Origin of the sequence: Acinetobacter sp., assembly GCF_045628685.1 — a bacterium.
GTDB lineage: Bacteria > Pseudomonadota > Gammaproteobacteria > Pseudomonadales > Moraxellaceae > Acinetobacter.
This window is the reverse complement of the sequence record NZ_JAZQPV010000019.1, coordinates 1-52517: the sequence shown is the minus strand read 5'-3', so window position 1 is coordinate 52517 and position 52517 is coordinate 1. Positions and strand designations below refer to the sequence as shown.

Annotated in this window: 43 protein-coding genes and 2 pseudogenes; 27 read left to right on the top strand and 18 right to left on the bottom strand. The window is 41.7% G+C overall.

Annotated features, from left to right (window positions below):
- Positions 1-812 precede the first annotated feature (812 nt).
- The 4 genes and pseudogenes from ACKI4H_RS03170 to ACKI4H_RS03155 all read left to right on the top strand — a co-directional run.
- Positions 813-1693: pseudogene (locus ACKI4H_RS03170) on the top strand (IS3 family transposase); the annotation flags it as partial.
- A 59-nt stretch (positions 1694-1752) separates the two neighbouring features.
- On the top strand, positions 1753-2004 hold the full coding sequence (locus tag ACKI4H_RS03165) for a transposase (RefSeq protein WP_407303859.1): 252 nt from the start codon (positions 1753-1755) through the stop codon (positions 2002-2004).
- 88 nt (positions 2005-2092) lie between these two features.
- On the top strand, positions 2093-2263 hold the full coding sequence (locus tag ACKI4H_RS03160; protein ID WP_407303858.1) for an IS3 family transposase: 171 nt from the start codon (positions 2093-2095) through the stop codon (positions 2261-2263).
- A gap of 400 nt (positions 2264-2663) precedes the next feature.
- A complete protein-coding gene (locus tag ACKI4H_RS03155; protein WP_407303856.1) occupies positions 2664-4172 on the top strand; it encodes a carboxylesterase/lipase family protein in 1509 nt (502 codons plus the stop codon).
- Positions 4173-4489: 317 nt separating this feature from the next.
- Here the strand turns inward: ACKI4H_RS03155 and ACKI4H_RS03150 are convergent, their stop codons facing one another.
- The 3 genes from ACKI4H_RS03150 to ACKI4H_RS03140 all read right to left on the bottom strand — a co-directional run bounded on the left by ACKI4H_RS03150 (position 4490) and on the right by ACKI4H_RS03140 (position 8430).
- A complete protein-coding gene (locus ACKI4H_RS03150) occupies positions 4490-6700 on the bottom strand; it encodes a hypothetical protein (protein ID WP_407303855.1) in 2211 nt (736 codons plus the stop codon).
- Positions 6693-7217, bottom strand: a complete 525-nt coding sequence (locus ACKI4H_RS03145) for a hypothetical protein (RefSeq protein WP_407303854.1) — start codon at positions 7215-7217, stop codon at positions 6693-6695. Before ACKI4H_RS03145 ends, ACKI4H_RS03150 begins: the two co-directional genes overlap by 8 nt.
- A gap of 328 nt (positions 7218-7545) precedes the next feature.
- Positions 7546-8430: a LysR family transcriptional regulator gene (locus ACKI4H_RS03140; RefSeq protein ID WP_407303853.1), complete on the bottom strand. Its 885-nt coding sequence runs from the start codon at positions 8428-8430 to the stop codon at positions 7546-7548.
- A gap of 178 nt (positions 8431-8608) precedes the next feature.
- Here ACKI4H_RS03140 and ACKI4H_RS03135 point away from each other — a divergent pair, with 178 nt between their 5' ends.
- The 9 genes from ACKI4H_RS03135 to ACKI4H_RS03095 all read left to right on the top strand — a co-directional run bounded on the left by ACKI4H_RS03135 (position 8609) and on the right by ACKI4H_RS03095 (position 20824).
- Positions 8609-10138 (top strand): CoA-acylating methylmalonate-semialdehyde dehydrogenase, encoded by a 1530-nt coding sequence (locus ACKI4H_RS03135; protein ID WP_407303851.1) that lies wholly within the window; start codon positions 8609-8611, stop codon positions 10136-10138.
- Between the two features lie 11 nt (positions 10139-10149).
- Positions 10150-11040 carry a 3-hydroxyisobutyrate dehydrogenase gene (gene mmsB, locus ACKI4H_RS03130; protein WP_407303849.1) on the top strand — a complete coding sequence of 297 codons (891 nt, stop codon included), beginning with the start codon at positions 10150-10152 and terminating at the stop codon, positions 11038-11040.
- Between the two features lie 88 nt (positions 11041-11128).
- Positions 11129-12778, top strand: coding sequence for an AMP-binding protein (locus tag ACKI4H_RS03125; protein ID WP_407303847.1), 1650 nt, complete (start codon positions 11129-11131; stop codon positions 12776-12778).
- Between the two features lie 60 nt (positions 12779-12838).
- Entirely contained in the window at positions 12839-13966 is a 1128-nt protein-coding gene (locus tag ACKI4H_RS03120; RefSeq protein ID WP_407303846.1) for an acyl-CoA dehydrogenase family protein, read from the top strand.
- 23 nt (positions 13967-13989) lie between these two features.
- A complete protein-coding gene (locus ACKI4H_RS03115) occupies positions 13990-14763 on the top strand; it encodes an enoyl-CoA hydratase (protein WP_407303844.1) in 774 nt (257 codons plus the stop codon).
- A gap of 25 nt (positions 14764-14788) precedes the next feature.
- On the top strand, positions 14789-15850 hold the full coding sequence (locus tag ACKI4H_RS03110; protein WP_407303843.1) for an enoyl-CoA hydratase/isomerase family protein: 1062 nt from the start codon (positions 14789-14791) through the stop codon (positions 15848-15850).
- A 547-nt stretch (positions 15851-16397) separates the two neighbouring features.
- On the top strand, positions 16398-16898 hold the full coding sequence (locus ACKI4H_RS03105) for a Dps family protein (RefSeq protein ID WP_407303842.1): 501 nt from the start codon (positions 16398-16400) through the stop codon (positions 16896-16898).
- Between the two features lie 331 nt (positions 16899-17229).
- Positions 17230-18930, top strand: coding sequence for an NAD-dependent malic enzyme (locus tag ACKI4H_RS03100; protein ID WP_407303841.1), 1701 nt, complete (start codon positions 17230-17232; stop codon positions 18928-18930).
- Positions 18931-19258: 328 nt separating this feature from the next.
- Positions 19259-20824 carry a diguanylate cyclase gene (locus ACKI4H_RS03095; RefSeq protein ID WP_407303840.1) on the top strand — a complete coding sequence of 522 codons (1566 nt, stop codon included), beginning with the start codon at positions 19259-19261 and terminating at the stop codon, positions 20822-20824.
- A gap of 28 nt (positions 20825-20852) precedes the next feature.
- On the opposite strand, the gene ACKI4H_RS03090 is transcribed toward ACKI4H_RS03095, so the two are convergent.
- Positions 20853-23414, bottom strand: coding sequence for an EAL domain-containing protein (locus ACKI4H_RS03090; protein WP_407303839.1), 2562 nt, complete (start codon positions 23412-23414; stop codon positions 20853-20855).
- Between the two features lie 1618 nt (positions 23415-25032).
- Here ACKI4H_RS03090 and ACKI4H_RS03085 point away from each other — a divergent pair.
- The 8 genes from ACKI4H_RS03085 to ACKI4H_RS03050 all read left to right on the top strand — a co-directional run bounded on the left by ACKI4H_RS03085 (position 25033) and on the right by ACKI4H_RS03050 (position 33207).
- The gene (locus ACKI4H_RS03085) at positions 25033-25590 is read left to right on the top strand and encodes a lipocalin family protein (RefSeq protein ID WP_407303838.1); all 558 of its coding nucleotides are present in this window, start codon (positions 25033-25035) and stop codon (positions 25588-25590) included.
- Between the two features lie 128 nt (positions 25591-25718).
- Positions 25719-26702 carry an acyl-CoA desaturase gene (locus ACKI4H_RS03080; protein WP_407303837.1) on the top strand — a complete coding sequence of 328 codons (984 nt, stop codon included), beginning with the start codon at positions 25719-25721 and terminating at the stop codon, positions 26700-26702.
- Positions 26699-27967, top strand: coding sequence for an NAD(P)/FAD-dependent oxidoreductase (locus tag ACKI4H_RS03075; protein ID WP_407303836.1), 1269 nt, complete (start codon positions 26699-26701; stop codon positions 27965-27967). The genes ACKI4H_RS03080 and ACKI4H_RS03075 overlap by 4 nt, the downstream gene beginning before the upstream one ends.
- Positions 27968-27986: 19 nt before the next feature.
- A complete protein-coding gene (locus tag ACKI4H_RS03070; protein ID WP_407303835.1) occupies positions 27987-28772 on the top strand; it encodes a DUF1365 domain-containing protein in 786 nt (261 codons plus the stop codon).
- 3 nt (positions 28773-28775) lie between these two features.
- On the top strand, positions 28776-29975 hold the full coding sequence (locus tag ACKI4H_RS03065; RefSeq protein WP_407303833.1) for a class I SAM-dependent methyltransferase: 1200 nt from the start codon (positions 28776-28778) through the stop codon (positions 29973-29975).
- A 35-nt stretch (positions 29976-30010) separates the two neighbouring features.
- Entirely contained in the window at positions 30011-30790 is a 780-nt protein-coding gene (locus ACKI4H_RS03060) for a DUF1295 domain-containing protein (protein WP_407303832.1), read from the top strand.
- A gap of 8 nt (positions 30791-30798) precedes the next feature.
- On the top strand, positions 30799-31848 hold the full coding sequence (locus tag ACKI4H_RS03055; RefSeq protein WP_407303831.1) for an SAM-dependent methyltransferase: 1050 nt from the start codon (positions 30799-30801) through the stop codon (positions 31846-31848).
- A 30-nt stretch (positions 31849-31878) separates the two neighbouring features.
- Entirely contained in the window at positions 31879-33207 is a 1329-nt protein-coding gene (locus tag ACKI4H_RS03050) for a sensor histidine kinase (protein WP_407303830.1), read from the top strand.
- A 14-nt stretch (positions 33208-33221) separates the two neighbouring features.
- Here ACKI4H_RS03050 and ACKI4H_RS03045 read toward each other — a convergent pair whose 3' ends face one another.
- The 4 genes and pseudogenes from ACKI4H_RS03045 to tnpA form a co-directional block, all read right to left on the bottom strand.
- Positions 33222-33908 carry a response regulator transcription factor gene (locus ACKI4H_RS03045; protein WP_407303829.1) on the bottom strand — a complete coding sequence of 229 codons (687 nt, stop codon included), beginning with the start codon at positions 33906-33908 and terminating at the stop codon, positions 33222-33224.
- Between the two features lie 18 nt (positions 33909-33926).
- Positions 33927-34427: a chalcone isomerase family protein gene (locus ACKI4H_RS03040; RefSeq protein ID WP_407303828.1), complete on the bottom strand. Its 501-nt coding sequence runs from the start codon at positions 34425-34427 to the stop codon at positions 33927-33929.
- A complete protein-coding gene (locus tag ACKI4H_RS03035) occupies positions 34397-34969 on the bottom strand; it encodes a nuclear transport factor 2 family protein (protein WP_407303827.1) in 573 nt (190 codons plus the stop codon). Before ACKI4H_RS03035 ends, ACKI4H_RS03040 begins: the two co-directional genes overlap by 31 nt.
- 496 nt (positions 34970-35465) lie before the next feature.
- Positions 35466-35920, bottom strand: a pseudogene (gene tnpA, locus ACKI4H_RS03030) (IS200/IS605 family transposase).
- Here tnpA and ACKI4H_RS03025 point away from each other — a divergent pair.
- Positions 35898-36956 (top strand): RNA-guided endonuclease InsQ/TnpB family protein, encoded by a 1059-nt coding sequence (locus ACKI4H_RS03025; RefSeq protein WP_407303825.1) that lies wholly within the window; start codon positions 35898-35900, stop codon positions 36954-36956. The pseudogene tnpA and the gene ACKI4H_RS03025 overlap by 23 nt on opposite strands.
- A gap of 39 nt (positions 36957-36995) precedes the next feature.
- On the opposite strand, the gene ACKI4H_RS03020 is transcribed toward ACKI4H_RS03025, so the two are convergent.
- From ACKI4H_RS03020 to ACKI4H_RS02995, 6 genes are all read right to left on the bottom strand, one after another.
- Positions 36996-37232 carry a VF530 family DNA-binding protein gene (locus ACKI4H_RS03020; RefSeq protein ID WP_166139337.1) on the bottom strand — a complete coding sequence of 79 codons (237 nt, stop codon included), beginning with the start codon at positions 37230-37232 and terminating at the stop codon, positions 36996-36998.
- 262 nt (positions 37233-37494) lie between these two features.
- Complete coding sequence (locus ACKI4H_RS03015) at positions 37495-37827, bottom strand: hypothetical protein (RefSeq protein ID WP_407303822.1); 333 nt, start codon at positions 37825-37827, stop codon at positions 37495-37497.
- Positions 37828-38263: 436 nt separating this feature from the next.
- Entirely contained in the window at positions 38264-38503 is a 240-nt protein-coding gene (locus ACKI4H_RS03010) for a DUF2171 domain-containing protein (RefSeq protein WP_407303820.1), read from the bottom strand.
- 1017 nt (positions 38504-39520) lie between these two features.
- Positions 39521-39778, bottom strand: a complete 258-nt coding sequence (locus ACKI4H_RS03005; protein ID WP_407303818.1) for a hypothetical protein — start codon at positions 39776-39778, stop codon at positions 39521-39523.
- A gap of 402 nt (positions 39779-40180) precedes the next feature.
- Positions 40181-40879: a DUF1826 domain-containing protein gene (locus ACKI4H_RS03000; protein ID WP_407303861.1), complete on the bottom strand. Its 699-nt coding sequence runs from the start codon at positions 40877-40879 to the stop codon at positions 40181-40183.
- Positions 40880-41182: 303 nt separating this feature from the next.
- Positions 41183-42517, bottom strand: coding sequence for an MFS transporter (locus tag ACKI4H_RS02995; protein WP_407303860.1), 1335 nt, complete (start codon positions 42515-42517; stop codon positions 41183-41185).
- Positions 42518-42822: 305 nt separating this feature from the next.
- Between ACKI4H_RS02995 and ACKI4H_RS02990 the strand changes: the two genes are divergently transcribed.
- The 4 genes from ACKI4H_RS02990 to ACKI4H_RS02975 all read left to right on the top strand — a co-directional run bounded on the left by ACKI4H_RS02990 (position 42823) and on the right by ACKI4H_RS02975 (position 46759).
- The gene (locus tag ACKI4H_RS02990) at positions 42823-44073 is read left to right on the top strand and encodes a dienelactone hydrolase family protein (RefSeq protein ID WP_407303817.1); all 1251 of its coding nucleotides are present in this window, start codon (positions 42823-42825) and stop codon (positions 44071-44073) included.
- Positions 44074-44154: 81 nt separating this feature from the next.
- On the top strand, positions 44155-44685 hold the full coding sequence (locus tag ACKI4H_RS02985; RefSeq protein WP_407303815.1) for a flavin reductase family protein: 531 nt from the start codon (positions 44155-44157) through the stop codon (positions 44683-44685).
- A 74-nt stretch (positions 44686-44759) separates the two neighbouring features.
- Positions 44760-45845: an LLM class flavin-dependent oxidoreductase gene (locus ACKI4H_RS02980; protein ID WP_407303813.1), complete on the top strand. Its 1086-nt coding sequence runs from the start codon at positions 44760-44762 to the stop codon at positions 45843-45845.
- Positions 45846-45907: 62 nt separating this feature from the next.
- Positions 45908-46759 carry a hypothetical protein gene (locus ACKI4H_RS02975; protein WP_407303810.1) on the top strand — a complete coding sequence of 284 codons (852 nt, stop codon included), beginning with the start codon at positions 45908-45910 and terminating at the stop codon, positions 46757-46759.
- 70 nt (positions 46760-46829) lie between these two features.
- Here the strand turns inward: ACKI4H_RS02975 and ACKI4H_RS02970 are convergent, their stop codons facing one another.
- The 4 genes from ACKI4H_RS02970 to antA form a co-directional block, all read right to left on the bottom strand.
- Positions 46830-47846 (bottom strand): AraC family transcriptional regulator, encoded by a 1017-nt coding sequence (locus ACKI4H_RS02970; protein ID WP_407303808.1) that lies wholly within the window; start codon positions 47844-47846, stop codon positions 46830-46832.
- A gap of 171 nt (positions 47847-48017) precedes the next feature.
- On the bottom strand, positions 48018-49037 hold the full coding sequence (gene antC / locus ACKI4H_RS02965) for an anthranilate 1,2-dioxygenase electron transfer component AntC (protein WP_407303806.1): 1020 nt from the start codon (positions 49035-49037) through the stop codon (positions 48018-48020).
- Between the two features lie 10 nt (positions 49038-49047).
- Entirely contained in the window at positions 49048-49542 is a 495-nt protein-coding gene (gene antB / locus ACKI4H_RS02960; protein WP_407303805.1) for an anthranilate 1,2-dioxygenase small subunit, read from the bottom strand.
- A gap of 3 nt (positions 49543-49545) precedes the next feature.
- Entirely contained in the window at positions 49546-50988 is a 1443-nt protein-coding gene (gene antA, locus ACKI4H_RS02955; protein WP_407303802.1) for an anthranilate 1,2-dioxygenase large subunit, read from the bottom strand.
- Positions 50989-51269: 281 nt separating this feature from the next.
- Here antA and ACKI4H_RS02950 point away from each other — a divergent pair, with 281 nt between their 5' ends.
- Positions 51270-52187, top strand: a complete 918-nt coding sequence (locus ACKI4H_RS02950) for an aldo/keto reductase (RefSeq protein ID WP_407303801.1) — start codon at positions 51270-51272, stop codon at positions 52185-52187.
- Positions 52188-52517: the final 330 nt, after the last annotated feature.

The following is a 52517-nucleotide window of genomic DNA, read 5'->3' as shown; positions in this document are numbered from 1 at the left end:
AGGTGTTCCTGCTTCAGCTTGTTTCAAAATACTCATAATTAAGCTGTCTGAATATTTAGATATTTTCATAGAAAATCTCCTTGGATAAAGATTATTCGATTTTCTACTTTTAAACTCAATTATTTGCAGGGAGCATTACCTTTGCATTTTGAAACACTGTTCCTACACTTGAAAAAATAAGTACAAAAGGAAAGGTTCTATCTATATAAGGGTCTTTCCCGTACATAATATAATATAAGAAAGCTAATATAAAAATAAAATTCAAGCGATATTTTTAATAGAAAACCAATAATTCCACCCAGTATTACTAAAGATAATAGAAACCACATATATATTATGTTTGCTTTATCTTCTTTTGCTCCATATACAAGGTTGGTAAAAAGAACTGTGGTAAAACCGAAAATTAAACCAATTACACCAAAAAAATAATAACATATTCCACTATTTATAATTTAAATTAAAAGAAAAACACCGTTATCATGAAAACTTATCTCTAAATTTAAGTTTTTTTTATTAATTATCTGCATAAGAATTCCATCTGTAGAATTTTATTCTACCTTAATCTTTCTCACTCCCTATTTGTTCATGTATAAAGAAGGTAACTGCTTGTACAGTAATGCTATTAACTCTTTTCTCGTCATTAAACTCATCGCAGCACTTATATTAACCAGAGCCTTATCTTTCTTTCACATGCTGCAAATCTATGGTCTTGTGATCCTAGCCAAAATAATGGACAGCACTTCCCTCTAAAGATAGCGTAATGTTAACTTTGGAGTGAAGTAGGTGGCTATCTTGCGCAGCAGTGCTACTCAAGTCCTGAATTTAAACAACAAAATTGATTATGCACTTTCAAACTCACACGAGTCTGTAGCTACAATCGCCCAAAAACTAGGTGTGGGTTATTCAACCTTAGATAAATGGATTCGTGAAGCCAATCCAGTGGGTTCAAGCAAACGTCAAATTTCACCAGAACAACAGCGGATATTGGAATTAGAGAAAGAAGTCAAACAGCTTAGGGAATCTAATGACATCTTAAAAAAGCGCATGTGTACTTTCTGACAGATCATGCCAAGAAAAGTACACGGTAATTCAAGATTTGGATGTGAGTGAAATCACTGTATCTTCTGCCTGTAAATGCCTGGGTGTCAGTACTTCGGGTTATTATGCCTGGCGAAAACGCCAGACTAATACAATGCAGAAATATAATGACTTAAAAGCTGTATATTGGCAGCATCATGCACGATTGGGTGCACTTTCATTGGTACATGACATGCATGATTTAGGTTGCAGCATGAGCGAACGAACCGTTAGAAGAATGCTTAAAAAGCTTGGTTTACGTAGCAAAATTGCACGTAAATACAAGCATACGACTGATTCAAACCATCGTTTGCCTCCAGCACCCAATGTGTTGGATCGCCAATTTACAGTCACTCAGCCGAACAAGGTTTGGACAACGGATATGAGAAGCATTGCTTCGCAAGATATCCGTACCAAGCAAGGTTGGTTGTATTTATGTGTGATGCTGGATCTATTTAGTCGTCGTATTGTGGGTTGGCAAACCAGTCATCGAATAGACCGTCAATTGGTGTGTGAAGCATTTAATTATGCAATGGCTCGTCAGGGTTATCCAACGGGTATCATGGTGCATTCCCTTGAGAAGCTCAGTTTCGTGGACACCGAGGTTAGGTGTTTGGACTGTCACCACTCTCCTAGACAAATTTAGTCTATTCTTTTTGCATAGGAGAGAACCTTATGAGTGGACAACGATACACCCCGGAATTTAAAGATGAAGCTGTTAAATTGATTACCGAACGTGGCTATTCTGTCACTGATGTCGCAGAATGCTTAGGCGTATCACAACACAGCATTTATAAATGGCTAAAGGCAGTACAGCCTTTACATAACAACTCTGATGAACATGAACTGCTCGAGGCAAAAAAAGAAATCCTACGCCTTAAAAGTCAGCTCAAACAAACTGAAGAGGAACGGGACATCTTAAAGTGAAAGCACTGCTTTTACGCCGCTTTGCCAGCCTGCCCGAGTAAAGTATCAGTTTATCCTGGAATACAGCCATCAATTTAAGATTAAAACGATGTGTCGGGTTCTTAAGATTGCTCGTGCTGGCTACTATGCCTGGTTGCATGAACCCGAATCAGGCAGGACTATTGAAGATAAGCGGTTATTACAGCTCATCCGTTCTTCTTATGATGCCAGTTATGGTATCTACGGTTATCGCCGCATCACGCTGGATCTAAAAGAATGAGGTGAAAGCTGGGGACCTAATCGTGTGCTGAAGAACAATAGCATTGCCATTATTCGAGAATATAAAAATCATAAAAGTTATGGCTGTGGTCGTTCTCAGATTGTGCCACCAAATTACTTAAATCGAGACTTTTTATTATTTTTATGACCTGTTTCTATGCTAGAGCTGAAATAACCTCATGCCGCGGATGATCAAAAACTCGGAAATAAAGGGATGGGTTTTTGTTGAAAATATTGTCTTTTTAAAGATAAAAAAGAATCATTTTAAATTGTTAGTGTTAGCTAATTTCTTGAAGGCTCATTATTTTTAACAAAAAAAATCTCTTTAGTTTTTAGCCTTATTGTATTTCAGTAGCATACTGAACCTAAATTATGCAGGGCAGACTCCAGGAGGAATACGAATGGAATTTTTACTGTGCAGTGCACCGGCTCCCGTTGTCGACACCGAGGCGGGTAAGGTACAGGGTTACCCCACCAATGAGGGCATCAGCGTTTATAAAGGAATCCCCTATGCGGCGAACCCCTTTACCCCTGAACGACGGTTTCAGACCCCCCAGCCCATGCAGCCCTGGCAAGAGACAAAAGCGACCGTGTCCGACTGGCCTGTGCCACAGCCGGGATGGAGTCCTGCGCAACGGCCGGGCAGTAGCGCTGCGCAACGGCTAGTTGATCACGCTGGCGACTTAACCCTCAATATATGGCGGCCTGGCAATGGTGAAGAAAAATTGCCCGTCATGGTCTGGATCCCCGGAGGGGCCTGGATCAGGGAAGATGCCACGGAGTCCTTTTATGACGGAAGCGTGTTTGCTAAAAAAGGGGTCATGGTCGTCACGGTAAACTACAGGGTGGGCGTGGATGGGTTTATGCATTTTGCTGAACGTCCTGACAACCGTGGTATCGCGGACCAGATCGCAGCACTTAGATGGATTCAGCGTAATATCGCAAACTTCGGAGGCAATCCCGACAGAGTGACGCTCTTTGGGCAATCCGCAGGTGCAGGCAGTGTTGCCATCATTTTAGGCAATCCAGAGACCAAAGGGCTTTACCAGCAGGTGATTCTTCAGAGCCCTTCGATGAAGTGGCTTAGCCCGGCCGATGCAACCCGAATAACTCGGCAATTTACTGACAATCTGGGGATTCCTGCCGATCCCGAAGCCGTGGCTAAAGTACCTTTTGATGAATTGGATCAGAATGTCCTGAAAGTTGGGGAGCAGATCAAAGATGCTGCCCAATGGGGAAGGATTTCTCTTGGAGGCACGGCATTTTTGCCAGTTGCGGACGCTAAAATCATCGACAGAAGCCCAATGGAAGATCTGGCGAAGAATGACGGCAACCGTGTCCCTGTTATTGTGGGCAGCACCGACAGTGAGTACAGGTTATTTTTGATGCCCGGTGGCAGATTACAAAAAATCACGGATAAGGATGTGAACACGGTTATTAATGTCCTGGGACTCCCTGCAGATGCACTTCAGGCCTATACAAAAAACAGTATCAGCGCGGAGAACCCGGGTGACATTTACGCCCAGATCATGTCGGACTACACGTTCAGGATGCCTGCACTGAATATAGCCCGAATGATGAGCCGCAATCAAAATACGTGGTTTTATAACTTTTCCTGGCGGTCGCTGGCCTACAATGGTCGTCTGGGCGCCGCTCATTTTGTAGACGTACCGTTTACGTTCGGAACGATTCACACAAAAGAAGCGGAGACTTTTATCGGTACTAATCCACCGCAGTCCTTGTCTGACCGTATGAATAATGCCTGGGTCGCATTTGCTAAATATGGCAACCCGGGGTGGCCCCAATATTCAGACAAAGATAAAAAGACCATGATTTTTGACACCAAAAGCCGCGTGGAAACCCGCGCTGATCAACAAATCACGGCGCTGTGGGGAAATTTCCGGTACTGATGATCGCTCGCCGATACATAACGCTTAAGGTACCCTCACAGAGTACCTTAACGGAGGATGACATTCTTGCTTGGCAGTGCCACCGGTATTTGGTCTGGGGCGAACAAAAAACGAAATCATGATTGCATCAAAAGACTTTTCTTAAGTACATAGAAAATATTTTCATAGTGGGAAAAGGACGAACATTGTTGTACAAAGGAAACCCCGACTGATTTAATTAAAAATTTTGAAATCGGCTCAAAATTTCTAATTTTTGATGAGTTGTAACTCATATAGATTGGATTTGACTCGTTCTGTACTATGGCGATTTGGTGAACCTAGAAATCTTTGCTTTCACCACCCATCCCGTCAATCTGAAAGAAATCTTTCATCTCCTCCAAGGTATTCGCCAAGGTACGGTAGGTGTTTAAAGCCAGGCTTGAGTAAGCATTACCCATTTCCTGCTGATTCTTTTCATGGCCAAACAGCGCAAGAATTAAAGGTTCTTCAGCCTTGCCGGTGAGAAAGGCACGGGTGGTGTGCCTGAGCCAGTTGGCCTGTTCAAGCTGCATAGCTTCGGTAAATTCAGCGACAATCGCGGGGCTGAGAGATTGCCACTGATGATCTACATACACCGCAAGCAAAGGTTTTGTGCTATCCAGGATCTCATTGATGTGCCGGATAGCGTTTCCGACTAGTGCTTCCAGACTGCTGGCATTTCTCTGTAGATAGGCCAGATAACATTTCAGTTCATTGCGTAGAAAACTGCATAAGGGCAGAATGCGCCCATCCTCGTTTCGACCGTGAATTTCCTTGTCGGATACCCAGAACCAGCCCTGATCCAGATTGAAGTCTTTCAGGAAACCTGGAAAATCTTTCACCGGCCGTGCCCCGGTGAACAGTAGCAGGATATGCCAGAGCCAGATGTTGTAATGGTTATAGGCTGCAATAACATCAAACTCATGCATCGCCTTGATGCATTGGGCATAGAGATAGGCAAAGATACTGGTGACGGTTATAGCGGTTGGGGCTTTGAGGCTGCCAAAATTCTGCGAGTCTTCCCTGATCTGGAACAGCCGGGCCAGATCAGCAGACAATTGTCTCACCGTTTCCAGATACTGCGTCTGCAAGCGATAGACCGGATAAGAACAGTAGGAGATGGAGCAGGAGCGGTTGGCATCAATCCCCGTCAGGATATCGGCCAGCTGGGCATTGCCTGTCATCTGGTAAATGCAGGCATGCAGCAAGGTGCTTAACTTCTTGCTGGTGAGTGAGGGAATATACAGAGATTCCCGGCATTGCTGCAAAGCCTGTCTGATATGAGACTGTTCGAGCAGAGGCCGTGCTCTGAGTCCAAGGGGGAGTTCATCCGGTAAAGGCAGATCAAAGTAAGTGATCTGATTCTGTAAGGCTTCCTTATGCTGGAAGTGCATGGGGTCAAACAGGGTGAATCTGGAGCGCAGTACATAACCACTATCACTGCTCATCAAACGCTGCCGCTGATTCAGGCGTGAGGTGGTGGATTTCTGTAGCTTGAGCCATTCCTCGGTGGAATTACCGCTAAGTAGGCTGAGCAGGATAATCAGATAGGCTTTGTTTTTGTATTGCGCTGTACTGTATTGATTCCAGCAATGGGCAATCAGCAGCTGGATCGACTCAAGGTCAGGATAGTGATTGCTGCTACTAAAACGGTGTTGTAGCCGGACAATATGCTGCTGCATCAACCGGACTGATTGTTGCTGGACCGGTCTGGAGTTTTTGCACAGCGGCGAAACCTCAGCAGTATCGATCTGATAGGTTTGTACCTGCTGATGATCGGTTAACTGTTCATACTGCAGGGAGCGGATTTGTTCCGAGGTAGGCAATTCCTGAATCACCAGCAGGCTGTCTGATTCATCCAGGGCATATTGTTCAAGGCGTCGCTGGTTTGAATGGTGATGTCCTGATTTTTTCGGGGCCAGATTGAGGACATAGCTATAGGCCCGTCTGATCTCCTGAATGAGATTAAACTGGAATGTATCCAGGGCACTGGACTGTTCCAGTTCACAAAGCTGCTGAACAAAAGCCTCAAGTGAGGTGGGTATTTGCGGAAGTTGCTCCCATAACCATAAATAGAGTTTGTCATATTTAAACAGTTTTCCGTTTTGCTCTGCCTTATGCAGTGCCTGAGAGGCCAGACGGAAGCGGTTGACTAATGTGGTGATGGTGGCTTGATGTTCAGTGGCGGCAGAAGGATTGATGCTGATTAAAATGCAGCATGCAACCAGCGTATTTATGCCCCATTGGTAGGCTTGAGTTTCCGGACTGAACTGTTTTAGGTAGTACAGATAGCTGCTGATCGGTTGTCTGGTCAAATGCGGCTTTTGATCAGGGAAATGAATCTCTGCATTCTCTAAGGCGAAAGGAGCATTTGTGTCAGGCAATAAGGACTGCAGCCCCTCAAGAGACGGTATCTGACCCAACATATGACAACCAAAATCATGAAAAACCTGTGGGGCATCTTCGAGTGCTAACAGTCTGGTTAGGATAGTTTGAACAGACTCAGGCATACTCTGTCCTCCAGAACATCGAAGGATCAATCTGCGGATGTTTTAGCGCTTCACATTTGGCTTTAAGTCTAGAAAGCTTAAGTCGATACTCACTATCGATTTGCTGTTGACGATAGTTGAGTTGATTGCGTGTACACCCCAGAATCTTTGCCAGCAGCTCCATTGACAGAGTGGTACGAGGTTTGTGGTAGATATCACAGTTCAGATCATAAATAAGGGTTCTGCTGAGATGCCGGTTTAACAACCTCAGCAACCGGTTAGGGAAGATCTGATCGATATTAATTTTGGACTGAGTCAATGTCGCAATGAATACCTGGGAGAGCTGAAAATGGATCTCCTCACCATCCAGTTTTTCAGCCTGAGCCAGCAGTTTTTTTCGGGCAACTGTAAATGACCGGCTAGCTTGCTGAGTTGACAATAAAGAAGGCATTGCCTGGGTCACTTCACTCATACAAAGATTGAGGCCTTGCACTAATTTCATCAAGTGATCTTCTTTCTCTGACGTTTTTGTTTTCATAGAGGTGTCTTATTATTTTTATGCCTGTCTCTATGATAAAAGTTATTTATATCTTCTGACTGTTTGATCAAAAACTTGGGAATAAAGGGGCAGGTTTTTGTTGAAAAAATGGTGATTTTTATAAAATTATGTATGTGTCAATTTATAAAAATGAATTCATAAAATGAAAAATATGATTTTTTAATTGATTAAATCTGATCGGTTCTAAGTCGTATTGTATTATCTCTACAATGATCAACACGATTATTGAGAAGGTGATTTTACTCAATGTGATGACGAACTTTAGACAATCAACAGCAATGAAAATAGCCTAAGAAATAAGCATATTTTATTTTCCCATTAACAAATTTTGCTGAACATCAGCCTGTTTACGCAGGAAATCCCAGACCAGTTTAATTTTCGGTTCGTGTTGCAGATCGACCAGCGTCAGCATCCAGAAAGTGTGGGTAAAACTGACCTGATCGCCCAGAACCTCTTCCAGTTCGCTTTTATCATGAACCAGAAATTTCGGTAAAATCGCTAGTCCGGCACCCGCACTGACGGCAATTTGCTGGGCCAGAATACTGTTACTGCGAAAACATGCAGTCAATTGCAGCGGCAAGCGTTCTAATGAATATAGTGCGGAGCTATAGACCAGATCATCAATATAATCGACAAAACGGTGCTGCTTGAGGTCTTCCAGTTTTTTAATTTTCGGATTTTTCTGTAAATAATGCTGGCTGCCATACAGCTTTAGACAGTAATTGGAGAGCCGGGTAATGATATAGGGACCAGATTTGGGCCGGTCAATCGCGATGACAATATCAGCTTCACGATGTGAAAGTTTGATCGCTTTCGGCACCGGAATCAGGTCAATGGTCAGCAAAGGGTAGTGCTGTGAAAACTCGGCCAGTAACCGCGCTAAAAATACCGTACCGAAACCTTCTGGCGCCCCAATACGCACTCGGCCTTGCAATGGATCGTGGCGCTTGTCAATCTGGATAAAGGACTGCTCCATCTGTTCCACACGCGGCACCAGTGCCAGACCTTCTGAGGTCAGTTCATAGCCGGTGGCCTCACGCTTAAATAGTTGAATACCCAAGGTATTTTCTAGAGCCTGAATACGCCGTGCCACGGTACTGTGTTCAACCCCAATCAAGCGTGCTGCATTGGTGAGCGTTTTAGCACGTGCCAAAACCAAAAAAAAGCGTAAATGATCCCAATCTACTTTCATTTTTTTATTTAACATCCTGTTAAATTGCTGTGCATATTTGCACATCCATCGTGCATCAATTTCTATTGGTGGTCAAAGTGTTCTTTGTTAGTCTGCTTAAACAGCGTAAAAAATAATACGTTTAAAACAGCCAGTAAAGGCAGATACAACGACAATAACAAACTAGCACGGAGCGACCATGAACGCTATTCATCATCCACTGCAAAGTACCGGATTTACCACCGCCAAACTCCTTATTAATGGTGAATTTGTCGAATCAAAAACCAGCCATTGGCAAGATATTGTGAATCCTGCAACTCAGGAAGTGTTGGGTCAGGTACCTTTTGCTACCGCAGAAGAAGTCAATGCCGCCATTGCTGCCGCACAGAATGCCTTTGCCAGCTGGCGCCATACCCCGATTCAGGCACGTATGCGGATCATGCTGAAACTGCAGGATCTGATTCGTACTAACTTAAAAGGTATTGCGCAAGTATTAACGGCGGAACAGGGTAAAACACTGGCAGATGCCGAAGGTGATATCCAGCGTGGTCTAGAAGTGGTGGAGCATGCCTGTTCTATCGGTTCACTACAAATGGGTGAATATATTGAAGGGGTGGCACGCGGTGTTGATACCTATACCTTGCAGCAACCCCTAGGTGTCTGTGCAGGGATTACACCGTTTAACTTCCCGGCGATGATTCCACTGTGGATGTTCCCGATGGCGATTGCCTGCGGCAATACATTTGTCTTAAAACCCTCAGAACAAGATCCGCTATCGACCATGATGCTGGTCGAACTGGCGATTCAGGCAGGCGTACCTGCTGGTGTGCTAAATGTAGTGCATGGCGGTAAAGAAGTGGTTGATCTGCTGTGTACCCATCGCGATATCAAAGCCATTTCCTTTGTCGGTTCGACCGCTGTGGGTACGCATGTGTATAACCTGGCGGGACAACACGGTAAACGTGTACAGTCGATGATGGGAGCCAAAAACCACGTTGTAGTCATGCCGGATGCCAATAAAGAACAGACTTTAAATGCTTTGGTCGGTGCAGCCTTTGGTGCAGCCGGTCAGCGTTGTATGGCACTTTCAGTGACTGTAATGGTCGGTGAAACCAAGCATTGGGTCGATGAACTGGTTAATAAAACCAAAACCTTAAAGGTGAATGCCGGGCATGAGCCGAATACCGATGTTGGACCAGTGATTTCAACCCGTGCCAAAGCCCGTGTCATAGATTTAATTAACAGTGGCGTTGAACAAGGCGCTGAACTGCTACTGGATGGCCGTGATGTACAGGTTCCAGGCTATGAGCAGGGTAATTTTGTCGGACCCACGATTTTTAATCAGGTCACGACCGATATGCGAATCTATAAAGAAGAAGTGTTTGGTCCTGTACTGGCGATCATGCATGTCGACACTTTAGAGCAAGCAATTGAGTTGATTAATGCCAATCCATTTGGTAATGGCGTTGGGCTCTTTACTCAAAATGGCAATACTGCACGTACATTCCAGAATCAGATTGATATTGGTCAGGTCGGCATCAACATTCCAATTCCTGTCCCTGTACCTTTTTTCAGCTTTACCGGTTCGCGTGGTTCAAAACTTGGTGATTTAGGTCCTTATGGCAAGCAGGCAGTGCAGTTTTATACCCAGACCAAAACCATTACCAGCCGCTGGTTTGAAGATGATCAGGAAACCACAGGTGTCAATACCACGATCAGTCTGCGTTAAGGAGCATGAGCATGAAGATTGCATTTATTGGTTTAGGCAACATGGGCGGCTCCATGGCACAGAACCTGCTCAAGGCAGGCCATCAGGTATTTGGTTATGACTTGAGTGAAGTGGCTTTACAGCATTTTGCACAAGCGGGCGGTGTGGTCTGCGACAGTCCACAAGCAGCCGCGAAGCAGGCAGATATCGTGGTCAGCATGTTGCCTGCAGCCAAGCATGTACGTGAGGTTTATCTCGGTGAACACGGTATTCTGAACGTACTTCAAGCGGGCAGTTTGTGTATTGATAGCAGTACCATTGACCCGCAAACCATTCAGGAGATTGCCGCAGCAGGTCAGGCCAGACAGATTCGCATCTGTGATGCACCTGTATCCGGGGGGACTTTGGGCGCCAAAGATGGCACCTTAACCTTTATGGTTGGTGCAGACGATGCCACTTTTGAAGCCGTTAAACCGGTTCTCAGCTGTATGGGAAAAAATCTGGTGCATTGTGGCGCTGTTGGAACAGGACAGGTGGCAAAAATCTGTAATAACCTAATTCTGGGTATTTCCATGACTGCCGTTGCAGAAGGGATGGCACTTGGAGCCAAACTGGGAATTGATCCTCAGGCTCTGGCTGGCGTAATTAATAGTTCAACCGGGCGTTGCTGGAGTTCTGAAATTTATAATCCCTGGCCGGATATCTGTGCCAATGCGCCGTCATCACGAGGTTATACAGACGGTTTTGCAGCACAGCTGATGCTTAAAGATTTGGGTCTGGCCGTCGATGCAGCAAAACAGGTTGACCAGCCGATTGTACTTGGCAGCATGGTACAAAAACTCTATCAGCAACTGTGTCAGGAAGGCGATGCCCATCTGGATTTTTCCAGTATCATACATCAATACACCACGCCACCTGCTTAAAACTTGAAATATCCAGATGAAGCAAGGATTCGCTTCATTAACAATACTCTGTCACTAATAACGATAAATTCAGGCTGAGGTTTGTAAAATGTTAGATTATCAAAAAACGGTTCAAAATTTTGATTTAAATACGGTTACAAAGCAGTATCTGTCCGGTTCAATGCAGGCGTTAAATGCCTGTTATGAATGTTGCGATCGTCATGCCGACTCCGATGCAGTTGCCTTGTACTGGTACGGCAAAGATGGCCGCAAAGAACAATATAGCTTTCGCGAACTGAAGAAATATTCCAGTCAGTTTGCCAATTTCCTTAAGTCTCAAGGTATTGGCAAAGGTGACCGCGTTTCCGGTTTATTGCCACGTACCCCAGAGCTGATCATTACCATTTTAGCGACCTGGCGCATGGGTGCAGTGTATCAACCTTTATTTACCGCCTTTGGTCCTAAAGCCATTGAGCATCGCATTCAGCTGGCGCAAAGCAAGCTGGTGGTGACCGATCTGGCGAATCGGGAGAAATTAACCGAGATTAGCAACTGCCCTCCGATTGTGACGGTACATGCCGAAACGCAGGCCGAAGCCTATCCGCAAGATATGAGTTTCTGGACGGTGTTGAACCGGCAAGCTGAAAACTGTGAACTGGAAATGCTCAGTATCGATGAGCCATTTTTATTGATGTTTACCTCTGGAACCACCGGACCGGCAAAGCCCTTAAAAGTTCCACTTAAAGCGCTGATTGCTTTTGCCGGCTACATGCACAATGCCATCGGTCTAACTGAGGATGATGCTTTCTGGAATATTGCCGATCCGGGCTGGGCTTATGGCTTGTACTACGCTATTACTGGACCGTTATTGCTCGGCCATTCTACCTTTTTTTATGAAGGCGGTTTTAATGCAGAAAGTGTCTGCGAAATTGTCAAGGAATATGGTATTACCAATCTGGCCGGTGCGCCAACAGCTTACCGCATGATGATGGCGGCTGATCCTGCACAGATGGCACAGTTGCGCGGCAAATTACGCGTCGTCAGCAGTGCAGGCGAACCCTTGAATCCGGAAGTGATCCGTTGGTTTAAGGAGTTGCTGGATGTACCGATTTATGACCATTATGGCCAGACTGAAGTTGGGATGGTGGTGTGCAATCATCATGCTCTGGAACATCCGGTCCGTTCAGGTTCGGCAGGTTTTGCCAGTCCCGGTTATCGAATTGCGGTCGTAGATGAACAGGGTTATGAATTAACGGCTGATCAACCGGGCGTCCTCGCAGTGGATATCAGTCAATCTCCAATGATGTGGTTCTCGGGTTATGAAGAAAGCTGTAAATCGCCATTTATTGGACACTACTATTTAACAGGGGATACCGCAGAAATTCATGCCGATGGCAGTATGAGCTTTGTCGGGCGTAGTGATGATGTCATTACAACCTCAGGCTATCGCGTGGGGCCATTTGATGTAGAAAGTGCCTTACTGGAGCATGATGCGGTAATCGAAGCCGCCGTCATTGGCGTACCTGATCCTGAACGTACCGAAGTCATCAAAGCCTTTGTGATTCTGGCAAATAATTTTGCAGCTTCGCCCCATCTGGAAGAAGAACTGGGCCAGTTTGTGAAAAAGCGTTTGTCTGCACATGCCTATCCACGCCTGATTGAATTTGTCACTGAATTGCCAAAAACCCCGAGCGGTAAGATTCAGCGCTTTTTACTGCGCAATCAGGAAATCAACAAGCAGCAGGTGAAGACCGCATAAATCAACCAAAGCAAGCAAATTGAATAAAAGATCGAATTAAAGAGATTGAAGGAAGAATCAATGCAATTTACGGAAGAGCAACAACTGATTCAGGATATGGCCAAAAGCTTCGCCCAGGAACAGATTAAACCCTTTGCCGGCGAGTGGGACCAAAAAGACATATTCCCTAAACAGACCTTGTCTCAAATGGGCGAATTAGGTTTTTTGGGCATGCTGATTCCAGAAGAATGGGGCGGTTCGGGTACAGGCACGCTGGCTTATGTACTGGCCCTTGAAGAAGTGGCAGCCGCAGATGGGGCAACTTCAGCCATCATGAGCGTACACAACTCGGTGGGTTGTGTGCCGATTCTCAAGTTTGGAACTGAACAGCAAAAGCAGCAGTTTTTAAAACCTTTGGCCCAAGGGGAAATGATTGGTGCCTTTGCCTTGACCGAACCGCATGCCGGTTCGGATGCCGCCGCAATTAAAACCCGGGCAGTCAAAGATGGTGATCACTACATTATCAATGGTGCCAAACAGTTTATTACCTCTGGACATAATGCCGGGATGATTATTGTCTTTGCCGTGACAGATCCAGGTGCAGGTAAAAAGGGCATGAGTGCCTTTTTAGTCCCGCGCGATACGCCAGGTTATGAAGTGATCCGGGTGGAAGAAAAACTGGGCCTGCATGCTTCGGATACCTGCCAGATTGCCTTAACCGATGTCCGCATTCATGAAAGTTTAAGACTTGGTGCAGAAGGCGAAGGCCTGAAAATTGCCCTAGCCAATCTGGAAGGCGGGCGGATCGGTATTGCTGCACAAGCAGTGGGGCTGGCACGGGCTGCTTTAGAAGAAGCCACCAAATATGCGCATGATCGTGTGGCTTTTGGCAAACCGATTTTTGAGCAGCAGGCGATTTCTTTCCGGTTGGCCAGCATGGCCACCGAAATTGAAGCTGCACGTCAACTGGTACATTTTGCCGCAGGTAAAAAGGAAGCCGGTGAAAGCTGTTTAACAGAAGCATCCATGGCCAAGTTATTTGCTTCGGAAATGGCAGAACGTGTCTGCTCCAAAGCTTTACAGATTTTTGGCGGTTACGGTTATCTGAAAGATTTCCCGATTGAACGTATTTATCGAGATGCACGTATTTGTCAGATTTATGAAGGCACTAGCGATATTCAACGTCTGGTAATTGCACGCAGTTTATAACTCATTTTAAAGGGATTTTTATCATGCAATTGCAAACTATTTTACTTGAACAGCGTAACGGTGTCGGGCTGATTACTTTAAACCGTCCGCAAGCGTTAAATGCCTTGAATAACCAGCTGATTGTCGAGGTCAATCAGGCACTGGATCAGCTGGAAAAAGACCCGCAGATTGGCTGCATTGTGATTGCCGGTTCGGAAAAAGCCTTTGCCGCCGGTGCCGATATCAAAGAAATGGCAGATCTGAATTTTCCGCAAATTTATCTGGATGATTTTTTCAGTCTGGCAGATCGAATTGCCCAGCGCCGTAAACCTTTAATTGCTGCGGTGAGTGGCTATGCCTTGGGCGGTGGTTGTGAATTGGCCTTAATGTGCGACTTTATTTACTGCGCCGATAATGCAAAGTTTGGTTTACCTGAAGTCACCTTAGGCGTATTGCCGGGCATTGGTGGAACCCAGCGTTTAACTCTGGCAATCGGTAAAGCTAAAGCCATGGAAATGTGCCTGACTGCACGACAAATGGGAGCGCAAGAAGCGGAGCAAAGTGGTCTGGTCGCACGTGTCTTTGCCAAAGAAGAATTACTGGAACAGACACTGCAAGCCGCGGAAAAGATTGCCGAAAAATCCTTACCTGCAGTGATGATGATTAAAGAGTCGATTAATCGGGCCTTTGAATTGAGCCTGGCCGAAGGCTTGCGCTTTGAACGACGGGTATTCCATTCAATTTTTGCCGGTTCTGACCAAAAAGAAGGCATGCAGGCTTTTGTGGAAAAACGTCCAGCCCGATTTACCCATCAATAGGAAATTCATAATAGGAACAAAAATAATGAGTGATGAAAATAATTTAGTGATTCGGGTAGCAGGGGGGCTGGGCATCATCAGCCTGGACCGAACCAGCCATTTAAATGCTTTAACCCTGCCGATGATTCAAGGTATTCAGTCGCAATTAGATCAGTGGCGCCATGCTCCAGAGGTGCAAGCCATCCTGATCAATTCTAATAGTCAAAAAGCATTCTGTGCTGGAGGTGATATCCGTTATTTGTATGACAGTTATCAGGCTGGAAATACCCAGTATCAGGATTTTTTTGCCACTGAATATAGCATGCTAAGCACGCTGCGCAATTTTCCAAAGGCCGTCATCGTGATGATGGATGGCTATGTTCTGGGTGGTGGCTTTGGTCTGGCTCAGGCATGTCATATCAAGGTGAGCAGTGAAAAATCACGCTTTGCCATGCCAGAAACGGCTATTGGATTTTTCCCGGATGTTGGTGCAACCCACTTTTTATCCCGACTGGATGATGTAGGCGTTTATATGGCATTGACAGGTGAGCAGATCAGCAGCAGTGATGCACTATATCTGGATCTGGTCGACTATCATGTGCCGAGTGAACATTTTGCTGAACTGGAAGCGGCATTGATTGCTGCGCCTGTATTAAATCAGATTGAAATCCAAAAAATCATCAGTGCGTATATTACCCATCCGGTAGAAAGCGAGTTGCAAAAACGTGCAAATCTGATTAGCCAGCATTTTGGTCATTCAAACCTCGATGAGATTGAGCAGAGCCTGACGTATGCAAGTAGTGCAACCGATCAGGACTGGGCAGATAAAATGCTGGCTATCTTGCAGCAGCGTCCGGTCATGGCCAAGCAAACCAGCTTGAAGTTACAGCAAGCCGGACAGGATTTGTCGCTGGAAAAATGTATGCAGCTTGAGCGGGACTTACAAGACATCTGGTTAGAGCAGGGCGACTTTATTGAAGGTGTGCGTGCACTGATTATTGATAAGGATAAAAATCCACAATGGCAAACTGATAATTCAAAATTTGAAAAAGTTTTGGAAAAGTTAGGGCTGGCGTGGAATAAGCAGCCTATAGAAAATATCTATTAATATTGATACGTAGATCTCCTTCATAAATTTGATTAATGAAAGGCTTAAGTTTGATCTCTTCCCCTCATTCACATACTTTGAGTGAGGGGCTCTCCTTTGAGACACTGGATGCCCCAGCGCAAGAATGACTTTAAAATTGTTAAGTTCCTGTGATTGATGCGACCGCAGTACCAAGCCACTCTGTTATTCCAAAATTTAAAAAGTACTGCTGATTTATACTGGAGCACTGTTTTAATTCCGTATTTCACTATGTAGTTTATATCCGTTATTTGGGGGGAGGATAACTGCCTAATAGGTCTCAAAAAATTATTTTTCTGAGAAGATAAGACTTAACAGCGGATGTGTGGATAAACGAGTTATATTTGAGAGGCGAGGACTCCTTCTATAGGCATATCAGGTAACCGTGCGGCATGATTAATATTTCATCCTTAGCCGACACCCATTGTTTATCTTTACATAGCATTACTAGAATTGAAAAAAGAAACAGAAAAACTAAATTTTAAGGAGTACGATATTTTCTATAAAAATTGATAAGGAGTTCTAAAAAATGGGAAAAACCAAGCAACCCGTAAATCTAATTGATATAGATATTGGGATTTCGAAGGAAGATCGTGCCAGCATTGTTCAGGATCTGTCTCGTTTACTCGCAGATAGTTTTACCCTGTATCTCATGACGCATAACTTTCATTGGAATGTAACTGGTCCTCAGTTTAACAGTCTACATACCATGTTCATGACTCAATATACCGAACAATGGAATGCACTTGACGTGATTGCGGAGCGAATTCGTGCCTTAGGATTTCCTGCACCGGGTACGTATAAGCAATTTTCATCTTTAACAGCCATTAACGAAGTTGAAGGTGTCCCTAAAACCCAAGACATGATCAAGCTTTTAGTCAATGCGCATGAAACTGTGGCACGCACTGCCAGAGGGATTTTTTCAATTGTAGAAAAAGCCAATGATCAACCGACTGCTGATATGTTAACACAGCGACTTGATGTGCATGAAAAGACGGCTTGGATGTTAAGAAGTCTTTTAGAAGAGTAATCAGCCAGCGTCTGTCTCGCCATTTTTTATATAAATCGCGAGACAGATTCGGGATTCTGGGTTGAAGAAAAATATTTAGTTCCGTTGTTGAGCTCTCATTGCTGAAACCGATATTAATCGTTCAACTGAGTTAAAAGCATCGTAAAAGTGAGTTTGGCTTGACGATAACGTTTTACAGGTTCGCTTTTTTATTCACAGATAAAATCAGTTGTGAATTGAGATCAAGTTTATAAATATCAAATTGTCATCAAATAGGGCTAAGCTAGATTTTGGTTAGATGGGATGGGTTTTTTCTGAATCCCATCGACAATACGTCAAAATGAGATTGGAAATGACAACGAAAAATTTGGATCAAAAGAGAGCTTTATATATTCCTTATGCCGGTAATGCCCTGTTAGAACTACCCTTGTTAAACAAGGGATCTGCATTTACTGAACAAGAACGTCGTTATTTCAATTTGCAAGGCCTTATTCCTCATGTGATTGAAAGCATTGAGGAGCAGAGCCAGCGTTCCTATCAACAATATTGTGCTTTTAATGATGCCATCAACAAGCATATTTACCTGCGTAATATTCAAGATACCAATGAAACTTTGTTCTATCATTTAATTGAGCAGCATTTAAGTGAAATGATGCCGATCATTTATACTCCCACCGTGGGTGAGGCCTGTCAGCATTTTTCCGATATTTATCGCCGCCATCGTGGGATTTTTATCTCTTACCCAAATCGGGAAGATATTGATGACATTTTACAAAATGTGAATAAAAAAAATGTCAAAGTCATTGTACTTACCGATGGTGAACGTATTTTAGGTTTGGGTGACCAAGGGATTGGCGGGATGGGCATTCCGATTGGAAAACTGTCTTTATACACTGCCTGTGGCGGTATAAGTCCCGCTTATACCTTACCGATTACCTTAGATGTCGGGACCAATAATCAGCAGTTGCTCAATGATCCTATTTATATGGGCTGGAATCAGCCACGGATCAGTGGAGATGAATATTATGAATTTATTGACCAGGTGATTGAAGCGATTCAGCGCCGCTGGCCAAAAGCGCTGATTCAGTTTGAAGATTTTGCGCAAAAAAATGCTATGCCCTTGTTGAGTAAATATCGTGATCAAATTTGCTGTTTTAATGATGATATTCAAGGCACAGCTGCCGTCTCAGTCGGCAGTTTAATTGCTGCTTCGCATGCAGCAGGCAAACAACTGAAAGATCAGACGGTAACTTTTTTGGGTGCAGGTTCAGCGGGTTGTGGGATCGCAGAACAAATCGTGGCACAAATGGTGACAGAAGGTTTAACCGATGCACAGGCACGTGCGCGTGTTTATATGGTCGATCGCTTTGGCTTGATCACTGAAAACCAGCCGAATTTGCTTGATTTCCAACGCAGGCTTGCGCAAAAATCTGAAAACATCGGGCCTTGGGGCAATGCGGATCAAATAATTTCTTTACTGGATGTGGTACGAAACGCCAAACCTACGGTGTTGATCGGTGTATCGGGTCAATCCGGTTTATTCACTGAGGAGATCATTAAGACGTTGGCAGCCAATTGTGAGCGTCCCATTGTTTTGCCGTTATCGAATCCGACCTCACAAGTGGAAGCGGTGCCAGCAGATATTCTGCGATGGACCGAAGGTAGGGCCCTCATTGCGACCGGCAGCCCATTTGCACCTGTGAATTATCATGGCAAGATTTATAACATTTCGCAGTGTAATAACTCTTATATTTTTCCGGGTATTGGTTTGGGAGTGATTGCCTCGGGTGCAACTCGGGTAACCGATAGTATGCTGATCGCATCGAGCAATACCCTAGCAGCATGCTCACCCATGTTACGAGACCCGGAAGCAGATTTATTGCCGGATTTGAATGAAATTCAGCAGGTCTCTAAAACGATTGCCTTTAAAGTGGCCAAAGCAGCAATGGAAGCCGGTGTTGCACCCCTCATTTCTGATGAGCTGTTAACGCAAGCCATTGAGGAAAATTTCTGGCAGCCGGGCTACCGTGATTATAAGCGTAGCACTTTCTAATTTTCATCAACATGATTTTGCGCTGAGCGAAGACCAGCGTGTTAACCGAGTTATGGAAATAGCTCGGTTTTTTAAATTAACAGTATTATGGTTTGACTGCTGATTAAACTGGAAATGGAAGGATTTTCGAGATGGCACGATATATAAATTGGAGGGCAGAAGTTTAAAGCAGATCAACCATGCTACCTTTAATTATTTTAATAAAGACTTTGATATTCTGGTGACTAAAACTATAAATCATCAAGTTGATTACAAATCAATTTGTTAAGTTATTTGGCATATATGTTATAAAGTGTAAATCTAGTCGCAATATTTTTGGATCAGGTTTTTGAAACAGATTCTTTTGGCACTTAAGTTAAATCTTCGGAAATTGATTCTGATTTCGATCATTATCAGTGTTTCGTGCTTATTTATTGTTTCTATATTTATTCTCAATTATGTAATTAAAGAGCAACTGATTCAGAACTCGCTTTCAGTCAATGCCAAATATGCTGCCAAGGTTGCCACCAGTGTAAACCAGCATTTTGAAGATATGCTCAAAGAATTAAAGTATAGTGCTGATCTGTTAGGACAGGATTTTTCTAATCGTCAATTAACCGAAGAAGAAGCCAAGCGTCTTAAAAATCAATCCAACAAATTTAATAGTTTATTAATTGTAGATAAGCAAAAAAGAATTGTCTCTTTTGCACCAAAAAGCTTGAATCTGAATACTCGGATTTTATATAAAACAGTAGGGATTTCTGAGTCATTAAAGCATAAAACCACTTATATTTCTTCGCCTTATTGGTCAGTTAAACATAATCTAGTGGTACTCTTGTCTCAACCTATTTATGACCAGAATAAAAATTATCACGGCATGATTGGCGGCACGATTTATTTACAAAAGAATAATCTGATTCAGAAAATGCTCTCTACCGATTATGATTTTAAAAAAAGTTATATGTATGTGATTGATCCCCATAATCGTATTATTTTTCATCCAGATCCGAGCAGAATTGGAGAAGAAATTCTCAATAATAATGGTTTGGACCATATGGTGCGTACTCATAGAGGGAGTGTCCGCTTAATCAATAGTCGGGGGGTGGAAAATCTGGCAGGTTTTGCTTATATTCCCAGCTTAAACTGGGTTGTAGTTTCTCAGCAACCGACAGAAGAGTTATTAAAGCAGGCCAATATAATTCTTTTAAAAGTTTCAGTGGGAATTTTAATTTTTTATTTGTTTATCTTTTTTATTGTCTGGAAAATGTCGCGTTTTATTTCATCCCCTTTAAATAGCTTGGCAAAAATGGCCAGTATGCTTAATCAGCCAGACATTCAAGATAAAATTAAACAAGTTGATCCCTGGTATTTTGAAGTATTAAAATTTAGAACTTCATTGTTGCTTAGTTCCCAGACGTTTAGTGAAAAGATTACTGAATTGCGTCAACATGTGAATACCGATCCACTCACAGGTTTATATAATCGTCGTGGTATGAATATTTTCTTAAAAGAGTTAGTCAGTGTAAAAAGAGATTTTGCTGTGCTTGCGATTGATATCGATTTTTTTAAAAACGTCAATGATAGCTATGGTCATGATCAGGGCGATGAGATCTTAAAGACCTTGGCAAGTTTTATGAAAAGTAATTTCAGGGACGAAGACGTGTGTTGTCGTTATGGTGGAGAAGAGTTCATTGTATTAATGACGACTGCCGATCCTAAGGTGGCCTACAATGCAGCTGAGCGTTTAAGAAAGACTATGGAATCCAGCAATATCAATTCTATTGGACCCATTACCCTCTCTGTGGGAATTGCATTCTGGCCTCAAAATTCAGATGATGTGAGGGAAGTGTTTAAAATGGCCGATAACAAGCTTTATGAAGCTAAAAATAGAGGACGTAACTGTGTTCGTCATTAGAAAATTGATGCTGTATTGATTTTTATCCTCATTCTACCTCTCCATAATTTAATTTCAGCTCTGCCAGGGAAGCAGGTTGGGCAAAATAGTAGCCTTGGAAATAATCACATTGATATTTCCTGAGGAACTGAGCTTGAGCTTGCGTTTCTATGCCTTCAGCCACCACATCTAAGCCCAGTTTATGGGCCATGACAATAATTGCCGCAACAATAGCGCCATCTTTTTCATTTTTAGGTAAATTTTCAATAAAACTGCGATCAAGCTTCATCTCATCAATCGGTAAAGTACGTAGATAACTCAGGCTGGAGTATCCTGTTCCAAAGTCATCGACCGAGACTTTTACGCCTAAATCACGTACAGCTTTTAAAATTTCTAAAGAGCGGTCAGAACCGGCAATTAACATGGTTTCAGTGACTTCAACTTTTAATAATTCTGGCGCTAGCTGGGTGTCTGCCAGCGTTTGTTGTAGTTCCTGCAGAAAGCCCGTGCGTCTAAATTGCAAGGGAGAAAGATTGACTGCAACACTGAGGCTCGCATCATGCAGCTTGTTCCAAGCTACGATATCCTGACAAACCTGTTGTAATACCCATTGACCAATCACGACAATTTGCCCGGTTCTTTCAGCGAATGCAATAAAGTCTGCTGGAGAGATCAAACCTCTTTGTGGATGTTGCCAACGGATTAAGGCTTCTACACTTTTCAATTGACCGGAATCAGCATCAATAATCGGTTGATAGACCAGCCTAAACTGTTTTTCTTCAAGTGCGACCATTAATTCATGACGCATCAGCACGTAATCAATTTTCGGGGTGCGGTTTGCGTTAAAAGCATACCAGTGCCAAGTATTTCCACCTTCTTTTTTGGCTTCACTCATGGCATGTATCGCATGATGCAGCAATTGTTTTGATTTCTCTACCTGAGGGTCATCGTCTGCAATGCCAATACTGGCACTAATATGGATTTTATGCTCCTCAATCTCAAATGGAGCGGATAAGCTTTTTAATATTTTCTCCGCAATCACAGCGACTTGTTTTAGATCCTGGCAGTTATTGAGAAGTATGGCAAATTCATCTGCTGAAAAATGAGAAATCACATTATCTTCTTGAATAATTTGACCCAGGCGATTTGCTACCGCACTTAGAAGCTGATCGCCAATGAGGTGTCCCAAGCTTTGATTCAAGGGCTGGAAGTCATCTAAATCCAAATACATAACCACCAAGGATCGAGGACTCTCTTGTTGTATGCAGAATGCGGCATCGAGTGCTTCTTCAAAGGTGTGATGATTGATTAAACCGGTTAGACTATCGTGGGTTTGCTGACGCGCTATATATTCGCTATTTGCCCGTTGCTGAGTGACATCCTGCTGAATTCCAATAAAATGGCTGCAAACATTTTTGTCATCAAAAACCGGTCCTAATATCAGTTGGTTCCAGAACCAGCTCCCATCTTTGCGATAGTTTTTTAAGGTGACCTGAATTTCCTGCTGTTGGTTAATCGCATGGCGTATTTGATTTACCGTTTCAGGATCGGTATCAGGACCTTGCAGAAAACGACAATTTTTACCCAAGATTTCTTCTTTGGTATAACCGGTCAGGCTTTCAAACGCAGGATTCACATATTCAATTGCTTGGTTCTGGCGAATACTAGTCAACAGAATTCCATGAGGACTAGCATCGACACTCCGTTTCAGCAAACGCAGCATTTCCTCGGATTTACGCCGATCGGTAATATCATGAGCGATACCGAATACTCCCACGACCTGTTCAGCTTGTTTAATCGGTAAATAAGTGAGGTCTAGCCAGCAACATTCCCCTAAGGCATCAATAGCTTGGATTTCCAGGTGCTGACCATTGCCTTGCACTGCTTGTTCAAAAGCAGTTTGAGTTGTGGATTGAAATTCAGCACAAATAAATTCCGAGAAATGTAAGCCCGGGATCTGTTCAAGATTAAATTTAGTGAAGTCTGTAGAGGCGAGATTTACATCAATAATCCTGCCTGCAAGATCATGTTCAAAAATTGCATCTGGATGGTAATTAAAGAAAGATCGATATTTATCATTCAGGGCGAGTCTTTGCTGCCGTTCTGCATAAAGATCCATGCTTAAGGCAACCAAAGATGCGGCATGACGGATTAATTTAATATGCGTAGAGGTAGGCTGTTTAGGCGCCCGATAATAGGTTCCAAAGGTCCCATAGAGTTTTCCTTGTGCATTAATAATGGGCGCAGACCAACAGGCATTGAGATTTTCTTCTTGAATCTGGGTTTGGAACAATTCCCAGTTCTTATCCTGCATTAAATTTTCACAAACCACCAGTTCTCGATGAAAAGCGGCTGCTCCGCATGCACCCACATTTGGGCCTATTTTTAGGTCGGTGATGGCTTCTTTATAGCGATTCGAAAAATGCTCTGTACCGCTGATCAGATTTAATGTTTGTTCAGTTTCTGAGTACAACATAATCGATACCATTGAATCCGGTATCCGCGCCTCTAACCATTGACTTACAGTATGAAAGATCACTGTTAAGTCCGCATGTTGTCCAATTAAATTAAAAATAGACTGAGTATCTAAATCATTCGCGGTTGGACTCATATGTCATCCTTGAGTGGTATTGCTCATATTTGATAGATTCTCAACTGAATTTTTTAAATCCGCGCTAAATATTGATTATTCATCTCACTTAAATAATATAACAAAATGTGATAATTCTCACATACAATTATCTGCAAGGGTAATGCTCCCTGCAAATAATTGAGTTTAAAAGTAGAAAATCGAATAATCTTTAGCCAAGGGCTAAAAATTAAATATTATAATCAGGTGTTTGGAAAGATATAGGGTGGTAAGTTTATTTTTTGAATAAGAATCAGGGGGAGAGCTGCACGGTTCTTCATTTTTAAAGTCAGGATTGGCTTCCTTAAACTTTATTTGCTTGAGAACAGTGAATCTGGGTAAGCGGTTTTTAATAATATCTTGAGTGGCTGACTTTCCGCTTTAATCTATAAAATTTTGTTTTTATTTTAGGCAATATTCTATTTTAGACGGATATTACAATATGAAAATTTAGGATTAATTCAAGGAGGTAACCCTGCATATTTTTGACTGGGTAAAAAACACAGATTTTAGCTCACGCTGTTATTACCTTGTAGAATAGGGCAATCTTATAATTATTAAAAATAAAATTTGGATTTTATATCCACGTTTCATATGATTTATAGGATGGAAAGTGAAATGATTTGGATAAGAAAAGCGTAACCCTCTAATTCTTTATTTGCTTCTTTGCTCTTTTTTTTATAACAAAGAATTAGAGAGTTAAATTTCTGCTACCCTGCATAATTTTATATTTGTTTATTGTTATTCTGAAACTGATTAAATCATTTATCGATTAAGGTTTCATCACAAAAGATCAAAATATGCTCACTAAAATGTAAGTTAGTGTGACTAAAATCACATATTACTTAAACTTACTAATTGTTACGTCGAATCAAACCCTCCCCGTCAACTAACCATCTAATTATTTTGCAGCTTGAAGCTGTTTATATTCATAAAAAACCAAGCCTGACTTTAACCGAATTTGAATTTGTGCCGCTATGATTTACCCTCTTTTTTTGAATACTTTGGCAAGAATAACCTTATTTTGAACCGCTCAATTCATACCATATCTTGTTATAAAGATTAATTTTTTCCGTTAAAAATATATCCCTCATAAAAAAGCTTACCAACATTTACATGGGGTAAGCATTTGCCGTAATAACTTCGGCTAGAGAGGGTGGGATGAATATCTAATGTGGGTTTGGCCGCATTTTCGGCACACTTTAACCACATTACCTTTATTGTCCTGTTCATACTCATAAGCATGCACACAGAACAACTGTTTTAAAAATGTGAGCATCAATTCTCCTTTAATTCCTTAAATTTTCAAGGAATTATAGATTTGTTCAGTGACTAGAATACTAGTCTACTGAACATAATAAAGATGGTCTGGTGAATTTTTTGTGAAGTGAAAAGCAAAAAGCCGCAGGAAAAACCCTTTTTATAACCCTGCATATTGTTCAATGAATGAAAGCATTCACATGATTTGAACACTGATATAAATAATAGATTTCCTGAAAATCCCTTCATTTTTTTAAGATCAGGATTTTATTTAATTTTTCACAGTTTGTTCACACCGCTGTGTGTATTTTGCAGGATTGAATATCTGACAGGTCATCACATGAAAAACTTTATCAAACCTCTTCTTGCCACCCGCTTAATCGCATTGGCTTGTCTCGGTTTTTCTTTAACGGTGCAAGCCGATACCATGAAACCCCAAGCAGTAGACCGTATTGATATTCAGCAGTATGCGGGCCGATGGTATGAAATTGCGCATTTGCCTATGTATTTTCAACGAAACTGTATAGGGAATACCACTGCTGATTACACAGTGAATTCAGATCAGACGATTGGTGTTTTAAATAGCTGTCATACTACTACAGGAAAAATCATCGCTTCCCAAGGTCGGGCTTACCCCCAAAATCCAGGCATGAGCAAACTCAAGGTCAGTTTTTTGCCCGCTGGTTTGAGATGGTTACCCTTTACTAAAGGTGATTACTGGGTATTAAGAGTAGATTCTGAATATCAGGTTGCTCTTATCGGCGGACCGTCGCATAAGTACTTGTGGGTTTTATCTAAAAATCCTGATTTAGATGAAGCGACCTATCAATCTTATTTAGAAACAGCACGCCAGTATGGTTATGACCTGAAAAATTTGATCAAAACGCCACAACAGTAAGGGCTGAGTTGATACTGAGCTAATCTTGATTGCCTCAGTATAGCCTAGGACATAAGCTTCACATAAATTTCATATCGCGTTTAATAGAATGAAAAATATAAATAAATATTCAATATCTGGAAGAAACAATGTTTAAATTTTTTCTAGGCTGGATGGATAGCTGGTCGGAGAGTGCGGATATTCAAACTGTGCCACACCCCCGGCATACTAAAGATATCCAAATTCAATGGCTGCGCATCTTGCCTTTCATTCTATTGCATGTGGCATGTTTAGCCGTATTTTGGGTGGGGGTGTCTTGGTTTGCTGTGCTGTTTATGCTGTTTTTCTACGGTTTAAGAATGTTTGCCATTACGGCATTTTTTCACCGCTATTTATCGCATAAAACTTTTCAGACTTCGCGACTTGTTCAGTTTGTCTTTATCCTGATTGGTACCATGAGTGCTCAGCGGGGGCCTTTGTGGTGGGCTGCCCATCATCGTTATCATCATCGCTTTACCGATACCGAGCAAGACCCGCATTCATCCACGCATGGTTTTTGGTATAGCCATGTCGGGTGGTTTCTAAACCAGCAAAATTTTAGTACCCGTAAAGCAGTGATTAAAGACTGGCTTAAATATCCTGAGCTGATCTGGCTAGACCGTTTCAGTCTTCCGGTGGTTTTGGTAACCGCAGTGGGCATTTATATTTTAGGTGAATGGCTGGCTGTTACCTCTCCATTATTAGGTACGACGGGACCCCAGCTTTTGATCTGGGGCTTTGTGATTTCAACCGTATTGTTGATTCATGCCACCTTGTGTATCAATTCCTTGGCACACCTCTATGGTTCACGTGATTTTGACACTCCAGATTACAGTCGCAACAATCTATTGCTTTCAATTATTACCTTGGGTGAGGGCTGGCATAACAACCATCATTATTATGCAGGCAGTGCCCGTCAGGGTTTTTACTGGTGGCAAATTGATATGACTTATTACCTGCTAAAAATCATGTCATGGCTGGGCGTGGTATGGGGGCTAAAACCCATTCCTGAACGGGTGTATGGGGCAAGCCTCACGACAGCATCAAAACTCAAAATCGGTTTGCATAAAGTTGAACCTGGAGAAAATTCATGAACATAGCCATTATTGGATCCGGTATTTCAGGGCTCTATGCAGCATGGAGACTTTCGGGGCAGCATCGGGTTACTGTATTTGAAAAGAATACATATTTTGGCGGTCATACCGACACGCATCAGTTTCAGATCGAGGGGCAGCAGGTCGCAGTCGATAGTGGTTTTATTGTATTTAATGACTTTAATTATCCATTATTTAGTGAAATGCTGAGGCAGCTCGGGGTGGCAGCACAAAGTAGTGATATGGGTTTCTCCGTCAATAATCGGGTCACCGGGCTGCAATATAATCCTTCACAAAAATGGTCTTTATTGAGCCGTCCGCAAAACTTTCTCAATAAAAAATTCCGCCGGATGCTTTCTGATTTACTGCGTTTTTATAGTGACAATAAAGATCTTGCTGTGGCTGATTATGATCCTGAACTGAGCATTGAAGCTTATTTAAATCAAAATGATTATTCAGAAGAATTTCGTCAAGAACATCTCTATCCGATGTGTGGTGCCTTATGGTCGAGTCCGGTTGATCAGGTGGGAAAAATTCCGTATAAATTTGTGATCAGTTTTTTTCAGCATCACCGGATGTTACAGCTGAAAGAACGTCCACAATGGCAAACGGTCAAAGGCGGATCTGCCACTTATATACGGGCGATTCAGCAGCAATGCCCCTCAATTCAGTGGAAAAATCTGGCAGTAGACGGGGTGAGCCGGCATGCAGATCAGGTACTGATCGATACTGCTGAGGGACTGCAGAGCTTTGACTGGGTTATTTTTGCCAGTCATGCCGATGACAGCCTGGAACTGCTCAAAGATCCGACCGTATTAGAGTTGGAGGTGCTGAAAAATTTCAGTTATCAGGACAATCATATGGTGGTGCACCATGATCAGTCCATAATGCCGAAACGGCGTTCGCAGTGGGCTAGTTGGCATGTGCACGTGACGCCCGATCAGAGCACATCAACAGCATCTGCATCTGACATTTATTATGGTTTTACTTACTGGATGAACAGGCTGCAAAATTTAGCCTGCAAGACCCAGATTTTCTCGACCTTAAATCCCCGTATGCCGATCAATCCAAATCAGATTCTGGTCGAACGGCATTACCGTCATCCGGTTTTTGATGAAAAAGCCATTAAAGCTCAGTCGCGCTGGCAGGAGATCCAGGGCCACAATCGCAGTTCATTTTGTGGAGCTTACTGGGGTTGGGGATTCCATGAGGATGGTGCCCACAGTGCGGCAGGTGTGGTTGAACAATTGGCTCATTTAGCATGATTCGCCATGGAGCTCACAGATGTTAAATATATCGCTTGCGATTGCGGATGCCAAAATTCGTCATAGGCGCTATGCGCCCAAAGCACACTCTTTTGAGTCAAGTTTGAGCTATTTATGGTTTGATCCCGATCAGCTGGAGAGCATCACGGCAAAATCATGGCTATGGTCATGCCGGCGCTGGAATATATTGAATCTATATCCAGCTGATTTTCTCACCGCCTATCAGGGTACGCTACGACAAAAGGTGCAAAAGGCGCTATTGCAGTATACCAATACCTTATTGTTACCCACCTGGCAGATCCGTATTCTGGCTTTACCCCGTTGTCTGGGTTTTCGCTTCAATTCCGTGGTGTTTTATTTCATTTTGGATCAAGACCATCAACCCCTGTTCATTCTCAGCGAGATTACCAATACGCCCTGGAATGAACGTCAGGTGTATGTACATGACTGTCGTGATCAGGCTGAAATACATGGAGATTTTCAGGACTATGAATTTGATTTTGGCAAATCCTTTCATGTTTCTCCCTTTATGCCGATGGAGATTGATTACCGTTGGCGGTTTAACTTTTCCGAGACGCTCAACGTGATTCATATGCAGCTGTTTCAGCAGCAACAACTGATCTTTGATGCCACCCTACGCTTTTGTTTAAATAGCATCACATTTCCTTCACAACTGCATCGTTATGCTGTCATGCATAGTATTGAACCTTTCAAAATGGTGGTTTCCATCTATGTTCAAGCTTTGCAGCTCTGGTGGAAAAAAGTTCCATTTTATCGGCATCCCAAAAAAGAAAAGGATCAATAAGTCATGCTGAAAACTTTTATTTATGGTGAGCAGGATTCCTTGCCTTGGGTGTTAAGACGCGTACTTAAATTACGTTATGGCCAGATCCATTTTCACGGGGTATGGAGTGGTACAGTCGGTGAGCCTTCTGATCTAAATGTAGACCTGTATGTGCATGATGTAGAATTAATCGAACTCATTGTCAAAAATGGAGTTTTAGGTGCAGCTGAAGCTTATATTCGGGACTATTGGAGCAGTGATCATTTGGTCCAGTTAATCCAGTTGTTGGCCCGTAACCGTGATGTACTGGATAAAATCAATCAGAATATTATTGTACAGGCCAGTCAGCTTGCGCTGAAAAGCTGGTACAAGACCCGCCAAAATACCCTGAAAGGTAGCCGCAAAAATATTGCCGAGCATTACGACCTCAGTAATGACTTTTTTAAACTGTTTCTCGATTCTTCAATGATGTATTCCAGTGCAGTATTTAAAGATACGCAAACCAGTTTGGAGCAGGCCTCAGAGGATAAAAAACAACTGATTTGCCAGAAATTGCAGTTGAAACCCATGGATCATCTGGTCGAGATTGGCAGTGGCTGGGGAGGATTCGCGATTTATGCAGCGCAGAATTATGGCTGTCAGGTCACCACCATTACCATTTCCCAGGCTCAGTATGAGGAAGCAGTTAAACGGATTGAAGCAGCGGGTTTAAGTCACCGTATTGAGGTACAGCTCAAGGATTACCGTTTGCTGCAAGGCAAATTTGACAAGTTGGTCTCGATTGAAATGATTGAAGCGGTTGGGGAGCAATATCTGCCGACCTATTTTGAAAAATGCCGGGCCTTGCTTAAGCCCCAAGGTCTGGCACTAATTCAGGCGATTACTATTGAAGATGCGCGTTATAAAAAAGCGTTGCATACCGTGGACTATATTAAACGCTATATTTTTCCGGGCAGTTTTATTCCCTGTATTAGTATTTTAACGCAAAGTGCTTCTGAACAGCGGTTACGTTTGAAGCAGCTGGATGATATTGGTCAAAGTTATGCCCAAACCCTGCATCATTGGCGTGAGCGGTTTTTAGCTGCTCAGGATCAGGTTAAGGTACTTGGTTTTGATGATAACTTTATTCGGATGTGGGATTTCTATTTGTGTTATTGCGAAGGCGGCTTTAAAGAAGGTGTGATTAGTGATGTGCACATGTTGTTTGAAGCCAGTCCCTATTAACTTCAATTCACCGCGCAGATGAAGGAGACACGTTGATGTTATTGAATTTATTCTTACTGAATGTATTCATTATGCTGTGCTGCTGGGTGGTTACTCTATTGAATAAGCGTGCCGGTATTGTCGATGTGGCCTGGAGTTTTTGTATTGCGTTAAATGTGCTGTTAAGTGCGGTATTTATTGAAACGGCTCCGGATTCAGTACGGATTTTTATTGGGCTGTTCAGTGGTTTCTGGTTTCTGCGTCTGGGCTGGCATTTGCTGCGGCGTTATCAGTCAGAACATCAGGAAGACCGTCGCTATGCCAATATGCGACGTACCCTGGGCAACTTTCAAAATCTCGGGTTTCTGGCTTTTTTCATCTTTCAGGCAGGACTTGCAATTCTGTTTTTCCTGCCGATGTGGATGCTGCTGAATAGGAGTGCAAATCAATGGGGCAGTGAGAGTGGCATTCTGCTGTTCATCGCAGCTTTGATTATGCTGGTCGCGTTTATGGGTGAAGCATTGGCTGATCAGCAACTGTACCAATTTAAACTTGATGCTAAAAATCGCGGCAAAACTCTGGATCAGGGCTTGTGGAAATATTCACGCCATCCCAATTATTTCTTTGAATGGTTGCACTGGTTTGCTTATCCAATTCTGGGGCTGGCCACAGGGCTATATGTATTATGGATTTATCCGGTACTGATGTGGCTGTTTTTATATTATGTCACTGGCATTCCGTTTAATGAACAACAAGCCCTGAAAAACCGCGGACAGAATTATCGCGATTACCAACAACGCACCTCATTATTTATTTTGTGGAAACCCAAAAAGTAGGCAGGCACATGGATTTTATTATTCATCAAACTTTAAAACTGGTGGAAAGTGGGCTGATACCCGATCAGGCAATTCGTGCTGCTATTCGGGCACTGAGCAAAAAAAGGCTGATTCAGGAAGGACGTTATGATCCTGAACAGGCGGCTCGGCGTTATATGCAGGTACTGAATATGCTGAAAAACAGTGAAATCGCCGTCGCCACAGATAAAGCCAACGAACAACATTATGAATTACCGACCGATTTTTTTCAGGCGGTACTGGGCAAGCGATTGAAATATAGCGCCTGTTATTTTCCCAGTGAAAAAACAACGCTGGATGAAGCAGAAGAAAATGCCCTACACATTTATGCAGAGCGTGCCCAATTAAAAGATGGTCAGCACATACTTGAGTTAGGTTGTGGCTGGGGATCTTTAAGCTTGTGGATGGCCGAGCATTATCCAAATGCAAAAATTACTGTAGTCTCTAATTCTGCGACACAGCGCCGGCATATTCAGGTTCAGGCACAGGCGCGTGGCTTGAGTAATCTGCAGGTCATCACCTGTGATGTGAATGTACTGGAACTGGAAGCGGCCGCTTTTGACCGTGTAGTTTCGGTGGAAATGTTCGAGCATGTGCGTAATTATCAGCGCCTGTTTGAAAAGATTCAGGGCTGGTTAAAAGCCGATGGTTTATTGTGGTGTCATATTTTCTGCCACCGTTTTTTACATTATCCTTTTGACATCCAGTCCACATATGACTGGATGTCGAAGTATTTCTTTACCGGTGGTCTTATGCCTTCGGCTTCCACTTTCCTGCATTTTCAGCAGCATCTAGAGCTGAGTCAGCACTGGCAATGGTCGGGCATGCAGTATCAAAGAACAGCAAATGCATGGCTGGACAATATGGACCGAAAACAGGCTGAGCTGAAGCCTTTATTTCAGCAGGTCTATGGCAAGGGTGCAGAGGTCTGGTGGCAACGCTGGCGCATTTTCTTTATGGCCTGTGCTGAACTGTTTGGTTGGGAGCAGGGGCAGGAATGGGTGATTGGTCACTTCCTGTTCAAACAGAAAGCCGTATAATTTTCTCAGCTTTATCATAGCGGTCTATTTATGTTGAAACCCGGTTCAAACAGTCCTCGTACCCATCCATTAAGCAAGGTGTTCAACCAATATTACTGGTTGCAGATTGCACTGATAGCGCTGTCAGTGGTAATTGGTCTGGCCTGTAGTGCATGGGTCATCAAGGGTTCATTGCTGAAAACTGCGCTTGAACAGGAAATGGCACATTACTGGAGCCGGATAGAACGTAATCCCAAAGCCGACTTACCTGATACCAAAAACCTCTATGGTTATCGTTGGAGCACTGAAACTCCGCCCGCCCGTTTTCAGTCGATACCGCTTGAGGACGGCGTGCATCGTATTTTTATTGATGGCAAGGAGCGAATGACAGTCTATGGCGAGCGTAATGGTCAGCATGTGTTGCTGGTGTTTGGGGAAAGCAATGTCAACAAGCTGATCTGGCTATTTGGTCTGGCTCCGCTGATGTTTAGCTTATTTGTCCTGTATAGCTTTCTGCTCTGGTCCAACCGGCGAGCAAAACGTTATTTTTCTCCGATTACCCGACTGGCGAATGCACTGGAGCATATTGACTGGGCACATCAGAATAAACAGCTTTCGCCTTTTCTGGGCATTCATACCAATGGCAACATGGAAGCAGAATACCTCAAACAGGCCCTGGAAAAATATCATCAGGTGCTCAATGAGTTTATACAACGTGAACGTGAGTTTACCGGAGATGTGAGTCATGAGCTGCGTACTCCACTCACCATTTTAAAGGGTAATGTACAGCTTTGCCAGGCGCGTTATGGGCACGATAAAGCATTGATCCGCTTAAACAATACCATTGAAGACATGGAGCTACTGGTAGACACACTACTGGCGATTGCGCGTAATAGAATTAATGATTTAAGCACTGAACTATGTATGTTGTCTGAAATCATTGAAGATTTAGTTACAGATTTAAATCCAGTCAGTACAAGTAAAGGCATGAGTATTGAAGTGCAAGATGAGGCCGGAGAACAACCGCGTTTGCTGTATCCTTCGATGACCAAAATGGTGCTGAGCAATATTTTACGTAATGCACTGAACTATTCTCAAGGATCAGAAATCCATATTATTCAGCAAAAAAATAAGATCGTAATCGCAGACAACGGGATTGGCATTAGTTTGCCGAATGATGCCAAGGTGCAGGCCCTGAATGACTCGCAACTCTCTCTCACCGCCAAGGGGCACGGTATTGGCCTGCAATTGGTACAGAAACTATGCAAACAATTGGCATGGCGAGTAGAGTTATTTGACCGACAGTATTATTTGAGTGTGCATAGCGATTTAAATCTTGCGGATACGACTGGACTGATCGTGGTGGTGTATTTACATTAACCTGTACGGTCATATCAACTTTCAAGGGCAATTTTTAAACCCACCCCCGAAACAGTATGAATCAATTTTTGCGCAAAAGGTTTGTCTACGACTTTACGCAAATTATAGATATGACTGCGTAAAGCATCGCTTTCCGGCTCTTCATCGCCCCATAATTCCATCATGATTTCCTGTTTGCTGATGACTTTGGGCGAGTGGCGCATGAGAATTTTCAGTAATTTAAATTGAATTGGCGGAAGTTCAAGAGACTGTCCTGCACGAATCACTGTCTGCGTTGAACTTTCCAGGATCAGATCGTGAATCTGTAACTTACTTTTAGACACTTCACCCAAGGAGCGTTTAATCAGGGCACGAATACGCACCACCAGCTCATTAAAATCAAACGGTTTGACCAGATAATCATCGGTTCCAGAGGCAAAGCCTTTGAGCTTGTCATCCAGAGTGTCGCGCGCAGTCAGCATCAGTACCGGTAAATCCAGATCCTGCTCATTCCGCAGCCAGTCACATAATGTATAGCCTGAACCATCGGGCAAATTAATGTCCAGCAATAACAGATGATAGTGCTGAGTTTTGAGAAAATGCCGTGCAGCATCTAGAGTCCGTGCATGATCAATGATATAGCCATATTCTTCTAGAAATTCGCATACTGTTGCGGCCAGTTCAAAGTGATCCTCAACCATGAGGATAAAGTGATTGCTCATAAGTCGATGATCAAACCTTTAATTTAATAATTGCTGCTTTAATTTAGCATTAAAAGGCATCGCTCCAAACCAAATATTAAAATACTGATTTATTTGAGGATCATTTACGTGCCCCAAGATTTTTTGGTTCAGTAACAAGGTCATTTTTTGTGTTGTATGCTGGTAACTTAGACGATATAAATCGCCTTTTTTAACCGGCCTATAGAATTGGGTGATCTGGTTCAGTGCCAGGTTTGGGCTATAGTCCGCCACATTCTTTTTGAGAAAATGAGTAGCAGCACGTTTAAATGCCCATTCGGGAATATCATAATGATAGGCAAAATCGAGTTGAATGCTTTGACTCGTCCAGGCTTTTTCACAATTTTCGGCAAAATAGCTGACCTGTCCCAGATTTTTTTGAGTGACCATTAACGGGGCCGAGCTACATTTCTGCAATGTTGCCGCGCCCGCCGGTACACTAACAGCTAGGATGGCCGTAGCCATCAGAGTTAAAGCGATTTTTTGAACGGTAAAATCCATCCGTATATTCCTCCGACCAAGGGTAGTGAACGATAAAGCCCATTGGCAGGATCCCAAAAATCTTGTTGGAAAATAATCTGATTCGCTGGATTAATTTTAATTTCACTCATCCCATACGAATCCATGGTTTTGGTTCGACCAAACATTTTAAAGTCATAGACCATTTGCCAGTGAATATAAGCAGAGTCTTGATGATGGGTAGCACTGATCAGTTTGACGCTGACATTACTGACTCGATTATTCATGCCTTGAAAATGCTGGACCAAATCTTTTTTTTGAGAAAATTGAGACAGGGTATCGTTAATAAATAATTGGTCGGCATATAAATTACTGGCTTGTTCCACAAAAGCAGGCGTGCCTAAGGTATTAAATGTAGCTACAAAACGAGTGCCGATAGCTAAAGCTTGTTGATCGGTTAAATTGATACCCTGAATTTTATGATCGGCCTGTGTATAGTCACTGCTATAACTGGGAACAGTTTTGCACGCGGCTAGACTGACAAGTGTCAAGGTCGAAACCAAAAGTGTTTTTATAAGTTTCATCACCCTACTCCTTACTTTTGATTTAATTTAAAAAAAGAGATGTGAAGGGGGTGTGAACAGCTTATATGTTTATTGATGCTTTTCCTCTCATGACAATAAAAATCACACGATCTGCAATTTCACAGCAGGTTGCTGACTGGGAATATAAGCAGGAGATAAAGCATAAATATTTAGTATGGGTGGGGGAGTAAAGATAAAAGAACCCCAACCTTGGCAAGAGTCACCGACATAAAGTATCTTGAATTACATAAATTTTATTTTAATAAACTCTATATATAACATGTATATAGGGTTTTTATTTTGTGTGGTGTAATTTAAGGTAGAGTGGGGTACTTTGATTTTTGGTCACTAATTTTTATTGTGATAATCAACAATAACTACCAACATCTATATATTCTCTATCTAAAAGGAGCTCACTATTTGGTATAAAATTTTATCGTTTAGAGCGTAAAACCTCGGGGTTTAGCCCGAGGATATAAGCGACTGGCGTAAGCCATTAGTGCGGTGTTTGCTGTTGCTGAATATATTTTTAATACTCCCAATGGGCGCACCGCCACAACTTGCAGCGAAGTAACTAGGCGACCATAAAGCATTGCCCCATAGCTTGTTTTTAATTTCAGGATGTTTAGTTCGTAAAATTCGACTAGATGCGCCTTTCAAGCTGTTCACCAAGCTAGAAATAGCCACTTTTGGCGGATAGTTCACAAGTAAATGAACATGGTCATGTTCACCATCAAATTCTACCAACTCAGCTTCAAAGTCTAAGCAAACCCGCTTAAACACCTCATTCATGCTTTCGAGCATGGCTTGGGTAAAAACATTTCTACGATATTTAGCCACAAAGACTAAATGAACGTGCATATTAAAAACACAGTGACGACCTGTTCTAATCTCTTGACTATTGTCATAGGCCAAATATATTTTAGTGATGAAGACGCTTAAATTACGCATAAAAGACAAACACTGCAAGATACTAGACCAACTGGCATCTGAGGTGAATTTCGTCTGGAATTATGTCAATGATTTAGGATTTAAGCATCTAAAAAGAAAAGGTGAATTTCTTTCAGCCTATGATATTGCTAAGTATACTAAAGGCACATCTAAAGAATGTCATCTTCACAGCCAAACCATTCAGGCTGTCACAGAGGAATTGGTCACTCGAAGAAAACAATTCAAAAAAGTAAAACTTAAATGGCGTGTCAGTAATAAAAAATCTGCTCGTAGATCATTAGGTTGGATTCCATTTAAAAAAGTCGCAATCAAATATGCCGATGGATACGTTCAGTACGGAAAGCATCAATTTAAATTATGGGATAGTTACGGTTTAAGCCAATACAGCATTAAAACAGGCTCATTTGTAGAAGATAGCCGTGGACGTTGGTATGTGTGTCTTGTAGTTGATGATATTCAACAAGTTAAAGCTACAGCTAAAACCTCAATCGGCATAGACTTAGGCTTAAAATATTTAGCTACTTGTCCAGATAGCATAAAACTCAAAGCTCCTAAAATTTACCGCCAGTACGAAGAAAAACTAGGTATTGCTCAAAGAGCAAGAAATAAAAAGCGTGTCAAAACGATTCACGCCAAGATTAAAAATATTCGTCAAAATATGCTGCATCAATTCAGTCGTAAACTGGTGAATGAGCATGCAGCAATCTTCGTTAGTAATGTAAATGCCAAAGCATTAGCACAGACCAGATTAGCCAAGTCAGTGTTAGATGCGAGTTGGACAACACTAAGAACTATGCTCAAGTATAAATGCGAGAACGCAGGAGTATGGTATGAAGAAGTCAATGAAGCCTATACCATCCAAACTTGTTCGTGCTGTGGCTCACGCTGCAGTAGTCCGAAAGGTAGAGCAGGCTTAGGAATAAGAGAATGGCAGTGCATGGAGTGCGGTACGCTCCATGATCGGGATATAAATTCCGCACTAAATATTCTTGCGCTCGGATATGAGCGTCTAGCAGTAGGAATCCCCATCCTTTAGGTCGGAGAGGATGTCAAGATGAGGCTAGGGCTTTAACAGCTACGGTTTCTGTTTGGCCTTTTGGCGTAAGACGTACAGATATAAGTTTTCTACTTTTTCACGTGCCCAAGGTGTAGTACGCAAGAATCGCAATGATGATTTAACACTTGGGTCTATGCAAAAACATCTAATTTCAATTTTACGACTCAAGCCTTCAAAGCCACCATAGTAATCCAACAATTCATCCAAAATGTCAGCAAGTTTTTTGCCGTGTAAAGGGTCATTGGAGGTGTTCATAATAGATCAATCGTATTTTGGAAGGTAGTCATTATAACTTGAGTTAGGTAGAAAAAATCTTAGTTTGGGTGTGGAAGATACATGAATACATGCAAAAACTAAAAGGGTGAACATGCCGAAGCCTTTTTAAAAGATTGGCGGGGTCATTTAGTCTGTGATGATACCCCTATTAATGTGTAGCACGACGGAACGCGGCGGTTCACCCTCACACGAGGGTGTGGATTGAAATGCCCTAGCTGTTTTGAAGCATCTGACCAAGAGTTCATCGCTGTAGGTCTGGATCGAAATAAAAACCATCCATATTTACGGGATCCTGTTTGGTTGGCTCATAAGGATCTGGTTTTAGATTATTCATATAATTGAATACATCTTTTGCTTGATCCGAAGTAATTAAGTCACCAAGATCTTTTAAGCCTTTTTTCATTTCTGCTTCTGTGACTGGCTTGCGGTTGAGAGCCTGTTGTCTCGATTTTTCCATTTGGCTTTTATTTTCTCTTTGGCGCATCTGATTTTCATAGCTACGCTGAGCCTGAATCGCCTGAATCGCCTGAATCGCCTGAACTCGTTGAGCATCCTGCCTTTGTCGCCCCATCAAGCTGGGTTTCCATATGCCCTTTGTTAATCGTCTCTTGAGCATCAGATGCAAAGACAGCTGTAATTGGAGATACTAGAACGCATGCAAGCAAGATTTTATGTAAAGATTTCAGATTCATTTTTTTCTCATAATTTAGTTGTTAAACAACCCTCTATCATATGTTTCGTCCTCAGCTAGACTTTTTTCAGTTTAATACCGCAGTCGGCAGCTTAGAAATCGATTATCTGGCCGATTTCAATTAAAGCAAAATTATTGGGTCAAAATCATAACTCTAAAAAGTTAAGCAATACCGGAGTATTCATTAAAAATATTAAGTGTCAGGCTATGTTTTTATTTATTAAATCTTGGATTTATAGGTAAAGTTAAAATGCCAGTCTATTAGACTGACATTCTTCAATTTAAGACAGAGAATCTATTCACTCAAAACCTTTTATTGTTATAAAGTCTTCCATTCTTTTCTCGCCTCTTCTGCATTTTTGTTCAAAATCACATTATCATCTTTGATTTCACTTACCCAACTGAGTGGAATAATATGATGTTCATTATTTTCATCATCACTTCTTGTCAATTTAATTGAGTCTTGACCTTCTAAATGATCTACTTTACCTATTTCAGTACCACATGAAGCAATTACTGAAGCATGTTCTTTAATATCATTTGGATTGAAATTATTCATTATAATTGCCTATTGATAGAAGTTGAGATGAACAGTCTACGCAATAAAGAATGAGGCATGTGTAAGGGTTATCAGAGTTTGAGTTTTTCTAAGTTAAGAATGTAAATATAAGTTTGAAAAAGAAACAAATATTTTTAAAAATTGAAAATATAATTATAAATAAAATACTTAATGGTGTTTTTACTACGGTCTATTGAGAATTAATTAACAGGAGTTAATTATCCTTGCATAAAGATAAATCATGGCGGCAAAACTTGAATCTATTTGCTCACTGCGTAAGGTAATACATTTGAATTTTTTCAATTTACAGAAGTAATTCTCGATCAGATGCTGCCATTTATATATCCAACGATCAAATGTATGTTAAACCTTAGGCTGAGCTGTTAGCGAAAGGAATATCTTTGTGCCTCGATCATCACGTTATTTGAACCACCCATCTGCATCAAATATCTTATTGCCCATAATGCTGGAAAATTCATATCTTCAATTAACGGTTTAACTTTAACTAAATTATGCTATTACTCTGGAAGCGGAATTTAAACAAATTCCCCTGAACTGTGAGTCAAAGCTAGAATTTAAGCGTTTTGATCATGATGGTATAAATAACTTGTGTAGCCGTGCTGCTCATCTCAAGGCCATGTGCTGACAGTGGGAGTCAGAAAAGATTTACCAAAATTTGCTGAGAAAATACCCGGTCAAATGCAAGGGGTGAGCTTTATTGACACTGATCACCTAAATATTGATGCAATGATTTGGATTAAGGATAACACCAGAACGCTGAGTGGGGCAGCAGCCTCACGCACTCTGCAGCGATTATGAAAAGTCTGCGGCTGTGTCTGGGTGGGATATTGTTTGGCTTTGTGACGAGTCATGGATTCGCTGCCGAGACTTATATATTACCCGATACTCATTCGGTCCAAGATGTGTTTGGATCATAGAGTGTCCGCGATCATGCACTTGAGCAGTAATGACCAAATTGAGGATGGAGATTTACAGCGGTTCATCACCCAGTAAAACCTATATCAAATTGGAAATAATCTCTGCCAGCATTGCATCTGCTTGTGTCGTAGTTCTAATGGCCAAAATTTCCTGTTTAATTTTAGTGAGAGATTTTCCGGTTTCTTTAAAAGAAAAAACAGTTTTATTTCCCATCATGATAAGGGGAGTGAGATCAGAAACTTCACCTATTTTTAAAAAAAGCTCTGCCACCCGGTCTTGCTGGCTATAAATAGACCGTAAATTTTGAGTAATTTCTAAAGCAATGGGATTAATCATAAATATGTCTACTAATTTTATTAGAGTTTTTGAATATTTTAATTCTTATGAATCTCGAGCTTAACATATCGAGTGTAGAGGAGTGAACAGGCAAATTTAAGGACTTCAGTCATTACCACAGGCGACTCATATGACAATGCACTCATTGAGAGGATTAAGGATCGATATAATTGAAGAGGGTTGAATATTTATAAGTTGATTCGGTGGGTGTGATGAGTTAGAAATATGATCAAGTGACAATGAAATTGCTGATTAAAAAACAGACTCTTACCTAAAACTGCTCGACAGGTTAAAGTCTACTTTCTATTTTATAACTTCATTAATTCGAAAAATTTTATAATAATAAAAATGTCTTAAATTTATTTCAAATAGATATTTGATGAACTTAAGTCGAATAAAATACTAACAAATCAACAACAGTCGATACTCATCCTCATTTTCAATAGGTGCACGATGTATACAAGGTACAACCTGTTGCATTGGATGATCTACCGCCAAGCGCCATATATGTCCATTGCCTAAATTGATGGGTTGCGCATGCGGCTTCGGCTGATAATGCAGGTCAAAAAAGTACTCTGCCAAGAAATCATCAAACCCAGATTCTGGTCCGTCATATAACGCTTTTAGTTTTTCACGCAGCTCTGGAATTAAAATCTTTTGCTTAGCTTGATCATTGGGCAAGATGTCACTTGCTGCGCCATGGTAAGTACACAAGAATGTGTCCGTTGCAATGGGGGAGCGATCGACATGATAGGAATACACATCGGTTGCAATGAAATCACATTCGTCATCACGTTGGTAGTGTTGCACTAAGTTCAGGCAGGGTGAAGCACCAAAATCAGTTAATAACTGTATATCGTTTAAAATCGTCTCTCTAGCGCGTTGCCCTTGTTCTGAAAGCTGTAATGCTAAAAGATCTTCACAAGATACTTCGGTAATATTTTCTTTTAAATGCAAACGATCTACGATTTCTTTAAAATCACCCATCAAATTTCTAGACCAGCATCTGGCATTTTCATTCCCTTGAAAATGTGTATTGATCAGGTCTGCAAAACTAGACACCACAGCAATCTGGCTGTGAGTAGAAAAGGAGTTTTTCATGGAGGCATTAAACAGGTCTTTGGGCATGGCACATAATATACACCTCACTTGGCAAAAAAAGTTGAATGATCAAATTAATGCGCAAGGGTAAAAGATGTTGCACAGGCTGAGCGTCAAATGGGGGGTATGACTTTCTGTAGCAAAAATGCTCAGCAGATGAGAGAACTAAACACATTATTTTTGAATCATCATCGTTTTAAATAAGATCTGTCATAACACCCGCAGATGTTAACCGTAAAACTAAAAAGGACTATAAAAAACTATAGTCCTTTATTTTATCAATGCAGCATAGGTCTATAGAGATTATGCGGATGCTGTTACTTTTTCCGTCTGTTGCTTTTCATAAAGTAGTTTGAATAACAAGGCGATGCATGAAATCGCGGCAGGTATGGCAAGAATAAAGAAGATTTCGGCGAGACCGAGCTCAAAACTAAAAATGAGTGAGCCATAAAATGCGCCTAAAATTGCACCTGTACGACCAATGCCATGCATCCACGACACACCGACGGCACGACATGACGTGGGATAAGTGATTGCTGCAAGCGGTAATAATGAAGATTGAGCACCCGCCAAGAGCGCACCAATGAGGAAAATGGTCACACCAAGCAGGAGAATATGACTGTGTAAAAATCCAGCAATAATAAAGAACAGCACTGCGAGGAAATATGCATATTTCAACACTTTGGTGGGGTTGGCTTTATCCATATACCAGCCCATGACAATGGCACCAATGACCCCACCGAATGGGAAAATAGCAGCAATTAAACTAAATTGTTGTGTAGTTAAACCGGCGGTTTTTAAAATGGTTGGCATCCAACTGGTTAATAAATAAAACACCAATAAACTGGTGAAACAGCATACCCATAAGAAAATGGAATTCCAACGATAGCCTGACCATAAAACTTTCACAGGATTGTTGATCTGACTATTTTGGTTTTCATCCAAGCTCAAATGCACGGATGCATTGAGCGTTTCTGCTTGAATACGACCTAAAATGTTCCGTGCTTTAGCCTGTTGTCCTGTTTTAACTAAATATTGTACAGATTCTGGCAGTTTGAAAAATAAGATCACGGCGAGGATTAGCGGAAGAATTCCACCGATCATCATGACCACTTCCCAACCAAAATAATCTAATAAATAAGCAGATAATACGCCACCAAAGGAAATGCCTAACATAAAGCCACAACCCGCTAAACCTGTTAAAAAGGCTTTACGTTTTGCAGGCATATACTCAGACACCAATGTACTGATATTGGGCATGGCTGCGCCTAGTCCCAAACCTGTCATAAAGCGATACAGTATCAACTCTGTCGTTGAGGTGGCAAAACCGCATAAAATGGTAAATACGGAAAAAAGAATACACGTAATAATAATCAGTCCTTTACGCCCAAATTTGTCTGCAAGTGGACCCGAACATAATGCACCGATGGACATACCCACCAAAGCGGCACTCATCACAGGTGCCAGAGCAGGTTTACTGATTCCCCACTGGTCTAGAAGCTGAGGCGCAATAAATCCAATAATTCCTGTATCTAAGCCATCACAGAAAAAGATCAGAAAGCCAAAAATAAAGACCATCCATTGAAAGGGAGATAATTTTTCCCGATCAATAATATGTTGCGGCTGAATGCTGTGCATGGTGACTCCTGCATAGTGATTGTTGCTGTTGTGGCAGGCAGAGTCGTGATCAATTTTTTTCATCAGCTCTGTCATGATCTCTTGATTGAACGGTAGAAATGTCACTTGTACTATCCAAAAAAAATCCAGTCTGCATCCATTTTTAGAATATAAAACTATATATATGATTATTAATAAAAAATTATTTATAAGATAGAATCTATCGCCACCAAAAATGTTTAAAACGGATAAAAGCGACATTTTTTATGGATAGTTTTCGTGGTTTTAAATCGACAAGATAAATTCAAGACAGAGGAGATCAATTGATGAGCGGTTCATCTATTACAATTGAAAGCGGCGAAAAAAAATTTAGTGCTTATCTTGCAGTACCGGAAGCAGGTAAAGGTCCTGGTATCGTGTTATGCCAAGAGATTTTTGGTGTTAATGCAGCCATGCGTGAGAAAGCCGATTTCCTTGCTGAAGAGGGATATACCGTTGTCGTACCCGATTTATTTTGGCGTGCTGAACCCAATATTGAGCTCGATTATACTGAAACGGGTTTCGCTAAAGCATTTGAATTATATCAAGGTTTTGATGAAAATCTTGGCATTGAAGATATCCAGGCGACATTAAATACCTTGAGAAATTTAGATGTTTGCGATAGCGCTGCTGGGCTCGGTGTTGTGGGGTATTGTCTAGGTGGTAAATTGGCCTACCTTGCAGCATGTCGTTTGCCAGAAGTTGCCTGTGCGATTGGCTATTACGGTGTAGGCATTGAAAATAACCTTGATGAAGCGAAAAATATTCAAGGTAAATTAGTCCTGCACATGGCAGAACTGGATCAATTTTGTTCGGATGAAACGCGTACTCAGATCAATAATACGCTGGCTGCCTACAAAAAGAATGTGAAAACTTTCTTATATCCGAATGTGGATCATGCCTTCGCGCGTCCACATGGTGATCATTACGATAAACCCAGTGCGCTCATTGCACATGAACGTACAGTGACTGCACTGCGCAAAGCGATTGGTCCAGAATATGACTTAGAAGCACTTTGGGAAGATCATTGTAAATACGAATTTGAAACACGTGATGTACCTGCAACGATGGCAACCATGGTCGCAGAACCTTATGTGAACCATATTCCGACACTCACAGGTGGCGTAGGTTATGCACAGTTATCACGCTTCTATCGACATCACTTTGTGCACAATAATCCAAAAGATATGAGTTTGATTTCAATTTCTCGTACCGTAGGCGTGACGCAGGTGGTTGACGAATTCATTATGCGCTTTACCCATGATCAGGAAATTGATTGGCTTATTCCCGGCATCGCACCAACAGGCAAATTTGTTGAAATTCCGATGTTGGGTGTGATCAAGTTCCGCGGCCCTAAATTATGTCATGAACATATTTATTGGGATCAAGCCAGCCTATTGGTGCAATTGGGTCTGATCGATCCAGCCGGTTTACCTGTGGCAGGTGCGATCACAGCACATAAATTACTGGATGAAAGCATTCCTTCAAACACCTTAATGCCAACATGGGCATCAAGTGAAGGCAAACCGATTGAATAATTTGCTGTAAAGCAGGGGATTACGAGCAGAGAAGTCAACCTCAGACTGACAGATCTGCTCTGAGCCAAATTTGGAGTCATTATGAATTCTTCACAAGCATTTGCAGTACAAGATGCAGATAAGCGTCAACTGAGAAATATATTGGGTCAATTTGCCACAGGTGTGACAGTGGTTACGACTTTAGCTGAAGACAGCAGCAAAGTCGGTATGACGGCCAATTCATTTACCTCTGTCTCTTTAGATCCGCCATTAATTTTATGGAACATCGCAAAAACGGCAACACATCTCGAGGATTTTCGTCAGTGTGATCATTTCGCGATTAATATTTTAAATGAACAGCAAGATCAGACCTCCAATCATTTTGCCAAATCATCTGAAGATAAATTTGCGCAGATTAATCACGATGTACACGCCTTAGGCGTACCTGTACTCAATGATGCACTTGCCACCCTGGTCTGTAAAAATTTTCAATGGGTAGAAGCAGGCGACCACTATATTATCTTGGGTCAAATCGAGCACTGTATCCTCAATTCAGGTAAACCCTTGTTATTCCATAACGGTAAATATCATCAAGCCGAGCTGCATACCGTACATCTTGAGCAGTGTGCTTAATTAACACAATTTCTTTCTAATTTTTTTCAAACATCTACGGCATTGTGCGATCGCGCTATGTCTAGGGGGAAGTCATGTCTAAACATCCATTTTTAGAAACCAATAAATTTTTATTGGGCACATTTGCAAGTAACTGTTCAGGTGGAATGACCATTTCCAAGCTGGATGAAAGTTGGGATGCAAGTTGGGGAAAAAACTTAAAACTCGCTCAGCTGTTAGATGATGCTGGCATTGATTTTATGCTACCGATTGCACGTTTTACGGGATATGGCGGTGAAAAAGATTTCCAAGGAACAGTACTTGAAACGGTTACTTGGGCATCAGCCTTACTTGCAAGTACTAAAAACATTGTGGTTTTTGCCACGATTCAAACGGCTGTTAACCATCCTATGGCAGTGGCAAAACAAATTGCGACCATGTCAAAAATTAGTCAGGACCGTGTCGGTCTGAACATCGTCGCTGGATGGAACAAACCTGAATATGATGCATTGGGATTGGAGCTACCTGATGACCATGAGACACGATATGGCTATGCACAAGAATGGTATGACCTGATTCAACAAGTATGGGAAAGTGAAACACCTTTCGACTTTAATGGAAAATACTTTAAAACCAAAGGCAGCTATGGAAAACCGCGTCCGAATTTCACGCCCCCTATTTTTAATGCAGCGGGTTCTAAAAATGGACGTGAATTTGCAATCAACAATGCAGATTTCTTATTTACCCCAGTATCCGATTTGACACGATCAACAGAAGAAGTCCTGGAATTAAAACAGCTTGGTTTAGATCAAGGCCGTGATACCAATGTTATGACGTTCTCACATGTGATCTGTAAGCCGACGCTTGAAGAGGCGCAGGCAGAATGGGATCGTCAGTTGCAAAATGCGGATATTCCAGCACTTGATAACTTAATGAACTTAATGTTTGCACATGCACAAAGCTTCCCAGCCGATATTCGACAGCTGCTACGTGATCGTATGGCCGTTGGGCATGGGGGCTTCCCATTAATTGGGACACCTGAACAAGTTGCACAAAGTATTGAAGACCTTCATAAAGCAGGTTTTAGCGGCACAACATTATCTTTCCTTGATTATGTCGAAGAATTTCCCTACTTCCGCGACAATGTTCTGCCTCTACTTGAAGCGAAAGGTCTTCGCTAGTTTAAACCAAGCCAATCGCAATCACGATTGGCTTTTTTTATGCGTTACAAAAGGAAAAATGAATGAAAATAAATTGGGGTTGGGGCATCGCTTTATCAGCAGCATTCTGTGGAAATTCATATGCGGCAGAGTGGAGTGATACCTCTATAGCATTGAGTTATGGAACAGAATTTTCAGAGCCCTTTAAAAACAATGCCGATGGCAGTGCCTTTGAAATTGAGAAACATATTATTTCTCTCGTACACGTTAGTGGATATAAATACGGCAGTAACTTTTTTCAAGTCAATCTGCATCAATCCAATAATGAACCGAATGGCAATGTCTCAGGAAAGGGTGCGCAAGAAGCCTATGTGATCTATCGACATACCTTTGATTATGAAAAAATCTTTGGCACACTTGAATCAAAACCAGACTTCATACGGGGTTTTGGCTATGTGATTGGCGGAGACTGGAATACTAAAAATGATGATTATGGCTCTAATCGTGAGATGTGGGTGACAGGGCCAAGTGTGATGTTTAATGTGCCGGGCTTTCTCAGTTTTAGCATTTTAGGCTATTTTGAAAGCAATAAACCAAATGTCATTGCAGGAAAATACAGCTACGATCCCTATGTTGCATTACAGTTAAATTGGGGCATTCCTATTCAAGAAACAGGTTTGGAGTTCAATGGCATTGCTGTTTGGATGAGCGAAAAAGGCAAGAATGAATTTGGCGGCGACAGCAAAGCAGAAACATTTATCGATACATCATTGATGTATGACTTAGGTGCGGCTTTAGGAGCTAAACCGAAAACATTCAAACTGGGAGCGGCTTACCAGTATTGGAAAAACAAATATGGTAATGACACGCAAGGGGATGCAGGTAAGGGGGCTACAGCAAGTGTTCCAATGATTCGAGCTGCATATCATTTTTAAAGTTTTTTTGAACTCCGCATATAAAAAAGAGGTCAAAGACCTCTTTTTTATATGGTGATTGATGATGACATTAACTGAGCGAACGTTGTTGTGCGTGTAATTGTGATTTACGCACAGTATCACTTGGACTTTCACCAAATTGTTGCTTATATTCAATCGAAAAACGGCCTAAATGGTTAATTCCCCATTTCATGGCAACGTGCGTAATATTTTTTTTATCTTCAGGTTTAGAGAGTTCTTGATAAATACACTTTAAACGGTAGTAACGGATATAGCTGTTTAAGGATACTTGCATACGATCACGGAAGGCTTTAGACAGCTTTTGCTTTGAAACACCCGTAATACATTCAAGATCCTCAGGATGAAGATTTTGGTGAATATTTAAGTGAATATAATTTAATGCACGTTTTAAAAACTCAGGATCTGCGTTGTGTTCATTATCGAGTAGATGACTGTAATTATGGGGCTGTGACAGTAGTAGCGATTTGACCATAATTTTTTCAAAATCACTTCTAATGTCACGCATTAAACAATCAAAATTTAAATTCGAGTGATGAGCATTGTCTAAATAATCTAATAAATTCCACCACGCTTGAATTTTTTCATTGCTGACTGACATGGTATGCGAAAATTCAATAGGTGCATTTAACGGGCGATGAATCAGATCAGATAAGGTCTTTTCGAGCAACGGTTTAGAAATAGAAATAAACGATTGCACACAGTTCTGCGCAATTTCGATTTCAAATTTATCAAAAGGCGACACGATTGCAGCATTGGCTTGATTGGCCTCAAACATACTGTGTTCTTGCTTAAATTTAGGGGTGCCAATTTTAGGGCGTGTAATGCAATAAAAGTGCATGTCTTGTTGGTGTTGGGTCTTAAAAACCACATCTTTACCATAAATCAGATCACCCATAATAATGCCACCCATTTGTTCACCTTTAAAACTGAAGTTCAAAGGGTCTTCATGTGACAAATCGTGCAATTCATGGGGGCCTATAATCTGATTTAAGCATTGATTTGCAGCATCAATGGATTGTGTGGAAGATTGGATACTATTTTTTAAAAAATGCGAAGCAGTGTTCATCTTTTAACAACCGAATCAAGTGGGGATTACCTATTCCATAGGTGCAATTTTCATTCCATATAAATGTATTATTTAATTATTTTAATATTTCTTGGATATATTAACTGCTAACTGATATTCAAGCTAGCAGTGTTAACACTTATTCATTCATGTCAGTTTAGAACCAGCTCACTATGCTGCGGCTATAAATTTTTCACTAAAAAATTCACCATTTTCAATCTGATGATCAGCTAAATGCGATTTGATTGCTTCAACTAATGTTGGGGGACCGCAGACATACATTTCGAAATGATGTGCGTGTAATTGTTCAGTTTCTAAATGCTCTTGAACATATCCTTTTAAACCTTGCCAATGTTCACTGGGTTGAGAGATCACTGGATGATATTCAAATCGACTAAATTTCTTTGTGTAACTATGAATACGCGCTTGTTCACATAAATGCTCTTCATGTCGAACGGCATAATAGAGATGAATGATTTGATCACTGGCTGGCATTTGGTCCAACATGGATAAAAATGCAGATAAGCCTGTTCCTCCTGCAATAAAGTAGCGCGGGCGTTTTGCTTCATTTTCACGAAGGTAGAAACTGCCAAATGGAATTTCAAGTTCAATACTTTGCCCAATTTGACAATGAGACTTTAAAAATCTACCCATCAAGCCTTCAGGAAGATAGCGAATCAAAAATTGTAGTTGATTGTTGGCTTGCGGAGCATGAGCAAAAGAATAGGCACGATATTCATGAGTCTCAGGAATATAAATACGGGCATATTGTCCTGCTAAAAATTGAATTTGGGCGCTATGTTGACTCGCATCCAACTTCAGAAGCACCGTTTCATCTGAGACCCACTCTAAATCAGTAACGATGGCCTCAATTTTCAATGCTTCGCCAGCTTGGCAAAAGCTTGAAGCGTGATCAAAATAAAATGCGGCATTGGACTTCAGACGGGTTTGACAGGCCAAGATTTTGCGATCTGCGAGATCTTGTTCAGTCAAAGCATCTTCATCAACATAATCTTGTTCATATTGGCCTGCATCACAGCGTCCCTGACAGGTGGCACAAACCCCTTCACGGCAGTCCAAGGGAAGTGTAATGCCCTGACGTACAGCTGCATCAAGCAGAAATTCTTGTTCCTGTACGTCAATAAAAAAAGTTTTTCCATCTGCAAAGTTTAAAGCAGCAGAATGTCCCATGATTCACTCCTTAAACATGGTAAAAATCGAGCACTGAATCGATTTTGTCATTGAGTAAAATGGTATGCTGACGACGAATTTTGAATTGATGGTCTTCAGTCGGTCGTAAAATATAGGTCACTAAACCGTAGAAATAGCCTTCTAAACCTTGACGATTATAAAAGGTATGCCAATTGGCTTTGACTTCGAGAAGTCCATTCTCTATAGATCTGACCTGAATATTATTAATGCTGTGCATGGTTCTTGGTAAAGGCGTTGCAGAGGCAGCTTTACCTGTACGAATACGAAACACCCGATCTTCTAAACCACTTCGGTCTTCATAATAAATATATGAAAGCCCTTGGTTTGGATCTTTGACATATTCATGATCATTCATCCATTGGGGAATGTGATATTCACTATCTTCATCGTATAAATCTAGATAAGCATCCCAATCAAATGCATCGGATAGGGCTGCTTTTTGATATAAGAATTGGCTGACTGCATGTTGTAATTCAATATTCATGGCTTAAACCTCTTCTACAGCACATGTCGCTGAGTGACATGCTTCACCATTGTTGATCGCAGAATCTTGATCTGTCATTTTTAAAGCGATTTGATTCAATCCTTTGAGCATCAGTTGTTGCCAATGACCATGTTGATTGACATACAAGCCTTCATGAGTGAATTCTGTGCCTGTCATCACTGGGTGAATATCTAAGGCTTGACCATTGTGGTTTTGTTCATGACACCAATGCTGATGTCCGCGCGAAATATCACTCCAACGTTCTAGGCGTGCTTGGAAGCCACGTTGTTGCTCACGGAATTCAACTAAATCGTCTGGGGTGCCTAGACCGGATACGTTAAAGAAATCCTCAAACTGGCGAATACGATTGCGACGATCTGCAGCAGATTCACCTTTAACACCCAAACACTGGCTGATCACTTCGGTTTTATTCCACGCCACGGGACGAACAATACGAATTTGTGAACTGATTTGGTCCATGAAGAATAAACTTGGATATAAATTCAAATTACGTAAACGATGCATCGCCCAGTTTGCATAGGTTTCACCAAATTTTTCAACCAAATAAGGCATTACCGTGCTGTAGCCAGGGCGAACAGCAGGATTCGGCATGTCACTGAATAATACGCTATGGCCATTTTTAAAACTGAACCAGCCATCATCTGTCTGAGCATCACCTGCACCTAACTTACTGTAATCTAAGGTATCAAGTTCACTGCCTTTAGCTGCATTGACTTGTTGACGATGTTGTACAGTTGAAACATAGTTATAATGAACCGTACTGACATGATAGCCATCGAGACCATTTTCATTTTGTAACTTCCAATTGCCTGCAAAGCTGTAACTGGACTTACCTTGTAAAACTTCAAGCTCACCTGTAGGGGATTGATCGACCATTAAATCTAAGAAAACTTTTGCATCGCCGAGGAAATCTTCAATCCTGTCCGTTGCTTCAGTATCCAAACTGACAAAAATAAAGCCTCGGTAATTGGCAATCCGTCCTTGTTTGAGACCGCGTGTGCTTTTGTCAAATTCGGCATTATATTCATTGGGTGCTTTTACTTTGACTAAACGCCCATCAGACTTATAGCACCATGCATGAAATGGGCAGGTAAAGGTCGATTGATTGCCTTTGGAAACACGAGTCAGTGTTGCACCGCGGTGTTCACATGCATTTACAAGTGCATGTAATTGACCTTGACCATCGCGGTTTACAATAATCGGTTGACGACCAATTTGGACGGTGACGAAGTCATGATTGTTTGCAATTTCGCTTTCATGACATGCATAAATCCAGACTTTTTCGAAAATATGCTGCATTTCAAGTTCAAATAAATCAGGTTCAGTGAACATGTCACGTGCAATCCGGTAAACACCGTCTTCGCGGCGAAAGTCAACACAACTTTCAACAAAATTCTGCCAATCAATATTCGTTTTTGAGGTCATTTTACCCCCTCCATTCAATCCATTACTTTGTCTCGATTGAACAGGGAATACAGACCATGCACTATCCGATTTTATTGAATCTTTATCCAAAATTGGATTGAATCCACACGGCGCACATTTTAAAGTAAAGCGTTATACACCATCATGTAAAGTGGATAGAGATGGCTTAAATACTGGATATTAAATATATAATGCATCATATATATCTGATTGAATCATCACCCATAAAATGAGGGAATCGCATGCAAAAAAGACGTTTAGGTTAAACAGGTTTAGAGATTGTGCCAATTGTGTTTGGCGGGAACGTCTTTGGCTGGACCATTGATCAGCAGCAAGGCTTTAATATCTTAGATGCATTTGTTGAACGGGGCTTCAATGCGATTGATACCGCCGACTTTTATTCGATTTGGGCAGAGGGAAATCAGGGTGGTGAGTCTGAAACAATCATTGGACAATGGTTAAAGCAAAATCCGAGTAAACGTGATGACTTGGTGCTGTTTACCAAAGTAGGCTTAGATATGGGCTTTCCAGGACATCAAGGGCTGTCCAAACGCTGGATTATGCAAGGCGTTGAAGACTCATTGAAGCGTTTAAATACAGAGTATATCGATCTGTATTTTGCACATTGGCCGGATGAAAATACCCCTTATGAAGAGACACTGACAGCATTTGAGACCTTGAAACAGCAAGGTAAAATTCGTGCAGTCGGTACATCAAATTTGGATTCCGCTCAGTTGCAGCAATCGATTGAAGCAGCGAAAAATATCAATGTGCCACATTATCAGGTACTCCAGCCAGAATATAATTTGTATGATCGTCAAGGTTTCGAACAGGGTTTAAAACAGATTTGTATTGAAAATGAGATTGGTGTAACCAGCTATTACAGCTTAGCGAGTGGATTTTTATCAGGAAAATACCGAGAGATTAACCAAATCAAAAACAGCCAAAGGGCTAATTCATTAGCCAAATATTTTAATCCACGGGGTGAGAGAATTTTAACAGCTTTAGATATTGTGGCTGAGACACATCAATCAAAAGTTGCAGATGTGGCTGTAGCTTGGATTTTGGCCCAAGAGGGTATTACAGCGCCTATTGCAAGTGCAACAAGCATTGAGCAATTAGACAGTTTTACACGTGCAATTGCTTTGAAGCTTAGTGATGATGATTTGATGTTATTAAACAACGCATCCTCTGTATAAGATATGTGGTGCTAGAGCCTCTCTAGTACAGGGAGGTTTTTTATTGAATGTGAATAGCCACTAAAATTCTAGAGACACATAACCATCTTTTGATGGACCTTTTCATAATTAATTGAGAATGCTGCCTATTGGAACCATGTCTGCGTTTTGAATTGTAGAACATCTCAAGATACTCAATAAATCCGGCACTGTTGCAAATAGTAATTTGATTCTATTCCCTTTAAAAAGGGCCTAGAGACCGAAAAATCTATTCACTCGATACACTCCTGAGGCTGACCCTAATAAAATGATGAAGCTTGTCCTTTATGTAGTGCACGCATGACTGCAACA

Bases quoted from the DNA above. Each gene is read 5' to 3' on its own strand.
- ACKI4H_RS03165 (WP_407303859.1), top strand. From the start codon at position 1,753: ATGAGTGGACAACGATACACCCCGGAATTTAAAGATGAAGCTGTTAAA.
- ACKI4H_RS03160 (WP_407303858.1), top strand. From the start codon at position 2,093: ATGTGTCGGGTTCTTAAGATTGCTCGTGCTGGCTACTATGCCTGGTTG.
- ACKI4H_RS03155 (WP_407303856.1), top strand. From the start codon at position 2,664: ATGGAATTTTTACTGTGCAGTGCACCGGCTCCCGTTGTCGACACCGAG.
- ACKI4H_RS03150 (WP_407303855.1), bottom strand. From the start codon at position 6,700: ATGCCTGAGTCTGTTCAAACTATCCTAACCAGACTGTTAGCACTCGAA.
- ACKI4H_RS03145 (WP_407303854.1), bottom strand. From the start codon at position 7,217: ATGAAAACAAAAACGTCAGAGAAAGAAGATCACTTGATGAAATTAGTG.
- ACKI4H_RS03140 (WP_407303853.1), bottom strand. From the start codon at position 8,430: ATGAAAGTAGATTGGGATCATTTACGCTTTTTTTTGGTTTTGGCACGT.
- ACKI4H_RS03135 (WP_407303851.1), top strand. From the start codon at position 8,609: ATGAACGCTATTCATCATCCACTGCAAAGTACCGGATTTACCACCGCC.
- mmsB (WP_407303849.1), top strand. From the start codon at position 10,150: ATGAAGATTGCATTTATTGGTTTAGGCAACATGGGCGGCTCCATGGCA.
- ACKI4H_RS03125 (WP_407303847.1), top strand. From the start codon at position 11,129: ATGTTAGATTATCAAAAAACGGTTCAAAATTTTGATTTAAATACGGTT.
- ACKI4H_RS03120 (WP_407303846.1), top strand. From the start codon at position 12,839: ATGCAATTTACGGAAGAGCAACAACTGATTCAGGATATGGCCAAAAGC.
- ACKI4H_RS03115 (WP_407303844.1), top strand. From the start codon at position 13,990: ATGCAATTGCAAACTATTTTACTTGAACAGCGTAACGGTGTCGGGCTG.
- ACKI4H_RS03110 (WP_407303843.1), top strand. From the start codon at position 14,789: ATGAGTGATGAAAATAATTTAGTGATTCGGGTAGCAGGGGGGCTGGGC.
- ACKI4H_RS03105 (WP_407303842.1), top strand. From the start codon at position 16,398: ATGGGAAAAACCAAGCAACCCGTAAATCTAATTGATATAGATATTGGG.
- ACKI4H_RS03100 (WP_407303841.1), top strand. From the start codon at position 17,230: ATGACAACGAAAAATTTGGATCAAAAGAGAGCTTTATATATTCCTTAT.
- ACKI4H_RS03090 (WP_407303839.1), bottom strand. From the start codon at position 23,414: ATGAGTCCAACCGCGAATGATTTAGATACTCAGTCTATTTTTAATTTA.
- ACKI4H_RS03085 (WP_407303838.1), top strand. From the start codon at position 25,033: ATGAAAAACTTTATCAAACCTCTTCTTGCCACCCGCTTAATCGCATTG.
- ACKI4H_RS03080 (WP_407303837.1), top strand. From the start codon at position 25,719: ATGTTTAAATTTTTTCTAGGCTGGATGGATAGCTGGTCGGAGAGTGCG.
- ACKI4H_RS03075 (WP_407303836.1), top strand. From the start codon at position 26,699: ATGAACATAGCCATTATTGGATCCGGTATTTCAGGGCTCTATGCAGCA.
- ACKI4H_RS03070 (WP_407303835.1), top strand. From the start codon at position 27,987: ATGTTAAATATATCGCTTGCGATTGCGGATGCCAAAATTCGTCATAGG.
- ACKI4H_RS03065 (WP_407303833.1), top strand. From the start codon at position 28,776: ATGCTGAAAACTTTTATTTATGGTGAGCAGGATTCCTTGCCTTGGGTG.
- ACKI4H_RS03060 (WP_407303832.1), top strand. From the start codon at position 30,011: ATGTTATTGAATTTATTCTTACTGAATGTATTCATTATGCTGTGCTGC.
- ACKI4H_RS03055 (WP_407303831.1), top strand. From the start codon at position 30,799: ATGGATTTTATTATTCATCAAACTTTAAAACTGGTGGAAAGTGGGCTG.
- ACKI4H_RS03050 (WP_407303830.1), top strand. From the start codon at position 31,879: ATGTTGAAACCCGGTTCAAACAGTCCTCGTACCCATCCATTAAGCAAG.
- ACKI4H_RS03045 (WP_407303829.1), bottom strand. From the start codon at position 33,908: ATGAGCAATCACTTTATCCTCATGGTTGAGGATCACTTTGAACTGGCC.
- ACKI4H_RS03040 (WP_407303828.1), bottom strand. From the start codon at position 34,427: ATGGATTTTACCGTTCAAAAAATCGCTTTAACTCTGATGGCTACGGCC.
- ACKI4H_RS03035 (WP_407303827.1), bottom strand. From the start codon at position 34,969: ATGAAACTTATAAAAACACTTTTGGTTTCGACCTTGACACTTGTCAGT.
- ACKI4H_RS03025 (WP_407303825.1), top strand. From the start codon at position 35,898: ATGAAGACGCTTAAATTACGCATAAAAGACAAACACTGCAAGATACTA.
- ACKI4H_RS03020 (WP_166139337.1), bottom strand. From the start codon at position 37,232: ATGAACACCTCCAATGACCCTTTACACGGCAAAAAACTTGCTGACATT.
- ACKI4H_RS03010 (WP_407303820.1), bottom strand. From the start codon at position 38,503: ATGAATAATTTCAATCCAAATGATATTAAAGAACATGCTTCAGTAATT.
- ACKI4H_RS03005 (WP_407303818.1), bottom strand. From the start codon at position 39,778: ATGATTAATCCCATTGCTTTAGAAATTACTCAAAATTTACGGTCTATT.
- ACKI4H_RS03000 (WP_407303861.1), bottom strand. From the start codon at position 40,879: ATGAAAAACTCCTTTTCTACTCACAGCCAGATTGCTGTGGTGTCTAGT.
- ACKI4H_RS02995 (WP_407303860.1), bottom strand. From the start codon at position 42,517: ATGCACAGCATTCAGCCGCAACATATTATTGATCGGGAAAAATTATCT.
- ACKI4H_RS02990 (WP_407303817.1), top strand. From the start codon at position 42,823: ATGAGCGGTTCATCTATTACAATTGAAAGCGGCGAAAAAAAATTTAGT.
- ACKI4H_RS02985 (WP_407303815.1), top strand. From the start codon at position 44,155: ATGAATTCTTCACAAGCATTTGCAGTACAAGATGCAGATAAGCGTCAA.
- ACKI4H_RS02980 (WP_407303813.1), top strand. From the start codon at position 44,760: ATGTCTAAACATCCATTTTTAGAAACCAATAAATTTTTATTGGGCACA.
- ACKI4H_RS02975 (WP_407303810.1), top strand. From the start codon at position 45,908: ATGAAAATAAATTGGGGTTGGGGCATCGCTTTATCAGCAGCATTCTGT.
- ACKI4H_RS02970 (WP_407303808.1), bottom strand. From the start codon at position 47,846: ATGAACACTGCTTCGCATTTTTTAAAAAATAGTATCCAATCTTCCACA.
- antC (WP_407303806.1), bottom strand. From the start codon at position 49,037: ATGGGACATTCTGCTGCTTTAAACTTTGCAGATGGAAAAACTTTTTTT.
- antB (WP_407303805.1), bottom strand. From the start codon at position 49,542: ATGAATATTGAATTACAACATGCAGTCAGCCAATTCTTATATCAAAAA.
- antA (WP_407303802.1), bottom strand. From the start codon at position 50,988: ATGACCTCAAAAACGAATATTGATTGGCAGAATTTTGTTGAAAGTTGT.